General features: G+C 36.0%; 53 protein-coding genes and 1 other annotated feature (2 of these 54 running past the window's edge). Of the genes, 12 read left to right on the top strand and 41 right to left on the bottom strand.

All coding sequences use genetic code 11. From position 1 onward, the window contains the following. The 3 genes in view from NST77_RS15405 to NST77_RS15415 are tightly spaced (at most 21 nt apart) and all read right to left on the bottom strand, a layout consistent with a single transcriptional unit that may run on beyond the window. Positions 1 to 232, bottom strand: partial view of a gluconeogenesis factor YvcK family protein gene (locus tag NST77_RS15405; protein ID WP_095330372.1) — the 5' end (the start) only. The gene continues 725 nt to the left of window position 1, outside the view; only the first 232 of its 957 coding nucleotides appear in the window; the start codon lies at positions 230 to 232; its stop codon lies beyond the left edge, outside the window. Further along, on the bottom strand, positions 229 to 1,101 hold the full coding sequence (rapZ, locus tag NST77_RS15410) for an RNase adapter RapZ (RefSeq protein WP_047943778.1): 873 nt from the start codon (positions 1,099 to 1,101) through the stop codon (positions 229 to 231). The genes NST77_RS15405 and rapZ overlap by 4 nt, the downstream gene beginning before the upstream one ends. A gap of 21 nt (positions 1,102 to 1,122) precedes the next feature. Continuing rightward, a complete protein-coding gene (locus NST77_RS15415) occupies positions 1,123 to 1,581 on the bottom strand; it encodes an NUDIX hydrolase (protein ID WP_047943777.1) in 459 nt (152 codons plus the stop codon). Between the two features lie 157 nt (positions 1,582 to 1,738). Here NST77_RS15415 and NST77_RS15420 point away from each other — a divergent pair, with 157 nt between their 5' ends. After that, the gene (locus NST77_RS15420) at positions 1,739 to 2,239 is read left to right on the top strand and encodes a nuclease-related domain-containing protein (protein ID WP_341123168.1); all 501 of its coding nucleotides are present in this window, start codon (positions 1,739 to 1,741) and stop codon (positions 2,237 to 2,239) included. A gap of 67 nt (positions 2,240 to 2,306) precedes the next feature. After that, positions 2,307 to 2,687, top strand: a complete 381-nt coding sequence (locus tag NST77_RS15425; RefSeq protein WP_303985359.1) for a hypothetical protein — start codon at positions 2,307 to 2,309, stop codon at positions 2,685 to 2,687. A gap of 265 nt (positions 2,688 to 2,952) precedes the next feature. Here NST77_RS15425 and trxB read toward each other — a convergent pair whose 3' ends face one another. From trxB to NST77_RS15535, 22 genes are all read right to left on the bottom strand, one after another. Further along, positions 2,953 to 3,903 (bottom strand): thioredoxin-disulfide reductase, encoded by a 951-nt coding sequence (gene trxB, locus NST77_RS15430; protein ID WP_163187462.1) that lies wholly within the window; start codon positions 3,901 to 3,903, stop codon positions 2,953 to 2,955. A gap of 132 nt (positions 3,904 to 4,035) precedes the next feature. Continuing rightward, positions 4,036 to 4,395: a MerR family transcriptional regulator gene (locus tag NST77_RS15435; RefSeq protein WP_163187460.1), complete on the bottom strand. Its 360-nt coding sequence runs from the start codon at positions 4,393 to 4,395 to the stop codon at positions 4,036 to 4,038. 385 nt (positions 4,396 to 4,780) lie between these two features. Further along, positions 4,781 to 6,298 (bottom strand): tetratricopeptide repeat protein, encoded by a 1,518-nt coding sequence (locus NST77_RS15440; RefSeq protein WP_163187458.1) that lies wholly within the window; start codon positions 6,296 to 6,298, stop codon positions 4,781 to 4,783. Positions 6,299 to 6,504: 206 nt separating this feature from the next. After that, positions 6,505 to 7,146: a bifunctional phosphoribosyl-AMP cyclohydrolase/phosphoribosyl-ATP diphosphatase HisIE gene (gene hisIE / locus NST77_RS15445; RefSeq protein ID WP_095330366.1), complete on the bottom strand. Its 642-nt coding sequence runs from the start codon at positions 7,144 to 7,146 to the stop codon at positions 6,505 to 6,507. Beyond that, the gene (hisF, locus tag NST77_RS15450; RefSeq protein WP_095330365.1) at positions 7,143 to 7,901 is read right to left on the bottom strand and encodes an imidazole glycerol phosphate synthase subunit HisF; all 759 of its coding nucleotides are present in this window, start codon (positions 7,899 to 7,901) and stop codon (positions 7,143 to 7,145) included. Before hisF ends, hisIE begins: the two co-directional genes overlap by 4 nt. 26 nt (positions 7,902 to 7,927) lie before the next feature. After that, positions 7,928 to 8,653: a 1-(5-phosphoribosyl)-5-[(5-phosphoribosylamino)methylideneamino]imidazole-4-carboxamide isomerase gene (hisA, locus tag NST77_RS15455; RefSeq protein WP_095330364.1), complete on the bottom strand. Its 726-nt coding sequence runs from the start codon at positions 8,651 to 8,653 to the stop codon at positions 7,928 to 7,930. A 5-nt stretch (positions 8,654 to 8,658) separates the two neighbouring features. After that, the gene (gene hisH / locus NST77_RS15460) at positions 8,659 to 9,282 is read right to left on the bottom strand and encodes an imidazole glycerol phosphate synthase subunit HisH (RefSeq protein WP_095330363.1); all 624 of its coding nucleotides are present in this window, start codon (positions 9,280 to 9,282) and stop codon (positions 8,659 to 8,661) included. Then, the gene (hisB, locus tag NST77_RS15465) at positions 9,283 to 9,870 is read right to left on the bottom strand and encodes an imidazoleglycerol-phosphate dehydratase HisB (protein ID WP_095330362.1); all 588 of its coding nucleotides are present in this window, start codon (positions 9,868 to 9,870) and stop codon (positions 9,283 to 9,285) included. 17 nt (positions 9,871 to 9,887) lie between these two features. Beyond that, complete coding sequence (hisD, locus tag NST77_RS15470) at positions 9,888 to 11,162, bottom strand: histidinol dehydrogenase (protein WP_095330361.1); 1,275 nt, start codon at positions 11,160 to 11,162, stop codon at positions 9,888 to 9,890. A gap of 19 nt (positions 11,163 to 11,181) precedes the next feature. Next, positions 11,182 to 11,826 (bottom strand): ATP phosphoribosyltransferase, encoded by a 645-nt coding sequence (gene hisG / locus NST77_RS15475; RefSeq protein ID WP_123258201.1) that lies wholly within the window; start codon positions 11,824 to 11,826, stop codon positions 11,182 to 11,184. After that, entirely contained in the window at positions 11,823 to 13,007 is a 1,185-nt protein-coding gene (locus NST77_RS15480; protein ID WP_163187456.1) for an ATP phosphoribosyltransferase regulatory subunit, read from the bottom strand. Before NST77_RS15480 ends, hisG begins: the two co-directional genes overlap by 4 nt. A gap of 290 nt (positions 13,008 to 13,297) precedes the next feature. Next, a complete protein-coding gene (locus tag NST77_RS15485) occupies positions 13,298 to 13,831 on the bottom strand; it encodes an acyltransferase (RefSeq protein ID WP_095330358.1) in 534 nt (177 codons plus the stop codon). After that, positions 13,828 to 14,481: a pyrophosphatase PpaX gene (gene ppaX / locus NST77_RS15490; protein ID WP_341123169.1), complete on the bottom strand. Its 654-nt coding sequence runs from the start codon at positions 14,479 to 14,481 to the stop codon at positions 13,828 to 13,830. Before ppaX ends, NST77_RS15485 begins: the two co-directional genes overlap by 4 nt. A 21-nt stretch (positions 14,482 to 14,502) precedes the next feature. Then, a complete protein-coding gene (gene lgt, locus NST77_RS15495) occupies positions 14,503 to 15,315 on the bottom strand; it encodes a prolipoprotein diacylglyceryl transferase (RefSeq protein WP_095330356.1) in 813 nt (270 codons plus the stop codon). Between the two features lie 46 nt (positions 15,316 to 15,361). Beyond that, on the bottom strand, positions 15,362 to 16,291 hold the full coding sequence (gene hprK / locus NST77_RS15500) for an HPr(Ser) kinase/phosphatase (RefSeq protein ID WP_095330355.1): 930 nt from the start codon (positions 16,289 to 16,291) through the stop codon (positions 15,362 to 15,364). Between the two features lie 199 nt (positions 16,292 to 16,490). Beyond that, positions 16,491 to 16,844 carry a phage holin family protein gene (locus NST77_RS15505; protein WP_095330354.1) on the bottom strand — a complete coding sequence of 118 codons (354 nt, stop codon included), beginning with the start codon at positions 16,842 to 16,844 and terminating at the stop codon, positions 16,491 to 16,493. A gap of 109 nt (positions 16,845 to 16,953) precedes the next feature. Continuing rightward, entirely contained in the window at positions 16,954 to 18,078 is a 1,125-nt protein-coding gene (locus NST77_RS15510; RefSeq protein WP_095330353.1) for a DUF4097 family beta strand repeat-containing protein, read from the bottom strand. 353 nt (positions 18,079 to 18,431) lie between these two features. Continuing rightward, positions 18,432 to 21,308, bottom strand: coding sequence for an excinuclease ABC subunit UvrA (gene uvrA / locus NST77_RS15515; RefSeq protein WP_095330352.1), 2,877 nt, complete (start codon positions 21,306 to 21,308; stop codon positions 18,432 to 18,434). Positions 21,309 to 21,315: 7 nt separating this feature from the next. Next, positions 21,316 to 23,295 (bottom strand): excinuclease ABC subunit UvrB, encoded by a 1,980-nt coding sequence (gene uvrB / locus NST77_RS15520; protein WP_123258204.1) that lies wholly within the window; start codon positions 23,293 to 23,295, stop codon positions 21,316 to 21,318. Positions 23,296 to 23,709: 414 nt separating this feature from the next. Continuing rightward, a complete protein-coding gene (locus NST77_RS15525) occupies positions 23,710 to 23,943 on the bottom strand; it encodes a CsbA family protein (RefSeq protein ID WP_095330350.1) in 234 nt (77 codons plus the stop codon). Positions 23,944 to 23,955: 12 nt separating this feature from the next. Then, positions 23,956 to 24,822, bottom strand: a complete 867-nt coding sequence (locus NST77_RS15530; RefSeq protein ID WP_095330349.1) for an STAS domain-containing protein — start codon at positions 24,820 to 24,822, stop codon at positions 23,956 to 23,958. A gap of 213 nt (positions 24,823 to 25,035) precedes the next feature. Next, positions 25,036 to 25,308 (bottom strand): hypothetical protein, encoded by a 273-nt coding sequence (locus tag NST77_RS15535; RefSeq protein WP_095330383.1) that lies wholly within the window; start codon positions 25,306 to 25,308, stop codon positions 25,036 to 25,038. 261 nt (positions 25,309 to 25,569) lie between these two features. Between NST77_RS15535 and NST77_RS15540 the strand changes: the two genes are divergently transcribed. Beyond that, entirely contained in the window at positions 25,570 to 26,064 is a 495-nt protein-coding gene (locus tag NST77_RS15540) for a hypothetical protein (protein ID WP_341123170.1), read from the top strand. After that, entirely contained in the window at positions 26,065 to 26,595 is a 531-nt protein-coding gene (locus NST77_RS15545; RefSeq protein WP_341123171.1) for an HD-GYP domain-containing protein, read from the top strand. 57 nt (positions 26,596 to 26,652) lie between these two features. Here the strand turns inward: NST77_RS15545 and adhE are convergent, their stop codons facing one another. Then, entirely contained in the window at positions 26,653 to 29,265 is a 2,613-nt protein-coding gene (adhE, locus tag NST77_RS15550; protein WP_095330347.1) for a bifunctional acetaldehyde-CoA/alcohol dehydrogenase, read from the bottom strand. 369 nt (positions 29,266 to 29,634) lie between these two features. On the opposite strand from adhE, the gene NST77_RS15555 reads away from it, so the two are divergent. The 5 genes from NST77_RS15555 (at position 29,635) to NST77_RS15575 (ending at position 35,193) form a co-directional block, all read left to right on the top strand. Further along, positions 29,635 to 30,264, top strand: a complete 630-nt coding sequence (locus NST77_RS15555) for a TetR/AcrR family transcriptional regulator (protein ID WP_095330346.1) — start codon at positions 29,635 to 29,637, stop codon at positions 30,262 to 30,264. Positions 30,265 to 30,385: 121 nt separating this feature from the next. After that, positions 30,386 to 32,587, top strand: coding sequence for an MMPL family transporter (locus NST77_RS15560; RefSeq protein WP_095330345.1), 2,202 nt, complete (start codon positions 30,386 to 30,388; stop codon positions 32,585 to 32,587). A 181-nt stretch (positions 32,588 to 32,768) separates the two neighbouring features. Continuing rightward, positions 32,769 to 33,254, top strand: coding sequence for an RNA polymerase sigma factor (locus NST77_RS15565; RefSeq protein ID WP_047943753.1), 486 nt, complete (start codon positions 32,769 to 32,771; stop codon positions 33,252 to 33,254). Positions 33,255 to 33,266: 12 nt separating this feature from the next. Continuing rightward, complete coding sequence (locus tag NST77_RS15570) at positions 33,267 to 34,118, top strand: DUF3298 and DUF4163 domain-containing protein (RefSeq protein ID WP_095330344.1); 852 nt, start codon at positions 33,267 to 33,269, stop codon at positions 34,116 to 34,118. Positions 34,119 to 34,314: 196 nt separating this feature from the next. Further along, positions 34,315 to 35,193: a cation diffusion facilitator family transporter gene (locus NST77_RS15575; RefSeq protein WP_123258208.1), complete on the top strand. Its 879-nt coding sequence runs from the start codon at positions 34,315 to 34,317 to the stop codon at positions 35,191 to 35,193. On the opposite strand, the gene NST77_RS15580 is transcribed toward NST77_RS15575, so the two are convergent. The 4 genes from NST77_RS15580 to allC form a co-directional block, all read right to left on the bottom strand. Continuing rightward, on the bottom strand, positions 35,149 to 36,144 hold the full coding sequence (locus tag NST77_RS15580) for a TraX family protein (protein ID WP_249928219.1): 996 nt from the start codon (positions 36,142 to 36,144) through the stop codon (positions 35,149 to 35,151). The genes NST77_RS15575 and NST77_RS15580 overlap by 45 nt on opposite strands. A gap of 220 nt (positions 36,145 to 36,364) precedes the next feature. Continuing rightward, positions 36,365 to 37,798: a proline--tRNA ligase gene (gene proS, locus NST77_RS15585; protein WP_123258209.1), complete on the bottom strand. Its 1,434-nt coding sequence runs from the start codon at positions 37,796 to 37,798 to the stop codon at positions 36,365 to 36,367. A 91-nt stretch (positions 37,799 to 37,889) separates the two neighbouring features. Further along, positions 37,890 to 38,107 (bottom strand) — a binding site (T-box leader). Between the two features lie 191 nt (positions 38,108 to 38,298). After that, a complete protein-coding gene (locus tag NST77_RS15590; RefSeq protein WP_275068545.1) occupies positions 38,299 to 39,528 on the bottom strand; it encodes a pyridoxal-phosphate-dependent aminotransferase family protein in 1,230 nt (409 codons plus the stop codon). 393 nt (positions 39,529 to 39,921) lie between these two features. Further along, the gene (allC, locus tag NST77_RS15595; RefSeq protein ID WP_095330340.1) at positions 39,922 to 41,157 is read right to left on the bottom strand and encodes an allantoate deiminase; all 1,236 of its coding nucleotides are present in this window, start codon (positions 41,155 to 41,157) and stop codon (positions 39,922 to 39,924) included. 243 nt (positions 41,158 to 41,400) lie between these two features. On the opposite strand from allC, the gene NST77_RS15600 reads away from it, so the two are divergent. Together NST77_RS15600 and NST77_RS15605 are read left to right on the top strand one after the other, a co-directional pair. Then, entirely contained in the window at positions 41,401 to 43,047 is a 1,647-nt protein-coding gene (locus NST77_RS15600; protein ID WP_144546296.1) for a PucR family transcriptional regulator, read from the top strand. 152 nt (positions 43,048 to 43,199) lie between these two features. After that, complete coding sequence (locus NST77_RS15605; RefSeq protein ID WP_163187450.1) at positions 43,200 to 44,531, top strand: solute carrier family 23 protein; 1,332 nt, start codon at positions 43,200 to 43,202, stop codon at positions 44,529 to 44,531. 46 nt (positions 44,532 to 44,577) lie between these two features. Here the strand turns inward: NST77_RS15605 and NST77_RS15610 are convergent, their stop codons facing one another. Together NST77_RS15610 and rpiA are read right to left on the bottom strand one after the other, a co-directional pair. Next, positions 44,578 to 45,813: a malic enzyme-like NAD(P)-binding protein gene (locus NST77_RS15610; RefSeq protein WP_163187448.1), complete on the bottom strand. Its 1,236-nt coding sequence runs from the start codon at positions 45,811 to 45,813 to the stop codon at positions 44,578 to 44,580. A gap of 238 nt (positions 45,814 to 46,051) precedes the next feature. Beyond that, complete coding sequence (gene rpiA, locus NST77_RS15615; protein ID WP_163187446.1) at positions 46,052 to 46,738, bottom strand: ribose-5-phosphate isomerase RpiA; 687 nt, start codon at positions 46,736 to 46,738, stop codon at positions 46,052 to 46,054. A gap of 388 nt (positions 46,739 to 47,126) precedes the next feature. On the opposite strand from rpiA, the gene NST77_RS15620 reads away from it, so the two are divergent. Beyond that, complete coding sequence (locus NST77_RS15620; RefSeq protein ID WP_095330335.1) at positions 47,127 to 47,345, top strand: hypothetical protein; 219 nt, start codon at positions 47,127 to 47,129, stop codon at positions 47,343 to 47,345. A gap of 106 nt (positions 47,346 to 47,451) precedes the next feature. On the opposite strand, the gene zupT is transcribed toward NST77_RS15620, so the two are convergent. The 9 genes from zupT to NST77_RS15665 all read right to left on the bottom strand — a co-directional run. Next, positions 47,452 to 48,261, bottom strand: a complete 810-nt coding sequence (gene zupT, locus NST77_RS15625) for a zinc transporter ZupT (RefSeq protein WP_095330334.1) — start codon at positions 48,259 to 48,261, stop codon at positions 47,452 to 47,454. A gap of 293 nt (positions 48,262 to 48,554) precedes the next feature. Then, positions 48,555 to 48,764, bottom strand: coding sequence for a hypothetical protein (locus tag NST77_RS15630; RefSeq protein ID WP_123258214.1), 210 nt, complete (start codon positions 48,762 to 48,764; stop codon positions 48,555 to 48,557). Positions 48,765 to 48,951: 187 nt separating this feature from the next. Next, positions 48,952 to 50,469, bottom strand: coding sequence for a flavocytochrome c (locus NST77_RS15635; protein ID WP_095330332.1), 1,518 nt, complete (start codon positions 50,467 to 50,469; stop codon positions 48,952 to 48,954). 194 nt (positions 50,470 to 50,663) lie between these two features. Next, on the bottom strand, positions 50,664 to 51,089 hold the full coding sequence (locus NST77_RS15640) for a MaoC family dehydratase (protein ID WP_095330331.1): 426 nt from the start codon (positions 51,087 to 51,089) through the stop codon (positions 50,664 to 50,666). Positions 51,090 to 51,420: 331 nt separating this feature from the next. Beyond that, complete coding sequence (cydC, locus tag NST77_RS15645) at positions 51,421 to 53,139, bottom strand: thiol reductant ABC exporter subunit CydC (protein WP_123258215.1); 1,719 nt, start codon at positions 53,137 to 53,139, stop codon at positions 51,421 to 51,423. After that, positions 53,139 to 54,869, bottom strand: a complete 1,731-nt coding sequence (gene cydD, locus NST77_RS15650) for a thiol reductant ABC exporter subunit CydD (RefSeq protein WP_341123173.1) — start codon at positions 54,867 to 54,869, stop codon at positions 53,139 to 53,141. The genes cydC and cydD overlap by 1 nt, the downstream gene beginning before the upstream one ends. A 15-nt stretch (positions 54,870 to 54,884) precedes the next feature. After that, positions 54,885 to 55,898, bottom strand: coding sequence for a cytochrome d ubiquinol oxidase subunit II (locus NST77_RS15655; protein WP_123258217.1), 1,014 nt, complete (start codon positions 55,896 to 55,898; stop codon positions 54,885 to 54,887). Further along, positions 55,895 to 57,247 (bottom strand): cytochrome ubiquinol oxidase subunit I, encoded by a 1,353-nt coding sequence (locus NST77_RS15660; RefSeq protein ID WP_095330327.1) that lies wholly within the window; start codon positions 57,245 to 57,247, stop codon positions 55,895 to 55,897. The genes NST77_RS15655 and NST77_RS15660 overlap by 4 nt, the downstream gene beginning before the upstream one ends. 367 nt (positions 57,248 to 57,614) lie before the next feature. Then, positions 57,615 to 57,671: the 3' end of a PDZ domain-containing protein gene (locus NST77_RS15665; RefSeq protein ID WP_341123175.1), read on the bottom strand. Its footprint extends 1,137 nt past the window's final position; only the last 57 of its 1,194 coding nucleotides appear in the window; the start codon falls outside the window, past its right edge; it ends in the stop codon at positions 57,615 to 57,617.

The raw sequence follows: 57,671 nt of genomic DNA on the forward strand, positions 1-57,671 counted from the left end.
ACATTTCCTCCACTAAGGGCTCGACATCCGATAACGCGGCTAACACATTACGAACGTCTCCAGGAGCAGGGATATCGAGATCCTCTCTTAATCTTCCAGAGCTTCCTCCATCATCGGCTACTGTTACGATTGCCGTTATGTCTACTGGATACTTTTTCAATCCACGCAGAAGCACAGAAAGGCCAGTTCCTCCCCCGATGATTACAATTCTTGGCTGTTCCTTTTCACTCATGCCTGTTGGTCCTTTCTCCTCTCCATATCACGGTGAGCAATAGCAATATTATATTCTTTTTCAAAATGATGGCCGATATACTCAGCTAATGCAACAGATCGATGCTGTCCCCCAGTACAGCCAATCGCAATAACTAGCTGCGATTTTCCTTCTCTCTTATATTGAGGCAGCATAAATGTTAATAAATCAATGACTTTTTCTAAAAATTGGCCTGTTTCCGTCCATTTCAATACATAACTGGATACCTCTACGTCTAATCCAGTTTTCGGTCTCATATGCTCAACGTAATGAGGGTTTGGTAAAAAACGCACATCAAATACTAAATCCGCATCAATAGGAAGTCCATGTTTAAATCCAAAACTCATCACATTTACAGTAAAGATAGATTGTTTATTAACAGAGAATTCTTTTAGAATCTTTTCACGAAGTTCTCTCGGTGAGCTTTGTGATGTATTATAAATAATTTGCGCTCTTCCTTTGAGCTCTTCTAACAATTCTCGTTCCAATTTAATTCCTTCTAAAGGAAGCCCAGCCGGTGCAAGGGGATGAACTCTTCTAGTCTCCTTATATCTTCTAACAAGGGCACTGTCATCAGCGTCTAGAAAAAGGATCTTGGGAACAACCCAGGAAGTTGCCAAATCATCTAGTGCAGTGAACAAATCATCAAAAAATTCTCTCCCCCGCAAATCCATCCCAAGAGCAACCTTATTCATCTTATTCTCCGACTCTTTCATAAGTTCGAGAAACTTAGGTAAAAGTGTAGGCGGTAAGTTGTCCACACAAAAAAAGCCTAAGTCTTCAAAGCTTTGAATAACAACTGTTTTTCCTGCTCCTGACATACCTGTGATGATTACGACTTGTGGTTCCATTTTAATTCCCCCTATAAATCTTTAGCTTGGATCTAATCGGTAACTAATTAATTCGAAATCTGGTGTATAAGTAAATGTTCCATAGATTATTCCATTTCCATGGATCATGTAATCTAAAATATGATAATCGCCCTCAGCCATTGGCAAATTTTTCACATCATCTAAATCGTGCCAGACAATTTTCCCTTCAGCTGATTCGTCTACATTGACACCATCTGCATTCGTAGAGAAAAAGGTGAACATCATCCACTCCGATATAATCTTATCTCCCTCTTTAATAATAAAGGTAAAAATTCCTTTGATGTTAGGATTTCGTAAATAAATACCTGTTTCTTCTCTATACTCACGAATACAGGAATCTCTAACAGATTCTCCCGGCTCCATTTTTCCGCCAGGCGCTACCCACCAGCCACGTCTTGGTTTTTGTAGCAATAAGACTTTATTATCTTTAAGTAACAAACAATTCGTCACACGTTGCAAAATTATTCACCCCAATTTTCTCTATATGTAGGCACTGCTTTTTATCCATTCCTTTTATTATACTATTATTGTCATGCCCCCACAATAAATTGCCTTTTCCAATTATGAAGGATTCTTTATTCCTGATAGAGAAATGATTATATATCTTTAGAAAAGGATGTGGATACTCTTGTATGTTAACCCTGTTAAAAAGGATTTAAAGGTAAGAAAATTAGAAGCACTCTTAAAACGCGGAGATAAACATTCGTCCATCAAAAAAGATGTATCGATTTATTTACGCGGCTATAAAGGAGAAAAGCAGCTAACCTATTATCTCGATTTTATCCCTGAGAAGGAATGCTTTATTATTCATAATCTTCGTTTATACGATGGAAAATCTTATTTTCAAATAGACTATCTCTTGTTGACACATTGCTTTTTTATTATCATTGATTGTAAAAACTATTTAGGCACATTACTATTTGATACAACTTTAAACCAATTTACCCGAATTCGAAATAATCAAGAAGAGGGCTACCTGGATCCCATCTCTCAAATGAAAAGATTAAAGCGCCAACTAGAATCGTTCTTACAAAAACGCCACTTTCCTATTCCTCCTATCAAGCCAATCGTTATTATATCCAAACCTTCTACTATCATAAAGGCAATCCCTCGATAAAAAATCATGTTCTCCACAGTCATAGTTTTCTTGAAAAATGGGATCAATTACAAAGGAAATATTCTCGATGACAAGAGCCTTCGCAAAATCTCCAAATTCCTGCAACAAGCATCACACTCCAGACCATACTAATTTATTGAAAAAATACAATTTAAGTAAAGAAGATATTATAACAGGCGTTCATTGCACGGCATTTGCAATGGTTAGAAAAAAGCGCAGCTGGTTTTGCCCATCCTGTTCGGCATTTGATAAAAAACCCCTTATTAAAGCAGTGAAAGATTATTTTCTTTTAATCAAACCTTCTATAACCAGTAAGGAATTTCGTGAATTCGTCCATATTTCTTCCAAAGATACCGCCAATCGACTTCTTGTCTCGATGAATTACCTTATACAGGTGAAAATCGAGGGAAAATTTATTACCCTACAAAAGATTTTTGGGAATGAATAGAAGTACTTACACTATATTCGCGTAATCACCTCTTAAATTCGCGAAAAGCGCAAAGTATTCGCGAAAACATTCCAGATATTCGCGAAAAATAACATTTATCAGCCAAATCCTACTAAATCGAGTAAAATCCATAAAAAAGGCATAGGCTCCATGTTTGAGCCTATGCTAAAAAATATATCTTAAAAGGGGGTCAATTTCTATTTCTATGATACCCTAACTATGTTTCACTACTGTTACATTCCAATTAAAACACAATGACACTTTCTTATGCTTGTTGTTTTAACTCTTCAGCTAGCTCTTCTACATAGTGTTGTGCACTTTGCGCGGCGATACTTCCGTCTCCTGTTGCTGTAACAATTTGACGAAGTGTTTTTTCACGAATATCACCAGCTGCAAAAATACCAGGCACCTTTGTTTCCATTTGGTCATTTGTTTCAATATAACCATTTTCATTGGTAATCCCTAAGCTTTCAAACGGTTTAGATAATGGAACCATGCCAATGTAAATAAAGACACCATCTGCCTCTAATTCTTGCTCGGACTGATCTACTGTCGAAACAAGTGTCACACTGCCCACTTTGCCCTCTTTTTCATTAATGGACTTAATGGTATGATTCCAGATAAAGTCTACTTTTTCATTATCAAACGCTCTTTTTTGCAAGATTTTTTGTGCTCTTAATTCGTCACGTCTGTGCACAATGGTAACTTGGGAAGCAAAACGAGTTAAGTATACCCCTTCTTCAACAGCTGAATCTCCGCCGCCAATAACGAATAATCGCTTATTCTTAAAGAATGCTCCATCACAAACAGCACAATAAGATACGCCGCGTCCACCTAATTCTTTTTCCCCAGGAACTCCAACTTTTTTATATTCTGCACCTGTTGAAATAATAATAGATCTTGCTTTAAATTCTTTTGATCCAGCTTTTACTGTTTTATATTCTTTTCCATCCACTATTTCCTTAATGTCACCATATGCGTATTCAGCACCGAATTTTTTCGCATGATTAAACATTTTATTGGATAAATCAGGGCCTAAGATACTTTCAAATCCAGGGAAATTTTCTACATCTTCTGTATTTGCCATTTGCCCGCCTGGTATTCCTCTTTCAATCATTAATGTAGAAAGATTAGCACGAGATGTATAAACCGCAGCTGTCATTCCAGCTGGACCTGCTCCAATTATAATAACATCATAAATTTTTTCTTCCGTCATTTTAAAAACTCCTTTTCCATTAACTACCTATTAGATGATAGAATCCACATTGTCCATTTATTATTATAAGTATGATTATCTATTACTATCCTATAAAACAATCCCCTATCCGTCCAAATATCTGCTCATAAATTATGATAATAAATTCTTTAATTTCTTTGCTTCATTTTCTAAAATCAGCCGACGTTCTCGTATTTCATTTTCCTCTTGCAGCAGCTTCTCTAATTGTCCCGTTAAAATTTGATGAACTTGGCCAATTAATTGCTTATCCCCATAATCCACTGCCTCTTTTAAAGAAGAGATTTTCTGAATATCTTTTAAGGAAAAACCATATTTTTTCAACTCATTTACCACTTGAAAGTCGAGGATTTCTTTATCACTATATTCCTTTTTATTATTTTGCCAATTTGGTTTTAATAAATTTAGCTCTTCATAATGCCGAACAGTATCTTTTGTTGTATTTAACAACGCTACAAATTCCCCAATTTTCATTTCTAATTCTCCTTTTTACTGGGACCTTTTCACTTAAGAAAGAACCGATTCAAATTACTTTTAAAACAGGGGAGATAAAATGTCACAAATTGGATAAATATTGTCTGATGTTGAAATGAAACACCGGTTTGGCATGTTCTTATTTGGTGTTACATCCCTATTCCATACATCCTTTCCTTTATCTGTATAAGCAATAATAAATGGGTTTTACTTATATGGAAAACTTCATATCATGCATCATATCGTTAGATTAATTATAACTCTTTTTATTATATATTTAATGTGTCATCTTTTTAAAGCTTATAAAAAAGAAGCAGTCCAACTCCTAACTGCTTCTTCCTACTATTTATTCAATAAATGCATAAAACATCAAAATAATGGAATCTTAGTTATAGATGGGCTGCATAAAATTCTTCATTGATTTTATATATTTTTGTAAAGTAGAGGTAGAAAGTCCATAATTATTGGCAATTTCTTGCTGAGTTTTCTTCTTCTCTCGAGATTGACTCCACAGATAATCAATAGCAGCTGCACTTGCAATACAATTTTTAAATAAAGCTCCTTCTGTTTGCATTTCCATGATAGCTGAAAACCATAATAAATATAAGCTAGTTTCTTCCGTACCAATTGGATGATAGTTGGTATAAATTTGTTCGGCTGTATGATGTGCAACATATAAAAATGGATCCTCTATTTCAGTGCCATTTTTCACAAAATCACGATATTTTTTTTCTATTTGTGTAAAAGCATTCTCTTGCTGAAAAACAGAAGAAGACAAAATCTTATCTTTTTGAGAAGATATAGAAGTTAAAAAAGTAGCAAACATTCGCTCCTCAGCATGGCTGCTTTCAAATCTTTTGAGAATGGAGCTTACATGCTCCTCAAATCCATTGATTGTATATTCCGAGTTATTCCAAGGCTCTTGCCCTTCTTTTTCTGGATCGATATCCATTACCTTTTTCCATGCTTTCTTTGCTGTTTGCTTATTTCCTGTGTAATAAGCTGCATAAGATAGCCAATAGTAAAAAGAACCATCTCCCTGAAATCCTTGTTTATAAATCTTCTTCAACCAAAAATAGGCTGTATCATATTCACCAATAAGTGCGAAAGTAGTTCCTAGTTTGAACTGATGGTCAATAGAAATAGGGTTGATTTTTCTTAAAATAGCAGCCATTTCTTTCACATGTCTATCGTTATTTTGATAATAAGCAAATACAAGTTTATTACATAAAGCATGTAAGTTTCCGATATTATTCGTTAAAACATGCTCCAAAATCTCACTTGCCTTTTCCGATTGTCCAAGATAGAAATGGGCTAACGCTAAATTATTATATGCTGACCAGTATTCCGGATAATCTTGAATAATCTTTGTTAAAGCTTCGACAGCTTGTGCAAAGTTACCAGATTCAAGCAAAGCCCTTGCCTGCTCCTGTCTTGTAATAAGATCTTCTTCCTCGTTAGCTTCCTCTTCCTCGAGCTCCTCTGATTCGAGAGATAACACTTCCATAAGATCTTCTGTATCCTCTACAAACTCCCCATCTTTATCCAAACTTAAATATAGTTTTGCATGATAATATGCATCTTTAAAAAATCCCAAATGGGCGTAATTATTAGCTAGGAAATAATAACACTCAACCATGTCCTCATCTAATTCTTCAATAATAACATGGAGAAGTTCATTCGATTTTTGATATTCTCCAATATCTGCATAAACGACCGCAAGCTGACATGCAATCATTGGTTCTCCCGGTTCTAACGCCAGTGCTCTTTGCAAATATTTAAGGGATTTATAATAATCTCTTTGATGATATGCCTTAATTCCTTTGTTAAAATAAAATTCGCCTGTAGGATTAAATGTAATAAGTTTACCCACTGGTTGTACTCTATCTGAGTTTTTATTCATAAATCCTCCAATATATATGTTCCCTTATCAAGCTGCATTATAAAGTTCCTATTAACTCAACAAGTATACCATACTAAATACAAATCCGAGAAGAGTCAATGCCTTTTCGGAAAAACTTTTAGAGGGGGAAATTTAACTTAAGGAGACATGTATGGATGGAGCAAAAAAAGAGAGCGGCTCTCTAGATGAACCATTCTCTAGTTTGCTTACTTCCCTGTCTTTTCTTCATGGCGCGCTTCCAGCACCTGCAAAATCTCAGAAAATGGCAGTTTTTGTTCTCTTAATAAGACAAATAAATGGTAAAGAAGGTCAGATGCTTCCCACTTCAATTCTTCTGCATCGCGATTTTTTGCAGCAATAATAACTTCGGCCGCTTCTTCGCCAACTTTCTTGAGAATTTTATCTACCCCCTTTTCAAATAGATACGTTGTATAGGTACCTTCTGGGCGCTTAATATCTCTTTCTTCAATAACTTTCTCTAAATTAGCAAGAATTTGATAGTCCGCTGAAATTACATCCCTTGCTTTGTTTTGATACATGCTGTCTACAAAACAGCTTGTTGTTCCATTATGGCAAGCGGGTCCATTCGGTTGAATTAGCACTACTAATGCATCTTGATCGCAGTCGTATTTTATTTCTACAATAGATTGTGTATTTCCACTTGTTCCTCCTTTATGCCATAATTCCTGTCTAGACCGGCTATAAAACCATGTTTCTCCGGTGCGTATGGATTTTTCTAATGATTCTTTATTCATATAAGCCAAGGTTAACACCTCTTTTGTCACAACATCCTGTACGACAGCAGGTATTAATCCTTTTTCATCAAATTTCAATTCATCTAATTTCATCGTACAAGCACTCCTTTTTCCTTTAAATAGCTCTTCACTTCCAAAACGGATGTTTCTTTATAATGGAAAATGGAAGCCGCAAGTGCAGCATCAGCTTTGCCCATTTTAAATGCCTCTTCAAAATGAGCGGCGTTGCCGGCTCCTCCAGAAGCGATAACTGGAACAGAAACAGCCTCACTTACCGATTTGGTTAATGCTAAGTTAAATCCATTCTTCTCCCCATCCGTATCCATGCTTGTTAACAATATTTCCCCTGCTCCCAAAGCCACAGCCTCTTTTGCCCATGTAATTACATCCTTATTTACTGGTTTCCTACCACCATGAGTATAGACACGCCATGTGGCAAGCTCAGAATCATATTTAGCATCAATGGCAACAACGATACATTGAGATCCAAAAAAATTAGCTCCCTCTTCAATCAAAGCAGGGTTTAACACTGCTGCTGTATTTAAAGATACTTTATCGGCACCAGCCCGCAGAATTTTCTTCATATCTTCTAGGGAGTTTATTCCTCCTCCAACAGTAAAAGGAATGGCAAGTTCTGATGCAACTTCTTTTACTACCTCCACCATCGTTTTTCTACCTTCATGTGATGCAGAAATGTCGAGAAATACAAGCTCATCTGCTCCTTGTTCATCATAGAAACGCGCTAATTCAACGGGATCCCCCGCATCTCTTAATTGAACAAATTGAATTCCTTTGACCACACGTCCCTCTTTTACATCTAAACATGGAATAATTCGCTTTGTTAACATTAATAAACTCCTCTCACCATATCCAGTTACTTCCCATTCAATTGTTCTAACGCTTCTCGGAGCGTGAATCTTTTTTCATATAATGCTTTACCAATAATCGCACCTCTAGAGTCGCTTTTCTTTAGTTGATTCAAATCTTTTATACTGCTGATTCCGCCAGATGCGATCACTTCTTTTTTCGTTATCAGAGCCATTTCCTCAATCGCTTTAACATTGGGTCCACTTAGCATTCCATCTGTTGCAATATCCGTAAAAATAAAAGTTTCCGCCCCAGCATCTGCAAAGCGTTTTCCAAGTTCTACTGCTTTTACTTCTGAAGTAGACAGCCAACCATGTGTCGCAACAAATCCATTTTTTGCATCGATACCTATCACTATTCCCTTTCCATATTTGCGGATCATCTCCATCGCAAAGTCTGGCTGTGAAACAGCGATACTGCCAATTATTACTCTTGTTATCCCATTCTCAAGGTAATGGACAATATCTTCTTCTTTTCTAATACCGCCACCAATTTGCACTTTTACTCCTAATTTTGTTGCTGTATCAATGACAAATTGATCATTTACTTTCTTGCCATCCTTCGCACCATCTAGATCAACCATATGAATCCACTTCGCACCGTGGTCTACAAAGCTTTTTGCCATATCAAATGGTGAATCTCCATAAATTGTTTCTTTTTCATAATTCCCTTGCTGTAAACGAACGCATTTTCCGCCTCGCATATCAATGGCCGGATATAAAGTGAAGGTCATATTGTTCATCCTTTCTGTATTAAATTCGCAAAGTTGCTTAATAATTGCATCCCCAATTTGCTACTTTTCTCCGGATGAAACTGCATGCCAAACACATTGTTTCTTCCTACTACTGCTGGAACCTCTTTATCATAGGAACAGCTTGCTATAATAACACCCTCGTTAGTATCTGCATAATACGAGTGCACAAAATAAACGAAATCATCTTCCAAATCAGATGTGACCAAAGACTCTCTTTTAAAATGCAACTTATTCCAGCCCATATGAGGAACCTTATAGGCCGCACCACTTTCTGTAATGCCAGGAAAACGAACCACTTTTCCAGGTAGTAAATTTAACCCTTCACTGTATCCATGCTCCTCACTTGATTCGAACAATAACTGCATCCCTAAGCAAATGCCTAACAAAGGCCTCCCACTATCAACAAATACAGAAATCATTTCAGATAGGCCCGTCTTCTTTAATTTTTCCATTGCATCTTTAAACGCTCCGACACCTGGAAGAATCAATGCATCTGCCTGAAGTAATTTATCTTTATCCTCTGAAATAAAATAGGGAGCACCTAATCTTTCTAATGCTTTACTTACGCTGAACAAATTCCCCATTCCATAGTCAATAATTCCGATCATTTACAGCATTCCTTTCGTGGAAGGAATTCCTTTAATTCTTGGGTCAATCGTCGTGGCTTCATCTAATGCACGAGCCATCGCTTTAAAGATCGCTTCGATCATATGATGGGTATTTTTCCCATAGTGCAAAATAACGTGCAGATTCATTCTAGCTTCTAACGCTAGTTTCCAGAGAAATTCATGTACCAGTTCTGTATCAAAGGTTCCTACCTTATCATTTGGAAACTCTGCTCGGAATTCTAGATGAGGTCTGTTGCTTAAATCGATAACCACTTGTGCCAATGTTTCATCCATTGGTACAAAGCTATTCCCATAGCGCTTAATCCCTCTTTTATCTCCGAGCGCCTCTTTTATGGCCAATCCTAAACATATCCCAATATCCTCTGTTGTATGGTGATCATCTACCTCAATATCTCCATTCGCTTGAACTGTTAAATTAAATTGACCATGTTTGGTAAATAAGTCGAGCATATGATTCATAAATGGTACACCTGTGTCTAGTTCAGAAACTCCTTCTCCGTCTACATTAAAAGATAACTGAATGTTCGTTTCACCTGTTTTTCTACTAATTGCAGCTGTCCTTGCCATTTTCCTTCCTCCTTTTATTATTCCAGGTCGTCATATCGCGCTTCTATGGCTCTTGCATGAGCCTCCAATCCCTCTAAGCGGGCAAACTTGGCTATTTTATGAGCGTTTTCTTTAAATGCTGCTTCACTGTAATGTGTGATACTAGATTTTTTTTGGAAATCATCCACGTTTAGTGGGTTGGAGAACCTTGCTGTTCCATTTGTAGGTAATACGTGGTTTGTTCCAGCAAAATAATCCCCGACTGGCTCTGAGCTATATCTTCCTATAAAAATAGATCCTGCATGACGGATATGGTCGAGGAGAACGTATGGATTTTTTGTTATGATTTCTAAATGTTCTGGCGCAATAGTATTGATGACAGCGACAGCCTTATCTAACGTTTCTACAACCACGATTAATCCATATTGATCAATTGATTTTTCCGCTATTTCCTTACGTGGCAAATCATTTAACTGCTGCTTCACTTCTCGAGAGACTTCCTCAGCCAATAAAATGGAAGTAGTAACGAGAACAGAGGAAGCTCTTTCGTCATGCTCTGCCTGTGATAATAAGTCTGCAGCAATTTCTTTTGCACTTGCTGTTTCATCAGCTATGATGGCAATTTCACTTGGTCCTGCAATCATATCAATAGCAACATCGCCAAAAACTTCTCTTTTGGCAAGGGCAACAAAGATATTTCCAGGACCGACAATCTTATCAACTTTCTCAATTGATTCCGTCCCGTACGCTAATGCGGCAATAGCCTGAGCGCCCCCCACTTTGTAAATCTCCTTTACCCCAGCAATATCAGCTGCTACTAAAACAGCACTCGGGAGAATTCCATTTTCATTCGGCGGCGAGACCATAACTATCCGCTGAACTCCTGCAACTAATGCTGGAATGACATTCATTAATACAGACGAAGGATAAGCTGCTGTTCCCCCTGGAACATAAACACCAACGGAATCTAATGGGAGAATCCGTTGACCAAGAACAGAGCCATTTTCTTGGGTAAAATCCCATGAGGTTTTCAATTGCTTTTGATGGTATTCTTTAATATTTGCGGCCGCCTCTTTTATAATCGAAACCATTTCCTTGTCTACATAATTGTAAGCAGCTGCTAGCTCTTCTTTCTTCACCCGAAGACTTGTCAATTCAGCTCCATCCCATTTTTTTGTATATTCGATTAAAGCTTGGTCACCACTTCTTTTTACCTGTCCCATAATCTCCCGAACCGCTTTTCGCTGTTCTTCCGTACCTGCATCAACAGAGCGTTTTAAACTAATATTCTCTATATCTGTCACAATTCGCATCTAGAATACTCCTTATTCGTTATTTCACACTTAATTTCGACTTTACTACCGGCTGAAGCCTCACTACTAATTCACTAATTCGTCTATCCTTCAATCGGTAGCTTGCAGGATTGACAATTAATCTTGAAGTAATGTCTACGATTCTTTCATATTCAATTAGGCCATTCTCAGCAAGTGTCTTTCCTGTCGAAACAATATCGACAATTCGATCTGTTAAGCCGATAATTGGTGCAAGCTCAATGGAACCATTCAGCTTAATAATTTCTACTTGAGACCCTTGTTCACGAAAATAGGCTGCCGCTACATTAGGATATTTTGTTGCAATTCTAGGAGCAATTTCATTCAGTTCTGTATGAGGAAGCCCTGCTACTGCTAAATAACAGGCACTAATATGTAAATCTAGCAATTCATATACATCTCTTTCTTCCTCTAGCATGACATCCTTTCCTGCAATCCCCAAATCGGCAACGCCATGCTCGACATAGGTAGGAACATCCATAGGCTTAGCCAAGATAAAGCGGAAGTTTTCTTCTTCAACCTCTATAATTAATTTCCGGGAGTCATCAAATTCTGCTGGTAAACGAAAGCCTGCATCTCTTAATAAATCGGCTGCCTCTTCGAAAATTCTTCCCTTTGGCATTGCGATAGTTAGCATGTCATTCATTTGGCCACCTCCGCTCCTTTTTTTCCAACCAATAGTATGATTTCACTATACTGCTTTGTACAAGCATCTACATCTTTCACCCCATTAATATCTTGCGTAATTACATGGATGCCAGCTTGCCTTTTTTCTTGAGCTAATAGAAATGCTTCTTTTCTTCGTTCACTACTAAATAAAATACATTCGATCATGGTTGTTTTTGCGACCGTGCCTAATGCTTCCAATAGTCGATCCACTCGAATAGCAAAACCAGTTGCTCCAGTGTTTTTTCCGAATTTCTCTAATAGCAAATCATATCTGCCCCCACTACCAATGGGAAAGCCTACCCCTTCTGCATATACCTCATATACAATGCCAGTATAGTAGCTCATATGACTAACAAGTGATAAATCAAATGTCACTCTGTCTGCCACTTCGTAATCTACAAGGATATCTCTTAGCTGTTTTAAATCATCGATTGCTTTCTTTCCTTGATCTCCTTCCATTAGCTGATAGGCAAGGTCAATCACTTCTTCTTTTCCTCTTAGTGTTAGGAAATCATTTAAGCGCTGTTTATCAATACTTGATAAAGCAAGTTGTTCTACATGCTGACGATAGCCGACATAATTTTTCTCATATAAATATTTGGTTAAACTGTCCACTCTATCTTTTGTTCCAAGAATTTGTTGAAAAAATGATTGGACAAAGCCAATATGCCCTACCGACACTTGATAGTTTTTCACACCTGCTTGTTGAAGGGAGGAAATAAGTAGAGAAATTCCTTCTCCATCTGCACTAATGGTTTTATCGCCAATATATTCAACACCTATTTGTTCAAACTCCGCCGGTCTGCCGCCTTCTCGCTGCTGCGCTCGAAACACGGACGCATTATAGGCAAGACGTAATGGCAAATCTTCTGATAGAAGCTTAGATGCCGCTACTCTCGCTATTGGCGCAGTCATATCTGGGCGAAGAACTAGTGTATGTCCCTGCTGATCCAATAATTTAAAAAGCTGCTGGTCTAAAATAGCGGACGCTGTGCCGACTGTTTCATAGTATTCTAATGTCGGAGTTTCAATAAATTGATAACCCCATTTTTTTATTTCTGTATCTATTTTTTGTTTAACTTTATATTTTCTTTCGTAAATCGCTGGTAATGTATCTCTCATGCCTAATGGCTTTTCAAACATAAATAAGCTGCTCATCATAACACCTCATGTTTTAAAATTCCGAATGCTTTAGTTCGCTAATATACTACCAAATTAAAGAGTTGTTTTTAGTGTACTCTTCGTCTGAACTGAGGTCAAGAGAAAAGTTTCATTTATTAGATCTTTCTAAAAAATCCAACGAAACTTATAAACAAAGTCTTTCGGTATATTCAATTTATCGTTATATTTCACTGTTTTTTATTAATTCTGACATTTTCAAAAAAACCTATCTATTCCTTACTTCTAGAAACTTATTCTTGAAATAACGGACAGATAGGTTTTTGTCTTTATTCATCTAATACATAGGAAGGCTCATTTCGTTTACGTTCTTCCATTTGTTCTGCGGTATAAATGATTTGCATCGGATTTCCCCCAACAAAGCTTCCTGCCGGGACGTTCTTATGTACTAATGTACCTGCAGAAACAATCGCACGATCACCAATTGTCACACCAGGAAGAATAGTGGAATTGGCACCAATCATGACTTCATCGCCAATTTCAATCTCCCCAAGTCTGTATTCCTCTATTAAATATTCATGGGCAAGAATAGTGGTATTGTAGCCTATGACAGTATTCTTGCCGACCTTAATTTTTTCTGGAAACATAATATCAAGCATTACCATTAAGGCGAAGGAGGTTTGATCTCCCACCTGCATTTTTAATAGCTTTCGGTACATCCAATTTTTCACTTTCAAAAAAGGCATATATCTTGCTGTCTGAATAACAATAAAATTTTTAATTACTTTCAAAAACGGAACCGTTTTATAAACATGCCATAAGGAATTGGGTCCACTAACCGGATATCTCGTCGTTTTTCTCATGTTTGTTGTACTTCAGGAATAGAAAGAATGTCTTTCATATTCTCAAAAATATAATCAGGATTATATGCCTGTAAAAATTCTTTCCCTTTTAGTGTCCAAGCAACACCCGCTGTTAAAGTACCTGCATTTTTCCCAGACAAAATATCATGTTTATTATCTCCAACCATAATTGCATCGCCAGGGGAAGCCTTTAATTTTTCAAGAGCAAGGAGAACCGGCTCGGGATCTGGTTTAGCGTTTGTTACATGCTCTAAAGCAACCACTACATCAAAAAATTCATCTAGCTTCGTCAATTTCAAGCCCATTTCCACTACATCGGAAAGTTTTGTTGATACAATTGCAAGCTTAAAGCCTCTTTGCTTTAATTCTTTAATAGCATCATAAACACCATCAAATATTGTAACAATCTTATCGTGATTCGCAATATTATAGGAGCGATACATTGCTATCATCTCTGGAGCTCTCATTTTATCAATCGACTCAAATGTTTCCAATAATGGTGGTCCCATAAAAGGAATGACATCAACTCGTTTATATTTTCCTGGGTAATAATGATTTAATGTATGTAAGTAGGAGGAAATAATTAATTCATTTGTATTTATTAGCGTTCCATCCAAATCGAATAATGCTGTATTAATCTTTCCAGTCAACCTAAACATTCCTTTCCATGATTAACCATTTGCATCTAAATAACGTTCACTTGCAAGACCCGTTTTCCGTCTATAAGCGATACAGATAATAGAAATGACAATTAACGCTAATGAAATTAATTGAGCCATCCGTAAATCACCAATCATAAGGCTATCTGTTCTCATTCCTTCGATAAAGAATCTTCCAACTGAATACCAAATAACATAAGTTAAAAAGATTTCTCCTCTACGTAAGTTCACTTTCCGTAAAACTAGTAAAATTACGAATCCAACAATATTCCATAATGATTCATATAAAAAAGTAGGATGATAGTAAGTGCCGTTAATATACATTTGATCGATAATAAAATTCGGCAAATGTAAACCTTCTAAAAAAGAACGTGTAACTTCTTCGCCATGTGCCTCTTGATTCATAAAGTTGCCCCAACGGCCAATAGCTTGTCCAAGGATTAGACTAGGTGCAGCGATGTCCGCGATTTTCCAGAAGGAAATACCCTTTTTCTTTGTAAAAATATAAGTAGTCACAATCGCACCAATTAAAGCTCCATGAATGGCAATTCCACCATTCCAAATTTTCGGTATATCCCCTAGATGATCTTTATAGTAGCTCCATTCAAAAATGACGTAGTAAATTCGCGCACATATAATAGAAATGGGGATTGCCCATAACATTAAATCAGGAAAGTCATCCTTTCCAAGTCCTCTTCGATTCCCTTCTCGCATTGCAATAACAAGAGCAAGAATCAATCCAAAGCCAATGATAAGTCCGTACCATCTAACATCAAACGGTCCTAACGAAAAAGCAATTGGATCAATTGGTTGTATATCTTCCATTCGATTTCCTCCTATTTCCCACGTTTTTCACAGCATTTCACTTTATTTATTTTCTTTCGTCAGATATAACATTGTTTAATTTATTCGTGAATTGTTCGGCTGCATTAACACCCATTCTTTTTAAACGGAAATTCATTGCCGCGACCTCAATAATTACCGCTAAATTTCGGCCAGGACGAACTGGAATTGTCAGCTTGGTTACTTCTGTATCAATTATTTTCATTTTTTCCTCATCTAAACCTAAACGATCATATTGCTTGTTTTGCTCCCATAATTCCAAAGACATAACTAAAGATATTTTTTTGTGGGTACGAACAGCCCCAGCTCCAAAAAGCGTCATGACATTAATGATCCCTAATCCACGAATTTCCAATAGATGTTCAATTAACTCTGGTGAACTACCGACAATTAAATTCTCATCTTCTTGGCGTATCTCCACACAATCATCAGCAACTAATCGATGCCCGCGTTTTACAAGCTCAAGTGCTGTTTCACTTTTACCTACACCACTTTTACCAGTAATTAAAACGCCCACACCATAAATGTCAACAAGAACCCCGTGAACCGCTGTTGTTGGTGCTAATTTTCTTTCCAAGAAATTTGTAAGACGACTGGAAAAAAGCGATGTTTTATGCTTAGATCGTAGTACAGGTACAGCTAATTCTTCTGATGCCTCTATTAATTGGGGAGGCACCTCCATATTTCGAGTAATAATAATTCCTGGCGTTGTATCACTACATAACTTGGTTAAGCGATTTGCCCTATCTTCCTCACTTAATCGTTCAGCAAAGGACAGTTCTGTCTTCCCTAACAGCTGAACACGTTCTGCTGGATAATAGTTAAAATAGCCAGCCATCTCGAGACCTGGTCTTGATATATCACTAACTGTAATTGGTCGATTAATTCCCTCTTCTCCACTTACAATTTCTAAATCAAACTCTTCGATAACATCTTTTATTAGTACTTTCGCTGCCATGAAGCTCCTCCTTTAAAGGTCACTGCTGTTAAGTTTTTTATAAACAGTATTAGCTGTTTAAGGTATGTTTTTTTAGAATTGCATATTCACCTTATTTTAGCATTAAACACTAAATATATGCTAGAATTCAGTCAAAATAATAAGAAAAGCTGCTAGGTAAAGCAATGGCCATTTCTCCACTCCTTTACCCGGCAGCTTTCTATTCTTTTCCTCGCAGAACTGTGTTTTGAACGATTATATTGCAAAGTGACAGTAGAACGCTAAAAAATAAACACATACCAAAACTCGAAATTTCAAAACTATCTCCCATTAATCTGTCTGTTAATGACAGCGTAATAGCGTTGATGACAAATAAAAATAGCCCAAGCGATAACACTGTTACAGGTAACGTCAATAAAATTAAAATTGGTTTGACAATAATATTTAGCAAAGATAAAATCACACTTGCTCCGATTGCCGCACCTATTCCCGATAAATAAAATTGTTCCTGAAATAATCCAGCTAATGCTACAAAGAATATAGCATTAATCAGTATTCCGATAATCCATCTCATTCCAATTACTCCTCATTTAAACACAGAAGAAGCTGATTGATTTAAGATACAGAAGAAAACCACATTTTACCTTGAAGTCCCTGTATCTTATTCATTTCTTCTATTAAAATTAATTGCTTTTTTCAATTTTCTTAACTTTTATCGATCCTGTTTTAGTATTAGCTTCAATTTTTGTATGATGCTCACTTGATTGGATTGATTTAAATTGTAACGTTTTTTGCAGAACTTCATTTTTTTCCTCTATTATTTGTATTCCCTCTAACTCTACATTGAATCCACCAAAATTCGTTTTTAATTCACCGCTGACCGCTAATGTTTCAGGTAAACTTACTTCAATGCTTCCTGTTGTCCCTTGGAGCTCAAGGATTTCACAGGTTTCTGAATGGTTCACACATGATATACTGCCATTAAAGGCTTGTAAATCAACTTTATTGAAATACCCCTCAACCGTAATAGAGCCATTTATTGTTTCTGCATCCAGTTTATCCATCTTTCCTTTTTCGACTTTAATACTGCCGTTTGCAGCATCTGCCTCCACTTTTTTGTTTTCACCAGCTTTTAGCGTTATTTTACCATTAGCTGTTTTAGCATACAATTTTTCCGCTTTAACATCAAACGTAGTAATTGGTCCATTAAATAAACGGATGATGGCTGATTCATATGAAATTTGTGGAATATAAACCTGTGCTTTCACTTTCATCCACTTATGGTTCGTTTTCACTACTAAGCGCTCATTATCTACTATTACGTCTACTTCCTTGAGAAATACTCTTTTTGCTTCCTCTAAAGAATTCACTCGATAGACCTTTGCTTTACACTCAATACTTACTTCCTCTTGATCCCATGGAATCAGTTCTACCTCTCCATTGGGAATATCGATATCCAACTTTTTGGGAGCAATATTATTGAATTGAAAAATGTGAGAAACTTCTTCAAAATGACCGAAGTTTAAATCTAGGTCTACTTCCTTCACCTTTTTTATGGTTGTATCAACTATGTCAAAAAGCTTATCTTTCGCTGCTTGAAAATTAAATCCATAATTTGAAGACGTTTCTTTCTTTTTTTCATGAAACTTTGATTCTTTTTGAAAATCTTCTAAAATTATTTTTTCTTCTTCATTTAAAGACTTTTTCTCATTCACTTCATCAACCTTTTCCATTAGCTTTAACGCTTCATCAACAGTTAATTTTCCACTTTCCACTAATTCTAAAATTCGCTTTTTCTCTTCTGCCACTTTAAATCCTCCTCAAAAAATACGATTTTATTCTTTTAAGTACTTTTCACAAAACATTAAAACACCGCTTATTTCCATTTGCTAATGTGAAGACTATTAGATTAAAGAAAAAAGACACTTTCAAAGCCAATCATTGGTTGAAATTACTAATTAACAGAAAGGACTCCTATATGTTAATACGGAATCATCCCAGCAAAGGTTTCAATTTGAATACTTTCTGATCTTCTTTATTTTATGTAGCGGGTTTCTAATTCAGAAGAATTTCTCCTTAAGTTAGGAAAAAAGAGACGAGGTCTGGCAGGTAACTGTTGGTAATAATTCCATCAGCTTTTCTACTTTCCCCGTCTCTTGATTTAAGTTGTAGCGATTTTTTCCGCTTCTTCGATACTATTCTTCATTCTTTGCCGCTCTCTATCTAGGATCGGCTTTAAATATTTCCCTGTATAAGACCCTTTTAGATTGGCAATATCTTCAGGAGTCCCTGTTCCTAATATTGTGCCACCTTTATCTCCGCCTTCTGGTCCTAAGTCGATAATATAATCAGCAGTCTTAATGACATCGAGATTATGTTCAATAACTAGTACTGTATCTCCATTTTCGACTAGTCGCTGAAGAACAATCAATAGTCTTGAAATATCATCAACGTGTAAGCCTGTTGTCGGCTCATCCAAAATATAAAAAGACTTTCCGGTAGATCGACGGTGTAATTCTGACGCTAGTTTTACCCTTTGTGCCTCTCCACCTGATAAAGTAGTCGCTGGCTGTCCGAGTTTAATATAACCTAAACCAACGTCCACAATTGTTTGCAATTTACGATGGATTTTCGGTATATTTTCGAAGAAGGATACACCATCTTCCACTGTCATTTCCAATACATCGGAGATGTTTTTTCCTTTATATTTCACTTCTAATGTTTCCCTATTGTATCGTTTGCCATGACAAACTTCACATGGAACATAAACATCTGGAAGGAAATGCATTTCAATTTTTATGATTCCATCTCCGCGGCATGCTTCGCATCTTCCACCTTTAACATTAAAACTAAAACGTCCTTTTTTATAACCGCGTACCTTTGCTTCATTGGTTGTCGCAAAAACATCACGTATATCATCAAACACACCCGTATAAGTCGCCGGATTTGATCTTGGTGTTCGACCAATTGGGGATTGGTCAATATCTATGACTTTTTCCAATTGTTCAATTCCCTTAATTTCCTTATGGGCACCTGGCTTTGCCTTCGCACGATTTAGCTTTTGAGCCAAGCCTTTATGAAGAATTTCATTAATTAAAGTACTTTTTCCTGAACCAGAAACCCCTGTCACAGCGATAAACATTCCGAGCGGTATTTTTACATTTACATTTTTTAAATTATTTTCTTTTGCCCCAGTAATTTCAATATATCTGCCATCACTTTGTTTTCTCTCTAATGGAAGTGGAATGAATTTCTTTCCAGATAAATACTGACCAGTTATCGATTGTGGATCATTCATTACTTCTTTTGGCGTTCCCACAGAAATAATTTCGCCACCATGGACACCCGCACCTGGACCAACATCAATTAAATAGTCAGCAGCCATCATGGTATCTTCATCATGTTCTACAACAATCAATGTATTCCCTATATCACGCATCTGTCTTAATGTATCGATTAATTTATCATTATCTCTTTGATGAAGCCCAATGGAAGGCTCGTCCAAAATATAAAGAACACCCGTAAGCCTTGAACCGATTTGTGTTGCTAAACGAATTCTTTGGGCTTCTCCACCTGATAAAGTTCCTGCCGCTCTACTTAGTGTTAGATAATCTAATCCAACATTGATTAAAAATCCAACTCTTTCTTTTATTTCTCGAAGAATCAAGTTAGCAATTTGTTTTTCTTTATCTGTTAAATCAACCTTCTCCATAAATTCATAGCATTCCACCACTGATTTTTCAGTAATTTTGCCGATATGCTGTCCGTTAATTAAAACAGCCAAAGCCTCTTTCTTTAGGCGATATCCTTTACATGTGCGACAAGGCTGTTCTGCCATGTATTTTTGCATTTGCTCACGGATGTAGTCAGAACTAGTTTCTTTATATCTTCTTTCCACGTTTTTCATAACGCCTTCGAATTGGATATCATTTTCTCTCACTTGGCCAAAGTCATTTTCATAGCGGAAATGGATATATTCCTTTCCAGATCCATAAAGGATTTTATCCATTAAATTCTTCGGAATGTTCTTTACAGGTATATTCATGTCAATTCCATAATGATTACATACACTTTCAAGAAGCTGTGGATAGTATTGAGAACTAATAGATTCCCAAGGAGCTATCGCATTTTCCTTTAAAGTTAAATTCCAATCAGGAATAACTAAATCTACATCTACAACTAGTTTATTTCCTAGACCATCACAATCTGGACAAGCTCCAAATGGACTATTAAAAGAAAATAGCCTTGGTTCTAATTCACTAATAGAGAAACCGCAAATTGGACAAGCGTGATGCTCACTAAACAGTAATTCCTCTTGTCCCATCACATCAATAATGACTTTTCCATTCCCGAATTGTAAGGCTGATTCCAATGAATCTGCCAGACGAGCAGTTATTCCCTCTTTGACAACAAGTCGATCGATAACTACTTCAATATTATGTTTCTTATTTTTCTCTAGAGAAATATCATCACCAATTTCAAACATTTCTCCATCGATGCGCAAACGAACATACCCTTGTTTTTTTACATCTTCAAGTACTTTCACATGTGTTCCCTTGCGCCCTGATACAACCGGCGCAAGTACTTGCAGTCTAGTTCTCTCAGGATATTCGAGAATACGGTCAACCATCTGTTCTATTGTCTGAGAAGAAATTTCAATACCATGCTCTGGACAAGTTGGTCTTCCTACCCTCGCAAATAATAATCTCAAATAATCATAAATTTCTGTTACAGTCCCCACAGTAGAACGAGGATTTCGACTTGTCGTTTTCTGATCAATAGAAATAGCAGGAGATAAGCCTTCTATTGAATCAACATCAGGCTTATCCATTTGTCCTAAAAACTGCCGAGCATAGGCAGATAAAGATTCTACATATCTTCTTTGTCCTTCTGCATAAATCGTATCAAAAGCAAGAGAAGACTTTCCTGAACCAGATAAACCAGTTATCACTACTAATTGATCTCTCGGTATTGTTATATCAATATTTTTTAAATTATTTGCACGTGCACCTTTTACGATAAGTTTATCTTTTGCCATTGTTCTCTCACCCCTCAGCCTTTAATTCAAGCAGTAAATCGCGAAGTTCTGCAGCTCTTTCGAAGTTTAATGCTTTTGCTGCTTCTTTCATCTCGTTTTCCATTTGTGCGATCATTGCTTCTTTTTCTTTTTTCGTTAATTTATCAAGTTTTGTAGTTGTTCCATACTCTTCAGGCTCCTCTGCTGCTTGCGTAGCACGGATTGTATCTCTAATTCCTTTTTGAATGGTTTGCGGGGTAATTCCATGTTCTTCATTATACTTTTCTTGAATTTCTCTACGTCTTTTCGTTTCGCTGATAGCGACTTCCATGGAATGGGTAATCTTATCAGCGTACATGATGACATGGCCATTAGAATTTCTCGCCGCCCGTCCAATCGTTTGAATAAGGGACCGCTCTGAACGAAGGAACCCTTCCTTATCTGCATCCAAAATAGTAACGAGTGAGACTTCAGGAATATCCAAGCCTTCTCGCAATAGGTTAATTCCTACCAATACATCGTATTTCCCAAGACGTAACTCTCGAATAATTTCAATCCGTTCTAATGTTTTTACTTCGGAATGTAGATACTGTACTTTTATCCCTATTTCTTTTAGATAATCTGTTAAATCTTCTGACATTTTTTTCGTCAGTGTTGTTACCAATACCCGTTCATTTCGTTTCATTCTCTCATGGATTTCCGCTATTAAATCATCAATCTGTCCTTCAATTGGACGAACATCAATGGTTGGATCAAGTAACCCAGTTGGACGGATTATTTGTTCAATCATAACAGGAGTATGTTCGATTTCATATGGTCCTGGTGTTGCAGAAACACAAATCATTTGATTAATATGCTTCTCAAATTCTCCGAACGTTAATGGGCGGTTATCAAGAGCTGAAGGCAGGCGGAAACCATGCTCAACTAATACGTTTTTCCGCGCTTGGTCTCCATTATACATTCCTCTAATTTGCGGCAACGTAACATGGGATTCGTCAATCACAAGTAAGAAATCTTTTGGAAAATAATCCAGCAATGTATAAGGAGTAGATCCAGGAGGTCTTAATGTTAAATGTCTTGAGTAATTTTCTATTCCTGAACAGAATCCCATTTCTCGCATCATTTCTAAATCATAGCGTGAGCGTTGTTCTAGACGCTGAGCCTCTAATAATTTATTATCTGCTCTTAATTGCTCTAAGCGTTCTTCTAATTCTTTTTCAATGTTTTCAATTGCTATTTTCATTTTCTCTTCTCTTGTTACGAAGTGAGACGCCGGAAAAATAGCAATATGATTTCGTTCTCCTAAAATTTCACCCGTTAATGCATCCACTTCCCGAATCCGGTCTATTTCATCTCCAAAAAATTCGACTCTTATACAATGTTCATCTCGGGACGCTGGGAAAATTTCGACTACATCACCACGGACACGAAAAGTTCCCCGTTTAAAATCAATATCATTTCGATCGTATTGAATATCCACTAATTTACGAAGCAATTGATTTCTTTCCAATTCCATACCGGTTCTTAATGATACAACCATTTCTCGATATTCTTCTGGAGAACCTAATCCATATATACAAGATACACTGGCAATAATTATTACGTCATCTCTTTCAAATAAGGAAGATGTTGCTGAGTGACGGAGCTTATCAATTTCATCATTAATGCTTGCATCTTTTTCAATAAACGTATCCGTTTGCGGGACATAAGCCTCTGGTTGGTAATAATCATAGTAGCTAACAAAATATTCTACTGCATTATTAGGAAAAAATTCTTTAAACTCACTATATAATTGACCTGCTAAGGTTTTATTGTGAGCAATAATTAATGTTGGCTTTTTAACTTCTTTAATCACATTGCTTATGGTGAACGTTTTACCCGTCCCAGTTGCCCCCAGCAAGGTTTGAATCTTCTCTCCTGCTTGTATACCTGAGACTAATTTTTTGATTGCTTCTGGCTGATCTCCTTGAGGAGTATACTTCGAAACTAATTCAAAATCATGACTCACTAAACCATCCTCCGATCTATACACACGCCTGTTTATTCATCTATTCCATTGCTGCTTTATGTTAATACTCCACGATATTAGCTATTTTCGTACACTCTGTTGTTTTAAGGATTCAAATTCTCCGCAAAAACAAAAAGCAACAAATTAAGGAAAACAACAAAATGAAAAGACGATTTTTAACCATTTCTTTCTTTAATTCCTACCTATGTAATCAATATAACATCATTCTACCACAAACCTTCCATTTCAAACCACAAAAAAGAGAACAAACATTCGATTTATTTTTGAACATAATTTGATTAGGACGAAAAACATTTCCCTATAAAAAAATGACTATACGAAATACCTATCCTCTTTATCGACGGAAAATCGTTTAGTCATTCTTCTTCTCTATTCTTTTTTATATTTCTTCTATTAAGTATCCTTACTTGCTAATCTCTCTTTCCAATTTCTACTGATCATATAACCAATAGTCATAGAAAAAGCATCAACGACAATTAATAAAAATGTATCCGTATATCCTCTGTAAACCGAAGCAGCAATTAAAGCAACGGTTAAGACTAAACCAATAATTGGATAATAGGTTGCTTTTGAAAAAAGGATTACCAATAGGCACGGGAAAAATAGTGCAGCTATATATTTCCCCATCTATATACACCTCTATTTAACAAATTTCACTTCATTGACCGTTAATCCAAATTTCCCTAGTGCACTTGCTAAATTATTAAATATTGGTATCTGGCTAAAATCTACACCTAGTTGAATAGCTGTTTGTGCCACCTCTGGTCTTAATCCTGAAAGATAACCTTTGACACCAATTAATCGTAAAGCATGAATCACTTGGAAAATTTGATGCGCAACCATTGTATCAATTAGGGGCACACCCGATAAATCAATAAATAAGTGATTAAATCGTTTCTCGTTACATTCCTTTAGTGTATTCTCCATAATTAATTGCGCTCGCTTTGTATCAATATCGCCGATTAATGGAATAACACCAATTCCCTCCGTAATTGGAATAACTGGGCTGCTTAATTCATATATAGTTTCTTGCTGTGCCGTTAATTGCTGAAATTTATATTTATCATAAGAACCAATAAAAATATTTACAAATAAATCAAATGCATAATGAATTAATCGTATCCATTCAAAGAGTGTAGGAATTGTTAAATGAGCAGTAGTCTCCGCAGAAAATTTTTCTACATATGATAAAAGAATGCCTTTAACCGTGTTAAGCTGTTCAATTGATTCTAAAATTGGTACTAAGTCTTTCGCCCGCTTTTCTGCAACTTTAAGAGCCCATTCAGAAATATTTGCTGAATATACTTCTTCTTCCTCAATAAAAACCTTTATTACATTTTCTAAAAGAGTTTGATGGGCGGTAATTAGTTCTGCCATATTCTCTGCTGATTTATGGACTGAATAAAAGGATGAATCACTATTTTCTATCATGCTTAGCCACTCTTTACGCATATCAACAAGATGGTCATTTAAATAAGTATATAAACTTTGCATACAAGGTTCCAACTAATTCTCCTCCTAATTCAAGAAACAAGGCTTCATTAGGTTTCTATATGGCTATTTCTTACAATACAATAACAGAAGCATTCACAACTGTCTATTTTGATTTTCTACTCTTTTTCTTAAAATCCGGTCTAGTGTTTATCGATAAATATATACTATTATATAGTTCTCCACATAGTGAAACAAGCAAGAAGCCTTTTGTTAAAAACAGAATCCTTATGTAATTTTTAACAAGCTTGTTGCAATCACTTGAAAGATTGGTTTCACAGAAGATGCTCTTTTCTTAGCTTGTTCTAGCAATACAATAATTTCATCTAGTTCTTCAGGACTTAACTCTTCCACAATCCAATCTTCCAAATCCTGATTCTTAATGATTATCGTACGATTTGGTATATCAATCGTACGATAATTCCTCAATTCATTATGAATGAAATTAATATGATGTTGATATTTCTTTTCCTTATGTAAAGAATATGTATTTTTATTCACTCGACTCCTCTTCATCCTTCCGCTCCTCTCTCTATGTATCTATGCATCTTCTTCTATTCTATTTGGTAAATATATAGCTATTATAATAGGAAAAATATACAGAAGGCCTTACTCCCTAGTAATTTCTACTAAAATAGGCAATAAGAAGTGCGATAACTAGTCAAAAAGTCCGTTTTATCTATGATGGAGCTAAGGTAATATTTACTAATAAGGGGATGCGAGGCAGCAATATATAGCCATTATGTAAAGGAGACAATTAATATGGGAAAAGGAACTATGGATATTGTTGGGTATCGTATAAAAAAGGATGTTTATTCAAACTCTATTGAAGGCTTACTTCTACTTAAAAAGGACTCCATCTTAACCAAGAAGCATGTTGAATTACTTACAAAGCATCAGGTTAATCCATTTGATGTTATTGAACCTACAGATGAAACCGCTACCTCCTCCGATAATAAGGAATTTACTAATTTGCTAGATGAGGTAAAAGAAACTTTCCATCGCATTATGGAACAAGATAACAGCACGGTGGAAAAACTCTTAACTGGCTTTAAAGACATCATTGATTCTTCTCTTCAAGAATTAGCAATTTTAGAAATTCTTCATAAAGAAGTCTCACCAAATGATTATATTTACCAGCATAGTATAAATGTTGGAATCCTTTCCGCCATTATTGGGAAGATTTTAGGATTGCCTAAAAAGCAATGCCATCTGCTTAGTCAGATGGGATTATTTCATGATATCGGAATGTTATAGTTGGATTCATCTATTTTAAAGGCATCTGCTCGTTTAACACAAACAGAATATAAAGAAATGCAAAAACACACAATCTATGGAAAAAGTATTTTATTTCAAGTTCCACAATTGGATATATTAATATCGCGAACTGCTCTGTTACATCATGAAAAAATAAATGGCAGAGGCTACCCCTCTCAGCGTACAGAAAAGGATATTCCTTTCTTGATCCAAATTGTTTCCGTTGCAGACAAATTTAATAGCATGTGTACTGCTAATACGTATAAAGACAAGAAAACCTACATTGAAGCTATTGATGAATTAATGAGTGAATCCTATGGAAATGCTTTAAATCCAGCTATTGTTATTCCATTTACCAATTTCATCATGAGGAAGCAGCTCTTTAAAAAAGTCATGCTATCTAATAATGAAACAGCAGAAATTATCTTTATTCATCAAAATGAACCTCATTTACCATTGATTCGACTAAAGGATTCCTATATTGATTTACGCAGGACTTCCTCTTTAAAGATTACTGGATTAGCAAATTGAATAATAAAAATGGTCAAATCACGAGTGATTTGACCATTTTTATTATTCGAGGATTTTTTAAACCCCTTTATAGGCTTTACGATAAATATCTGCTAACTCTGTAACTAATGGTAATTTAGGGTTAGCTGTTGTACATTGATCTTCAAAGGCACGGTCCGCTAAATAATCCACTTTTGCTTCGAATTCTTTTGCATCTACGCCTTGTGCAGCAATACTCATTGGAATATTCAGTTCTTTCCCTAGTCTGATTACTGCCTTTACAAAGTTGTCTACACCTTGTTCAACTGTATTAGCCGGCAATCCAAGAATTCTAGCAAGATCCGCATAACGTTCATCTGCTTTAAAATATTCATATTTAGGGAATGACATGAATTTTTTTGGTTTCTCAGCATTATATCTGATAACATGTGGCAATAAAATTGCATTAGAACGGCCATGTGCGATATGGAATTCGGCTCCTAATTTATGTGCCAAGCTATGGTTAATTCCTAAGAACGCATTTGCAAATGCCATACCGGCGATCGTAGAAGCATTATGCACTTTTTCACGTGCTTCTTCATCATTTCCATTACGATAAGCTCTTGGTAAATATTCAAAGATCAATTGAACAGCTTTAACTGCTAATGCATCTGTATAGTCATTTGCCATATTTGATACATACGCCTCCACAGCATGTGTTAGTACGTCCATCCCTGTATCTGCTGTAACGGATGGTGGAACTGTCATCACAAATTGCGGATCAATGATTGCTACATCTGGTGTTAACTCATAATCTGCTAAAGGATATTTAATATTTTGCTCTTTATCGGTAATAACCGCAAAAGATGTTACTTCAGATCCAGTACCAGAGGTAGTTGGAATTGCCACAAATTTAGCTTTTCCACCCAATGATGGATATTTATATACTCTTTTGCGGATATCTAAGAACTTTTGCTTTAAGCCAAAGAACTCTTCATCTGGATGTTCATAGAATAACCACATTCCTTTCGCTGCATCCATTGGAGAACCCCCACCAAGAGCGATAATGCAATCCGGCTGGAATTTAGCCATCATTTCTGTTCCTCTAACAACTGTTTCAATAGATGGATCTGGCTCTACATCGGAAAATACTTCTACTTGCACTAGATTTGAACGTTTTCTTAAGTTATAAAGTAATTTATCAACATATCCGAATTTGACCATATATGGATCAGTTACGATAAACACTCTAGAAATGTCCTTCATTTTTTGTAAATACTGTACAGAGTTTTTCTCAAAATAGATTTTTGATGGAACTTTAAACCATTGCATATTTACATTCCTTTTTGCTAGTTTTTTTACATTCAATAAATGAATGTCTGTTACGTTAGTAGATACAGAGTTTTTACCATAAGATCCACAGCCAAGTGTTAAAGATGGCATGAAAGCATTGTAGATATCACCGATCGCACCTTGAGAAGATGGAGCGTTGTTAATAATTCGGCATGCTTTCATTCTTAGCGCAAAGTTTTCGATTACTTTTGGATCTTCAGAGTGAATAACTGCTGAGTGTCCTAATCCGCCGAATTCTAGCATTTCTTCTGCACGTTTGATTCCTTCTTCTGTTGATTCAACTTTATAGCATGCAAGGACTGGACTTAATTTTTCTCTTGATAGCGGGTAATTTGGTCCCACACCCTCTAATTCCGCAAGTAGGATTTTGGTATCTTCCGGAACTTTTACTCCTGCCAATCCTGCGATATAATGAGCAGATTTACCAACGATATCAGGATTTACAGCACATGTGTTTTCATTAATTACTAGTTTTTCTACTTTGGCTAATTCCTCTTTATTTAAGAAATAACAGCTATTACGAACTAATAAATCTTTCACTTCTTCATAGATTTCTTTATCAATGATTACTGCTTGTTCAGAGGCACAAATCATTCCATTATCAAATGTTTTAGAAAGAATTAAATCAGTGACTGCTCTTTTAACTTTTGCTGTTTTTTCAATATAACAAGGTACGTTACCAGCTCCAACTCCCAGTGCTGGTTTGCCACAACTGTATGCAGATTTAACCATTCCTGGTCCACCAGTTGCAAGAATTAGTGCGATATCATTATGGTTCATTAATGCTTTTGTTGTTTCAATGGAAGGTTTTTCAACCCATTGAATACAGTTTTCTGGTGCCCCTGCTTTTACAGCTGCATCTCTTAAGATTCTAGCCGCTTCACTACTGCATTTCTGTGCAGAAGGATGGAAAGCAAAAATAATTGGATTCCGTGTTTTAATAGCAATAATAGCTTTAAACATTGTAGTAGAGGTAGGGTTTGTAACAGGTGTTACTCCTGCAATCACTCCAACTGGATCAGCGATTTCGACAATTCCTGTTTGTTGATCCTCATTTATTACCCCAACTGTACGATCATATTTAATATTGTGGTATATATATTCTGTAGAGAATATATTCTTTGTTATTTTATCTTCATAAATGCCTCTTCCGGTTTCTTCTACTGCTAGTTTAGCTAAATACATATGTTTATCTAAGCCAGCAAGAGCCATTGCTTTTACTATTTCATCTACTTGCTCTTGATCTAAGGACATAAATTCCTTTAGTGCTCTTTTTCCTTTCACAGCCATTTCATCAATAACTGCTTGCACATCAACTTGTTCATTTTTCCCTTTTACTTCTTTTTCAACAACTGACATCGTAGATCCCTCCAATTATAGAGAATGATAATTATGTGAAGTTTTTCACATATTACTTTAAAGAAAAAACTACTTTATAAAAGCAGTTAATTTGTGAAATATTTCACAAATTATTCTTTAAAGAAAAACTACTAATATAGTAGTTTAATTTTCCTACCAACTTACAGTTCTTGTTGCTTGTTTGCAAATTCTCGTTAGTTTTTCTTTACACGCTTATCATATAACGACTTGTGAAAACCTTCAAGCCTATTTAAATAAATTTGTTCATATTTTCACAATGACGTTCACATTTTATACAAATTTGAAATATCCCCTTATTTTTTCTATAATATTAAATGTGATAAATTCAACAATGAAAGGGTTTACAATGTGAATAAAAAAATAGTTAGGTCGAGTACCAATCATGATACCTATCAGTTCATTATCCATGTTTCCTATCAGCTATTTATGGAATTAGGATATCGAAAGGTTAGTACAAGAATGATTGCAGAACATTGTGGAATTACACAACCAGCCTTATATCATCATTTCAAAAATAAACAAGATATTTATAAAGAAGTAATTAATGCGTCTATAAAACAAACCGAACAAGCTCTCTTAAACATTACGAAAAAATTCGAGAATCTTCAAGAATGTCTCTATCAAATTGCTATTTACTTTTTAGAAAATTATCAAGAGGATTTAATGCAAATGTTTCATGACTTACAGCATGAAATGCCGGCTGATGTCCAAACACATTTAAGAATTCGCTGGCAGGAAGGATTTTTGAACCCCATTATACAAGTATTTGATCAAGAGGAAAAAAACAATGCAAATATTTCCTACAATAAAATAGAAAGTAATAGCCAAGAAATTGCCTTGATGTTTCTTCAATATATTCAAACAGCGATGCAGCCTTCTTATATGAAAGAACTATCTTCTAATCAACAAAAAAAGGAAATCCAGCGAAAGGCAAAGTTAATTGTTCATTTATTTTTGTTTGGCCTAGTAGATAGGTAATGATTTTGTAAAAAACACTTCATTTCTTTCTGTATTAACTATATACTCAACTTATCAAGTGATAAGTTTGTTTTACATCTTACTTATCGATTGATAAGTTGCGTCTTTAAGGAGTGGAAAAATGAAACATTATATTCAGCAATATTTTACTGCAGTAACTAGTAAAAAGGGAAAGTGGATTACTTTAATTGCCTGGCTTCTCCTTGTCGGGATAGTAAGCATGTTTTTACCTCAGGCTAGCTCACAGAAAAATGATTTAGCTAGAAATATTCCCACTACTGCTTTATCACAGCAGGCAGAGGAAAAAATGAAAGAGGAATTTCCCAATGAACAAGGAACACCTGCATTAATTGCTTGGTATCGATCAACAGGATTATCTGATCAAGATTTACAACAAATCCAAGAGCTTACCAAACAACTAACAGAGAAACCGCTAATCCATCAAGAAATGATTATTCCCTATCATCAACTACCGATAGAAGCAGTAAAGCGACAAATTTCTGAAGATGGAACAACATTCGTTCTCCCGCTTTTATTTGAGAATAATTTAGCTACAAGCGAACTGAAGACTGGTATTCAGGAATTAGAAACGGCTGCAAGTGACTTATGGGGAGAAAATCCTTTTAACACCTCTATAAAAGACGAAACAAAATTGCACGCAAGAACAACCGGTCCAGTAGGTATCTCTATTGACGCGACAGAGCTGTTTAGCCAAGGTGACTTATCATTACTCATTGGCACAGTCATGATAGTTTTAATTTGTTTGCTTGTCATATATCGTTCTCCAGTATTAGCTTTAATCCCGCTAATCGGAGTTGGAATCGCTTATGGAGTTATCAGTCCTTTACTTGGCTTCTTAGGTGAGTCAGGGTGGATTGAATTTGATTCTCAAAGCATTGCTATTATGACCGTATTGCTTTTTGGAGCTGGTACAGACTATTGTTTATTCATTATCAGTAGATATCGTATGTTACTAACACAAGAATCAGTAAAGGAAATTGCGATGCAAAAAGCCTTAAAACGTTCTGGAGGAGCCGTGGCGATGAGTGGTTTAACAGTATTTTTCTCCCTCATTGCATTATTATTAGCTCAATATGGGGCAGTTCACCGATTTGCCATTCCATTTAGCATATCTATTCTCATAATGATGATAGCTAGTTTAAGTATTGTCCCTGCCATTTTAGCTATTATCGGCAGACTGTCTTTTTATCCATTCGTTCCTAGAACAGAAGAATTATTAGCAAAAAAGGGCATTAAAAAAACAGCGAAAAAAAGAAAATCACTCGGAACCGCGATTGGTAAGGTAGTAACAAAACATCCATGGAAAGTGACGATTCTCACGACAATATTACTTGGAATTTTTGCTCTTTTTTCCCTTAAAACGGAGTATACGTATGACTTATTATCCTCATTTCCGGATGATATGCCCTCAAGAGAAGGCTATACTTTAATTGAAGATCATTTTAATGCAGGGGAACTTGCTCCCGTATCGGTTATTATTAACACCGAAGGAGAAGCTGTAAAAGTCGAGGAATCCTTGAAGCAATTAGATTTTATCGCAAAGGTTTCAGAGAGTGAAGCAGGAAAGAAGAATCCTGATTTAATCAAATATTCAGTGGAGCTTCAAACGAATCCTTATTCAAATGAAGCGATGGATAAACTACCAATAATTCGGGAAACATTGGAAGAAACGCTTCAGGAGAATGGAATCAAAAATGCGAACGATAATGTTTGGATTGCTGGAATTACTGCAGAGCAATATGATACAAGAGAATTAACAAATGATGATGCGCAAATGATCATTCCTGTTATTTTAGCCATGATTGCCATCCTTTTACTTATTTATCTACGCTCTATAACGGCAACCATCTATTTGATTGCGACCGTTCTGCTTTCCTATTTTAGCGCATTAGGATTGGGCTGGATTATCCTTCACTATGGATTTGGAGTAGAGGCAATTCAAGGTTTAATTCCGCTATACTCCTTTGTATTTATTGTGGCATTAGGAGAAGATTATAATATATTCATGATTTCAAGCATATGGAAGAAAAGCAAAGAAAAGCCTCTCTTACAAGCGGTGAAAGAAGGTGTAGCAGAATCTGGCGGCGTTATTACTTCTGCTGGAGTCATTTTAGCCGCTACCTTTATGGTACTAACGACTTTACCAATGCAAGTACTTGTCCATTTTGGAACCATAACTGCAATCGGAATTGTGCTGGATACCTTTATTGTAAGACCATTTTTAGTGCCTGGAATAACTTCCCTATTAGGAAATGCTGCCTTTTGGCCAAGCAAGAAACTACATGTAAAAGAAAAAGAATAGATTATTTATTCCTCCAAGTGCTGTCTCACCAGAAAGCTTGGAGGATTTTCTTCTCTCTTTTCCGTTTTATCCTTCCTTTTTTTAATTTATTTGATTTTCTTAAAACAAAATCCCCTTTCCATACGTCTATTCCTTGTAAAACTTAAGTTATTACGTATTTCTTCCATAAAGGAGCTCTTCTATGTTAAACAAAAATAAAAAAGAAACGGAGTTAATTACATTTATTATGGATCATAAGGAAAGCTTCTATCGATTTGCTTACTCTTATGTACGGAATCAAGAAGATGCCTTAGATATTGTACAAGACTCTATTCATAAAGCGTTAAGAAAACAACATCAATTAAAAGATACTGCTATGATGAAAAGTTGGTTTTATCGAATTGTCGCTACAACCTCTCTTGATTTTTTACGAAAAAAGAAACGTTGGTATGTGGCAGACGATGACAGTTTAGAAGTGCTTGCTTCAAGTTCTGTCGATACTTACAAAAATTTAGATTTAGAACAAGCAATGAATCAGCTTCCACCATCCTATAAAACCATTGTGATTCTTCGTTTTTTTGAAGACTTAAAGCTCGAAGAAATTGCTTCTGTACTAGATGAAAATATAAATACAGTAAAAACAAAACTTTATAAGGCACTAAAAATACTTCGTATAGAAATGAAATAGTGGAGGAATAAAATGGATAGAAAATTAGAAAAGATGAAAAAGGATTATTTGAATATACCCATACCAAATGAACTGGAGAAACAGACACATAGATCGATTAAACGATATCGTACTTTGAGAAGAATTTCAAAAAACGCTATCTTCTTAGCTGCTTCCATCCTTTTATTCATTACAACGGTCAATATAAGTCCGGCAGCAGCAAGCACCTTATCAGATATACCTTTTTTAAACAAAGTCATTAAGGTCGTTACAATAACAGAATGGAAAGAAACGAAGAAGAATAGTGAGCTAGATATTAAAACGCCTGAAGTAACTGGCTTAGAGAATAAAACTCTTTCTCAGACATTAAACCAACAATACGTTCAAGAATCAAAAGAGCTTTATTCTAAATTTATGCAAGAAACAGCAAATGATAATGGAAACTACTCGCTCGAAAGTGGCTATATCGTTAAAACAGATGATGATTTGTTATTATCACTTGGTCGATATACGATCGAAACAAAAGCATCTGCTGCAGAATCTATTCGCTATGATACGATCGATAAACAAAACGAACTGTTAATCACATTACCAAGTCTATTTAAAGATGATTCTTACATTGATGCTATCAGTTCGTACATTTTACATGAAATGAACAAGCAAATGAAAGCAGACATCGGAAGCTATTTTGTAAAAAGTGATACCGATCCAGAAGGGTTTGATAAAATCGATCCATACCAAAATTTCTATATAAACAAACAGCATCAATTGGTCATTTGCTTTAATGAATACGAAGTAGCACCAGGGTATATGGGGACAGTTGAATTTCCCATTCCATCCGATGTGATAAAGGATTATTTAGTAAGTGATTTATATATAAGATAATTGGTTATCATTGATAAGTCAGAGGAGAGGATTTATTCTTTCCCTCTGACTTTTCTTCTTTTATAATTGAAAAGTTTTCCTCTGGCAAACTGTTTTCTCTTCCTCATACTTTTGTTGATAGGTATAAAAACGTTGCTCTAGACCCACCCTATAGTGACTTGATATGATTAGTGAGGTAGTTAAGGAGGCATTTGCAATGGATAAAAAATATGCAGACTTAAAGCTCGGAGAACGAGCCGCGATATTAAGCATTATTACATATATTATTTTAGCATCAGTGAAATTAATTATTGGAAATAGCACTGATTCGCAAGCTTTAAAAGCAGATGGATGGAATAATTTCACCGATATTATTGCTTCTGTTGCCGTTTTAATCGGGTTGCGGCTATCTCAAAAACCAGCTGATAAAGACCATCCTTATGGCCATTGGAAAGCGGAAACTGTTGCTTCGTTAATTGCTTCCTTTATTATGATGAGTGTTGGATTACAAGTATTATACCAAGCAATCTCTTCCTTCTTTACTCATTCTAGACAAGCACCTGATTTAGTGGCAGCATATACAGCTATCGCCTGTGGTGCTGTTATGTTCTTTGTCTATCGGATCAATTTACGATTGGGAAAAAAAATAAATAGCCAAGCTGTAAAAGCAGCAGCGAAAGATAATTTTTCTGATTCGATGGTTAGTTTTGGTACTGCTGTCGGTATTTTTGGAGCACAATTAAACTTGGGATTTTTAGATCCGCTAGCGGCCTGTATTGTCGGCCTGTTAATTTGTAAAACAGCTTGGGGAATTTTCCGAGAAACCACTCATTATCTGACAGATGGTTTTGACGTTTTATTGATTGATAAATATAAAAAGACCATTTTACATACAGATGGCGTTAAAGCTGTTAAAGAAATTAAAGCAAGAAATTATGGCAATAACCCAGTCGTGGATGTCGTCATTACCGTTAACCAGCAGCTAGATATTACTCACGCCCATGATATCTCTTCAGCCGTAGAAAATGCCTTAATAAATGAATTTAATGTGTTAGAGGTTCATGTCCATATTGAGCCAGACGAAGAAACCCAGTAAAGAAACGAATGAATAGTATTTAGAAGTATAACGGAGAAAGCTGAAGATTGACTTATGTAAGTATTCCACAATATAAAAAGGAATAATTTTCCTCACTATAGCTAATTCTGTCCTTTGCTTTTTTTGATTGCTGTGTATAGAGTGAGAAAATAGCCAACTCTCATTGAGCTGGCTTACAGTAATACTATTTTTCCCCTCCAATAAAATATAAAATGGTAATATGTATTGGATAAAAGAGATAAAAAAATATTTTAAGCCAACTCCTTTTTCCCCATTATAAAAATAGAGCAATGGCAAAGCTAAAATCATCATCCATTGGAAGTCTGCAAACGGAAGTAAAAATTGTGAAAACGGATTTAAACTGCCTCCCCATTTTTTATATACTAAAAAGATAAAAAGGCAATAAATTGAATAGCTTATTACTAATTGTTTTTTATTTCTAAATAAATAAAAGACAACACCTAATAAAACGAACAAGATTCCCCCTTCTACATATATTACATTTCCAAATATAGCTCCATAAAAAGGATATCTCAGAGCTGTATTTAATATAAATATTTCTGTAATGAGGGTAGAAAGCACAGTACTTATCATCTGCCATATTAAGTAGATACTAAAATATCTCCAACTTCTCTTATCGATTACATAAATTAACAATGCAACCGTAAATAATGTCGCAAAAAAATTATTAGTTAATCCTACTCCCGTATTATAATTTTGATTAATAAACACATTAACGCAAGCCATGATAACACTAGCAATATACAAACGGAAGAGATATCGATGTTTATTAGAGGTGTGAGTCATACCTATTATCACAAAATAAATAAAAATCGGTGCTGCTATTCTCCCTCCCCATCTTAAATATACTGGAGTACCAGGGATAAATTCCCCTATATGATCTATTAGCATAAAAATTAAAGCTATTATTTTTATTAAAGTAGTAGTCATGATCATCTCCTTAATGAAGAAAAGCACCTATACAACTAGGTGCTTTATATTTGTCATTTAGTGCTTTTTTATATTTAAACTTAGAATTTCATGGTTGGTAAAGTAGATGATCTTACTTTACCAACCTTTACATAAATTTCAGCTTTTTTATTAGAACATCTTCATATTTTCGAGATCCAAATTGCTCGTTTTTACTATCCATTTGATTTAGGCAAAAATATTAATATGCTTTAGCCCAATAGACTAATTTATTTGCTTTTTTGCCACAGCATACACAAGTGTCAGCGATTTTTTCTTGCTCAAAAGGCATACATCTAGATGTTGCACTTGTTTCTTCCTTTATTTTATCTTCACACGCTTGATCTTCACACCACATTGCTTTAATAAATCCTGGCTTTTCTTTTGCCGTCAACTGTTTAAATTCATCAAAATTTACAGCAGTATGAGTGTTTTCTTCTCTATGATCTGTGGCTTTCTTTAACAAGTTGTCTTGGATATCCGTTAATAATTGTGTAATTGTTTCTTCTAATCCATCCATAGAGACAAATTGTTTCTCTCCAGTATCTCTTCTCACAAGAACCACTTGATTTTTCTCGATATCTTTTGGTCCCACTTCTAGACGGAGAGGAATTCCCTTCATTTCATACTCATTAAATTTCCAGCCTGGCTTTTTATCACTTGCATCAATACCAACGCGGATCGAATTACTTAGTTTCTTCTGTAAATCGTAGGCAAAATCCAATACCCCTTCCTTATGCTGGGCAATTGGTACGATCATCACTTGTGTTGGTGCAATCATTGGCGGTACGACTAAGCCGCGGTCATCCCCATGAACCATAATCATGGCACCAATGATTCTTGTCGTAAAGCCCCATGATGTCTGCTGAACATGCTGCAAGTTGCCATCTCTGTCCGAGAACTGAATTCCAAAGGATTTTGCAAAGCCATCGCCGAGATTATGCGAAGTACCTGATTGCAATGCTTTGCCGTCATGCATCAAGCTTTCAATCGTATAAGTGTATTTCGCGCCTGCAAACTTTTCTTTTTCTGTTTTACGCCCTTTGATCACTGGAAGTGCCAAGTACTTTTCGCATATTTCTGCATAGACCTGAAGCATTTGAATTGTTTCTCTATCTGCATCCTCTTCCGTTTCATGACATGTATGCCCTTCTTGCCATAAAAATTCTAAAGTACGTAAGAATGGACGTGTCGTCTTTTCCCAACGCACAACATTAGCCCACTGATTATATAGCTTAGGAAGATCACGATAGGAATGAATAATATTTTTATAATGCTCTGCAAAAAGCACTTCTGATGTTGGGCGCACACAAAGTCTTTCTGCTAGTTTCTCGTCTCCGCCATGTGTAACCCATGCTACTTCTGGTGCGAATCCCTCAATATGATCTTTTTCTCGTTGTAAAAGGCTTTCTGGAATAAATAATGGCATATAAACATTTTCATGCCCTGTTTCTTTAATACGTTTATCTAATGCTTCTTTAATATTCTCCCAAATCGCTGTTCCATAAGGTCGAATAATCATCGAACCTCTTACACTTGAATAATCGATTAGTTCCGCTTTTGTCACTACATCTGTATACCACTGGGCAAAATCATCTTCCATGCTAGTAATGCTTTTTACAAAATCCTTCGCCATTTTAAAGGGCCTCCTATTTTATCTGTGTTTTTAAACGTATTTCAAGCGATCTTTCTTAGAAAAAGACCATAAAAAAAAAGCGTTGCTATTCATTAGGGACCAAATAATGGCGGTACCACCCTAATTCAAAGCAAAGCTTTACACTCTTCCATGTTAACGGTATTGAACCGCTGAATCTTCTTAAACAAAGTCTATTCGATACAGAACGAAAAAGGCAGGTTCAACAGGTAAGCCTATAGGTCCTTTCAGCATTTAGACCCTCTCTTTTTATAGACATTGCTGCATACTAATCCTTTTTATAGTTTCATTATTCATTTCTTTGTGAAAAATCATATCGGATAGAAACATTATTGTCAATATAGATTTTTTTTATTCTTTTTAACCGATAGGGCATATATCTTTTATTTTCGATAATGGAGAAGGAGTGAATGGCTTCTCTGTGTTTTCTTTAAGCTCTATGCTTTTTAGGCATAGAAAGTATTTCTCTGGACCCTTATCTATTAACCTCTTAAATAAAAATTTAGCGCTGCTTGCAGTGCTTGGCCTGCAGGGAGTTTTACACCATGGCTAATGAGGCATGCCTCTAAACTCGCAAGTACGAATAAGACATTTTCTTTGCGACAGCTATAGCCCATTGTTCCAATTCTCCATATTTTTCCGTGTAATGGACCAAAAGAGCTGGCTATTTCTACTCCAAATTGCTCAAGCATCATACTACGAACAGATTCTGCATCAATCCCCTTTGGAACGTTAATGCATGTTACCGTTGGCAGCTTCCACCTTTTATCACCGAACAATTCAAGCCCCATTCCCTTTATTCCTTCCATGAGCGCTTGTTCATGGTACTGATGACGAGCAAACCTCTTTTCCAAGCCTTCTTCTAAAACAATTCTTAATCCTTCATGAAGAGCATATAACATGGTAGTTGCTTCTGTATGATGATTCAGCCTTCGCGGACTCCAATAATCCTGCAATTGTGCCAAATCTAAATAATTTGAGCGAATTGGGGCATGGGCTTTTATCTCTGCTAGCTCCACTTCTGTAGCTATTCCTCTTTCTACTTTCTTCCGTGCATTTAACACTTTTTCCACTCGATCATTATACGTAATAGGGGCATTTCCAGATGGAACTGATAAACATTTTTGATTTCCTCCAATTACTGCATCGATATACCAATTATCTGTTTGAACATTGGCTCCTCCAATTGTTGCAACTGCGTCAACGATAAAGAGAATATCTTGTTCTCGACATGCTTTGCCGACCTCTTCTAATGGCTGCATACACCCTGTTGATGTTTCTCCATGAACAAGAGCAACTACTTTCGGTCTCACTCTTTTCATTTCTGCAATAATTACTTCTGGATCAAAAACCTCGCCCCATTTACATTGAAGCAAATGAATCTCAGCCCCATATCTTTCAGAAATTTCCGTCAAAAGATGTCCAAATCTTCCGTAAATTGGAATTAACACTTTATCTCCTGGCTCAATGACACTGGCCAATACAGCTTCTAGTCCAGATCTTGATGTTCCATCAACTGGATATGCCCATTGATTTTTAGTTTGGAAAACTTGTTGAATCATTCTCATAACATCATTCATGATAGATGTAAATGCAGGATCAAATTGTCCCAAAATAGGTGTACTTAACGCCCTTAACACTCTCGGATCAACCTCAACAGGTCCTGGTGTCATAATCGTTCTTAAGGGTGTGTTTAGTTCTAAAAAAGTCACTATGATACTTCCTTTCCTTATCTTTTAGTAATTCCCTCTGCTTGCTTCGTGATCCTTCTTTTTGGTCTTCATCAATCTCATAAACACCACTTCTCTCTTTCCTCTCTTCTTTTCGGCTTTCATCAACCCCATGAACTCCACTTTTCCTATTCCTCTCTTACTTTTTGGCTTTCATCAACCCCATGAACACCACTTCTCTCTTTCCTCTCTTACTTTTTGGCTTTCATCAACCCCATGAACTCCACTTTCCTCTTTCCACTCTTACTTTTCGGCTTTCATCAACCCCATGAACTCCACTTTTCCTATTCCTCTCTTACTTTTCGGCTTTCATCAACCCCATGAACTCCACTTTCCGCCTTCCCTGCACCTTAAGTACGTTCATCTCAGAAAAAATCAATAAGCCAAACGGTGTAGTAATTCTATAAGAACAACAACCCCATTTTTTAAATCTTCTAGATTTGTATGTTCCTTTGGGGAATGACTGATCCCATTTACACTAGGAACAAATAGTAACGCTGTCGGGCAATAGGTTCCGAAAATTTGTGCATCGTGACCGGCACCACTAATCATTTTTTGATATGGGATATCTATTTCCTCCACAATTCTCTCCGACAGCTGCGTTAGTTTATCGTCCATTGCAACGGCCTTAACATCCAGCCATTGATTCCACCCTACTTCCATACCAGCAGTCTTACATCTCTCTTTAAAATGTGCAAAAATTTTCTCACAATAGTAATCTAGCACTTCTTCTTGGTGGTGGCGGACATCCAGTGTAAAAGTAACCTCTTTGGCAATCACATTAGGAATATTAGGCACTGCCTGTATTTTCCCAACTGTCGCCACTAAGTGAGCGTCCATTTCCGTAACTTGTTTAATGGCATATGTAATTAATTCCGCTGCAAGATGTATACTATCCTTTCGATAAGGCATGGGAGTTGTACCTGCGTGGTTACTCTCCCCAGTAACTTTGATCGTAAATCTTCTTTGTCCAACTATATGAGAGACAATCCCTATAGACTTCTGCTCTTTTTCTAAGACAGCCCCTTGTTCTATATGTATTTCTATAAAGCATTCAATATCCTCTCGCTTAACTTGTTTTTCAACTGGCTGCAAGCCCGCCGATGTCATAGCATGAGCAAAAGAAATATTTCTTGCGTCAGCTAATCCTTCGCAATCACTTTTAGTAAACTTTCCCGTTACCGATCCAGATCCCCAGAAAGCTAAAGGAAATCTACTCCCCTCTTCCTCACATAAAGAGACTACTTCTATTGTCTTTTTTGGTTTACCATAATGTTGTTTCAAATAATTGACAGCGATAAAACTCGCCATAATCCCGAAGGCTCCATCATATTTTCCACCATCTATAACAGTATCAATATGAGAACCTGTTAGAATGGCTTTCTCCTCTTGATCTACTCCTGCTAACCTGCCAAATAAGTTGCCAACACCATCAAAATAAGGATTCAAGCCATTTTCTTTCATTTTTTGAAAAAGAGAATGTTGGGCTAAGCGCCAATTTTCATCATAGAGAAGTCTTGTAACTCCACCATTTTTCGTCTTCCCAAATCGGGCAAGCCATTCTATCCAGTCCCCTACTTCTTTTGTTTCAATATCAATAGTTGTCTTCATTTCTCCCGCTCCTCTCTGCTGATACTCTCCCTACATTCAAAATAAAAAGAAAGAACTCTCCTTCCTTTTGTTATTTTCTAATAATATTTAAAACTACTTAAAACGCACTAATATATGTATCCATTATTTTAATAATCACTTGCTAGCAATTCATTAGATAAAATGTTAGAATTGTCTAAATACTTTGTATAAATTAACTAAAGAAGCTTCTTGATTACACGGATTACTTTGGGAGGGATACAATTGAAATTAGCAGAGATATTACAAAAACCTGCCTTTGCAGAAGTGCAAGTAATTGCAGGTCACGGAGGATTAAATAAAGAAATTAAGCATATTACCATGATGGATGCCCCTGATATCGTGGACTTCTTAAACCCAAACGATTTATTAGTCACTACTGCCTATCATCTTAAAGATAATCCTGGTGTTCTGCTCTCCTTAATAAAAAGTATGCATAAAAGGGATTGTACAGCTTTAGGAATTAAGTCCAAGAGATTTTTAGGACATATACCACAAGAAGCTATTCAATTCGCAAATGAAATAGGATTTCCCCTATTAGAAATACCTTTAGAAACTTCACTAGGGGAAATCGTTAATGCTTCTTTAAACTATATGTTGAGTCAAAGAACAGCAGAGTTAACCACTGCCTTTGAAACCCATCGGAAATTCACGCAGCATATTCTGAAAGGGAAAGGGATAAAAAGGCTAATTGATGACTTATCTCAAATGATTAACAAGCCGATCTTTTTACTAGATGCCCATTTTCAAATGCACACTTCTTCTCATAATCGAACATCTACCGATAGCTTTTTGAGCTCTCTCCATGCTAAAGGGTTTGAATTTTTATTAGCTAACTCACCATACTCTTGCTTTTCGAGTAGAAATACAGAAGAAATTTTTACTATTTTCCCCATTTATACACATATGAGAAAACCAGCATTTTTAGTTGTTCTGGGAGAAATCCCCATGGAAGATCATAGCTTGCTTCTTACGATTGAACAAGCAACTAATGTGCTTTCTTTTGAGCTAATGAGGGAAAATACAGTGAAGCAATATACTAGAAGAGCAAGAAATGATTTCTTCGCTCACTTTATGGAAGGAAAGTTTAGCTTTGCTGAGGAAATCGAAAGCAGAGCTAAAGAATTTTTCTTAAAAAAAGAACAGGCTTCCATCGCAATAATTGGCAAATTGGATAGCGGCGATCAATATAAATCTTTCACACAGCATTCTGTTGAGGTAGATTATGTATTTGAATTTATCGAAACAGAAATAAAAAAGGCACCTTTCGCTTCTCAGCTTTTTCTTATTGAGGATCATTGTATTATTATCATGGAAGTTACCGATTCCTCTTATGAGCTAGACAAAACCATTCTTCCTTATTTACAAAATATCCAAACCCATCTTGTGAACACATTTAAAACAAGTATTTCATTCGGTATCAGTAATGTTTATCAGCGCCTGTTAAATTTACCTAATGCTTATCAAGAGGCGCTTAGTGCATTACATACTGGACAGCTTTCTGGAAACACTCCTTTTATCCAGATACATCGACCAAAGGATGCCTTTGAAATGTTAAGAATCATTCCAACAAAGGATCTGCAGGAATTTTATGATCATATTTTTCAACCTTTCTCTAACAATCATCAGCAAGAAGATGAACAAATATTACTCCATACATTATCTGTTTACTTAGAGACCCATTGCCAAATTTCTGAAACAGCGAAACGTCTTTATGTACATCGTAATACAGTAATTTATCGCTTAGAAAAATGTGAGGATCTCTTAGGAAAAAGTCTTAAGGATCCAGAGACTACCTTCCACCTTCGTTTTGCCTTTCGGATTAAATCAATTTTAAAAATGAATGAAAGAAAAAAACAAAGCCAAATCTAAAGAAGTTTTTCATTTTTCTTAGTTATATAATCTATATTTTCTAAATATTTTGTATAAATTAACCAATGACTTCTTTCTTCTTACTTCTTATTATGTTAATAAATATAACACCATACGTTAGAATGAATAACAAAGGAGAAGGAGTGTTTATAATGCCTCAAAATAACAAAAAGGGAGTTCAAATTTTTTCTTTAGGTCTTCAACATGTTCTTGCTATGTATGCTGGTGCTATCCTTGTTCCACTATTAGTTGGAAGAGCCTTAAATTTAACAAGCGAACAACTAGCCTATCTTGTTGCAATTGATCTTTTAACATGTGGAATTGCCACATTGCTTCAAGCCTGGAAAAACAAATATTTAGGCATTGGCTTGCCACTTGTACTAGGTAGTTCATTCGTCGCTGTTACTCCGATGATTTCGATCGGAACAAATTATGGAGTCACCGCTATTTATGGAGCCATTATTATTACAGGGATTTTTATGTTTATTTGCGCTCCTTTTTTCAGCAAAATTACCAAGCTCTTCCCTCCAGTTGTAATTGGAACAGTTGTAACTATTATCGGTTTATCTCTTATCCCATCTGGTATTAAAAATATGGGCGGAGGAGCAACAAGCGAAGATTTTGGCTCCATTGAGAATTTGCTTTTGGCATTTGGCGTCCTATTGTTCATTCTTTTGTTAAACCGGTTTACAAAAGGATTTATGCAATCATTGGCCGTCCTAATTGGAATTATTGCTGGTACTATTATTGCTGCTATTCTTGGTAAAGTAAACCTTACTCCAGTAAAAGAAGCTAGTTGGTTCCATTTTCCTGAACTATTTTATTTTGGGATACCTAGCTTTGAATTTGGGCCAATTCTAACCATGTTAATTGTCGGTTTAGTTATTGTAATTGAATCAACTGGTGTCTTTTTCGCACTAAGCAAAATAACGGAGACGCCACTAAGTGAAAAGGATTTAACGCGTGGGTATCGTGCCGAGGGTTTAGCGATTACTTTAGGTGGACTATTTAATGCCTTTCCGTATAATACCTTTGCTCAAAACGTTGGTCTTGTTCAGCTATCAAAAGTCAAAACGGTAAATGTCGTAATTGCCGCAGGAGGAATCCTTGTTTTCTTAGGCTTTATTCCTAAGGTTGCGGCTTTTGCCACTATTATTCCCACACCAGTGTTAGGCGGAGCAACCGTTGTTATGTTTGGAATGGTTGTTGCTTCTGGCATAAGAATGTTGAGCAAAGTTGATTTTACCAATCAGGCTAACTTGTTAATCATGGCTTGCTCTATTTCTATCGGTTTAGGAGCAACAGCAGTTCCTAATTTATTTGACCAGCTTCCTTCCGCCTTACGAATCATTGTAAGTGATGGGATTATCACAGGAAGTTTGGCTGCCATTTTATTAAATCTTCTTTTTAATGTTAAAACCAGTAAGAAAAGCTCTAATGTCTCTCTCTTGAGCAAACAAGTCGGCGAAACAAATACATTGTAAACAAAAAGAGGCTGCCCATTTGGAACTAGCCTCTTCATCAATCCTTTTATTCTTTATCAAAAGTCGTCATTTTCATTGTTTTCAGTCTTACAGCTTCTGGATTAACTTGAATTCTTGCTACCTTTGTTTCCATTGCTGCTTTTGCCACAGCAGAAGCAACAGCAGGAGCAACTCTAGGATCAAAGGGACTTGGAATTACATAATCCTCATTCAACTCAGCATCCGCAACTAAGCCTGCAATCGCTTCAGCTGCTGCCTTTTTCATTTCTTCATTAATAGTGGTTGCACGAACATCTAAAGCACCACGAAAAATTCCTGGAAAGGCCAATACATTATTTACTTGGTTCGGAAAATCTGATCTTCCTGTTCCAACTATGACTGCGCCCGCTTCTTTCGCCTGTGCCGGACTTATTTCTGGTACTGGATTTGCCAGCGCAAAGATAATCGCATCCTTATTCATTGTCTGTACCATTTCTTTCGTTAAAGTATCTGCTACAGAAACACCAATAAATACATCTGCTCCCACCAAAACGTCTCTCAGTGTACCTCTCGTCAACTTAACATTCGTATACGCTGCAACAGATTCTTTCGCTGGATTCATCCCAGCTGTCCTGCCAGCAAAGATCGCCCCTTTTGTGTCACATATAATCATATTAGTTACACCATAAGAGTTGAAAAGCTTTGTAATAGCAATACCTGAAGCGCCCGCACCATTTATTACTATTTTCAAATCCTTCATTTCTTTCTTTACAATCTTAAGGGCATTTAGAAGTCCTGCCAAAGCTACAATTGCTGTACCATGCTGGTCATCATGATAAACTGGAATGGCTAATTCTTGATTTAATCTTTCTTCAATCTCAAAACACTGTGGAGCAGCAATGTCTTCTAGGTGAATGGCACCAAAAGTAGGAGCCATTAGTTTAACTGCATCTACTATCTTGTCTACATCTGTTGAATTTAAAACAATGGGGAAGGCATCTACACCTGCAAAACTTTTAAGCAATATTGCTTTCCCTTCCATTACTGGCAAAGATGCTTCAGCACCAATATTACCCAAACCAAGTACAGATGTACCATTGGTGATAAGGCCCACCATATTACCCTTCATGGTAAAGTCATAGACAGTTTCTGGATTCTCAAAAATTTCTTTACATGGTTCTGCTACTCCCGGAGAATAAGCTAAACTTAAATCTTGGGCATTTTTCACTTCCACTTTTGCATGGATTTCCAATTTCCCCTGTTTGACTTGATGCATATGTAAAGCATCTTCTCGTAAAGACATTCTATCTCTCCCTTATTTCTGTAACATGATTGCATCCTTCCATTGGATGCATTTCTTAGTTAAGGATTCCCCTCCCTATCTACGATAATATAACGTAGAAACAAAAAAAGAAACGCTTTCAAGAAAAAATAAAGAATATCTTTAAAACTGTTCCAAAGCATTTCTACAGACTGCCACTCTTCTTTATCAAACCATCATTACAAGGGAATTTATCTACATAAATCCCCTATATCTAAAATTACCTGTTCTTATGCTCCACGCTGATTTGATCTTGCTCATTTATGGAAATTAAAACGTCTACCATATTAATAAAAAGGCCATTCTCTACTACCCCTACTATATTATTCAAGTCTTGATGTAATTGAGTGGGGTTTTGGATAGTAGGAAAAGAACAATCTATAATATAATTTCCGTTATCTGTTACGAAGAGCTTGCCATCTTTCTGCCGTATCGCTGTTTTGCAGCCAAATTTTCGAATGGCTTTCTCTGTATGTTTATAACCAAAAGGTACGACTTCAATAGGAAGAGGGAATTTCCCCAATGATCGGACTTTCTTGCTTCCATCAGCAACTACAATAAAGGTTTTAGCAGCACTGGCAATTATTTTCTCACGCAATAATGCTCCGCCGCCCCCTTTAATCGCAAAGAAGTTATCATCAATTTCATCCGCTCCATCAATAGCAATGTCTAATTGCTCTACTTCGTTTATATCAATCAGCTGAATTCCACATTCGCTAGCTAATTTTTCTGTAGCCTTTGACGTTGCTACACCTTTTAATTCCACCCCCTTCTTAATCATTTCTCCCATTTTTTTTATCACATAATAGGCAGTAGATCCCGTGCCTAGTCCGACTGTCATCCCATCTTTCACAAATTGAATGACTGCTGCTTCTCCGACTAATACTTTTTCATCCTGTCTTTCCATTCTGTTCACCTACACACTTTTTTTTATTCATCCAAATAGTTATCCTCCTTCTATAATAGATGATAACGCCTTCTCTTTCATCTATTTTCCTTAGAAATTTTCTCCTAAATATACTTTCACTTTATTTTTCACTTGTTCCATTTTATCTGCATTCCTCCTATAGATCGCTTTTGCTGCAATAATCATATTTTCCTTCAAAAAAAGAAGCCATTATATTTTTTGAACTGTCCGATTTCCTTTTTTGTGCCCTTTTAAATGATTTCATTTCCTCCTTAGTTATTCCGCAAAAAAATTCCAATTTACCGAGTCATAGTTCGTTTGTCTTTCATTTGAAACTTTTTCATGCGTTTTTCGTATTTGTTAATAAACAATATAAGGGAGTTATATGATGATTATTATTGTGATTGTAATAGCTATATTCTTGAGTTCCCTAGCTGGAATTATCACGGATCATTTAGAAAAAAGGGCCAAGCTCAACAAAGCAATGCTAAAAGATCAGTTAGAGCTGGAAAGATTAAAACATGAAAATTTCTTATTAGAAACAGAAAAATTGAAATTAGAAGTGGAAAAAATGGAGAAGGAAAACAACTTATTAGAAAAGAAGTAATGGTGAATTCTATTAAAATGAAAACCGGAATACACTTCCCTTTCGGGTGCGTGGATTCCGGCTGAATCAATCCAGTATTCAAGGACATTGACCATATAATTTTTCATTATATAAACAATAACAAACTTACTGCCATCACAGCCATCCCTGCTATCAGGCCGTATATGGATAAGTGGCCTTCGTCGTATTTTTTGGCTGCTGGCAGTAATTCATCTAAAGAAATAAACACCATGATTCCTGCTACTGCTGCAAATATGAGACCGAACATAACATCATTTAGAAATGGCATCAAGATGAGAAAAGCAACTAATGCGCCAACTGGCTCTGCTAATCCTGATAAAAACGAAAGTTTAAATGCCTTTTTTCGATCACCTGTTGCAAAGTAAATGGGTACTGCCACAGCAATCCCCTCTGGTATATTATGTATGGCGATGGCAACAGTAATTGCTACCCCCAGTCCTGGATCTTGTAAAGCTGCCGTAAAGGTTGCAATTCCTTCTGGAAAATTGTGAATAGCAATTGCCAATGCTGTAAAACTTCCCATCTTTAATAAAGAATGATCTGTCCTTTTTAGATTAGATTTATTAATTTCCTCTACTTTCTTTAATTCATGTGGGTTTCCTTGCTCTGGAACAAATTTGTCGATCAAGGCAATAAGGAGAATTCCACCAAAAAAACCCGCCACCGTAAGCCAATTCCCAGTCTGTATCCCCAATGATCCTACTAATGCATCCTTTGCCTTCACAAAAATTTCAATCATCGATACATAAATCATTACTCCTGCTGAAAAACCAAGCATCCAAGAGAGAAACTTTGTGTTTGTGGTGGATGTAAAAAAAGCAAGGACACTTCCTATCCCAGTAGCAAGGCCTGCTAATAATGTTAAACCAAAGGCAATTAATAAATTTTCGGGCATTTAAATCCCCCTTTATCTACTATAATATTTCTGTGTTTTTCATTTATATAAAATTTATTTCTTCATTAAAAAATGTTTCTCTCAGGAAAAATTTTATCTAAATTCCAAATATTCGTCAATCTATACATTATGTATTATAGGTGAATTATCCATATCTCTATGCTAATCTTTTGCTTTTTTTATCCTTCTTCCCTAACCATTAACATCACTTAATACATTATACGCAAAAAGATCACTTTCTTTCCTTCCTTCTTTGTTTTTTCGAAATCAGCTCCATCTTCTAGGTAATAGTCTTATTTTTTATTATTTATCCCTTTAAACACTCTTTTAACTCCCTCAGTAATAATCGTACTTCCTATTAAATCAATAAGGAGATTGCCATTAATCATTTTAATTAAATAATAGGACAAAGTGCCGATTCCCATATCCATCATTAAAAATCTTTTCATTTGTGAAAATTCTAAAACCACAATCATTACTTCTTTTCCTCTATTGTCTTTCATTTTCCACAGCTCCCCTTTGCATTTAACGTATGAAAGCAAGAGATTGTCCGATGTCCCTAATTAATTTATTTAAGACAATAATCTTAATAGCAAAATAAAAGGTCCAAATCAAAAGTGATTTGAACCTTTTATCTATCAGCCTAATTGGCTAATGAAACTGAAATATAAGCTTTCACAGTACTATCGATTATTTTGCTTTTACATAATCTGCAGATTTCACACCAGCCTGACGACCAAAAATAATTATTTCTGCGACAGAATTACCGCCAATTCGATTTTCTCCGTGAAGTCCACCGGTAACTTCCCCTGCTGCAAATAAGCCTGGGATTGGCGCTCCTTCTTTATTAAGGACTTCTGTGTTTGTATTAATTTTTACTCCCCCCATTGTATAATGGATACCTGGGGCAATTTTAATAGCATAGAAAGGAGCTTTGGATAAATCATTGTCTATTCCTGTTGTTCTTCCGAAAGCTTGATCATCCTTATTTTTAACAGCACTATTCCATGTTTCTAGCGTGGCAGTTAACTCGTCAGCAGAAACATTCATCTTTTCCGCTAGAGCCTCGACTGTTTCTCCTTCTAATACAAATCCCATTTTTTTATACTGCTCAATAGCTTTTACACGAGATTTCACCCCAGCATCAAACACTAAAAATGCCGCTTTTTCTGGAAGCTCATTGATTGCCGCAGTAACTTTATCACGCGTGTCTAATTCGTTTGTAAATCTTTTTCCTTCTGCAGAGACCATTATTGCACCTTCTCCACGAACTGCTTCTCCTATTAAATATGATTCATCTTGTTGTACAGTTGGATGGACTTGAATTTGATCTAAATCAACGGTTGTCCCACCTAGTTTTTCAATCATTTTAATTCCGTCACCAGTACTACCAGCTTGGTTTGTTGTCACATAGTCTCCTAAATCACTTCTTACTTCTTTAATCATTTCCATATTGGCGCCGAATCCACCAGTAGTGACAACAACTGCTTTTGCAGCAATTTCTTTTTCATCGGTTTGATTGAATAATACATGGACGCCATTTACATTCCCGTCTTTTACTGTTATTTCTTTCACATCTGCATTAACAAATAATGGTATATCCTTTTCTTGCACATTTTTCAATAATCCATCTACAATGTACTGCCCAACTGCTGAGCCATCTTCAGGACGATGAGTACGTTTTTCGCTCATTCCACCTGTGATCGTTAAATTATTTAACCGGATACCAATGGAATCTAGCCAATCAATAGCACTTGCAGAATGATCAACAAAGAAACGTAACATTTCTTTATTATTTGTTCCATGACCACCCTTTAATGTCTCTTCATAAAAATTATCATTACTATCCTTAATGCCTTGTTCTTTCTGAAATTTAGTTTCTGAAGCATTCATTCCAGAAGAAGCCTTTGTTGTATTACCTCCTGCAACCGGCATTTTTTCAAGGATAACTGGATTTAATCCCTTGGCCTTTGCTTCTAACGCAGCTGTCATTCCAGCTCCGCCAGCGCCAACAATAATAATATCATAGCTGTCTTTAAGTTCTTCATATGGCGTATAACTAGTTTTGGACGCTCCTGATACTGTTTCTGCCCCCTTATCTTTTTTTTCTTGCTTTTGCGTGTTACTTGCTTTGTCGTTTCCACAACCAGCAAGGACAAGCACTAGGGAAAAAACTAAGATAAGCATAGATGTTATTCTTTTTTTCATCTTTTTACCTCCATACAGCACCTATTCTATTCATTGCTCAGGTGCCTTCATCTACCAAAGTATAGCACCAAAAACATAGTTTGTGCATAAGTTCACAAAAAAGTTAGAATTTCATTTACCTGTCACAATGGAAAATCTAAAAAGGCTGCCAATACTCTTATAAGGAGTATATCGACAGCCTATTTCCCTCTTTTTTATCGTTTTATTAATACAGATAATTCTCCTGTAAATACTTCCTCTTCTTTATCATTAAACGTCTTAAGCAATACAGTAAGAATACCGGTAGCACTTTTATTGGCTTTTTTTTCAAGAACTTTTACAATCGTATACAACTTATCACCTGGATATACAGGTTTAATAAATTGTACGTTATTCATCCCTGTTCCGGCAATAACATCCTCACCATATTTCTCCTCTTCGACCCATAGTTTAAAGGAAATAGCTAAAGTATGAATCCCTGAAGCAATTATGCCATTGAATCTTCCTTCTTTCGCTTTCGTTTCATTTACATGCAAATACTGCGGATCAAATTCTTCTGCAAACTTTATAATCTCTTCTTTCGTTAATGAAAGCGTCTTCGTTTGAAAAGTTTGTCCGATTGTAAATTCATCTAATTTCATCGTTACTTCCCTCTTCTTCTTGTAAATAATGTTTTTTCTCTAAAACAATGTAACTGGGTTCACAATTAATGATTACACTAATCTTTCATTTCCGCAAATCAAATTTATGAGGCTTAAGAGAGGGGCTTACCCTCTGATATAAAGTATTGTTACGTTATTGATACAAATACTATGTAGCGCATGAAAAAGTAATGGGAGTGGAGATCACCTGCAGACTGAATACACTTCACTTTCTAGGGCAAGCGGTGAGTTAATGCAATGGATTCGGTCCGCCAGTTTCTCTATTCCCATCTTTTGCAAAGTTCAAAACAAATAACTTTTCATTTTTTCCTTAAAGCAAGCTTTCTTCTAGTACCTTCATTTGATAAAAATAACCTTGCTTATCCATTAAATCCTTGTAAGAACCGCACTCGATAATTTCGCCATGATCCATTACAATAATTTGATCCATGGACTCTAAGCCATTTAAACGATGACTGACAATAATAAATGTATCCTGATCAGCATCTTTAAAAATTTCTTTGTAAATAGTTTGTTCTGTCTGTGCATCAAGTGATGAGGTTGGCTCATCTAATAACCATAGATGTCCTTTTTTCAAAAATGCTCTGGCAATAGCTAAGCGTTGTTTTTCTCCGCCTGAAAGATTTTCTCCTTTTTCTAATACGCGATGATCTAGGGAAAAATGTTCTAGCTGCACCTTTGCTAATACTGCTTCCATTTGTGTGTCACTAAGTTCTGATGCAGCTAATTGAAGATTTTCACGAATCGTACCATAAAAGTAATAATTCTCCTGCAAGACAACTTTTGTTTGTTCCCATATAGCCTCACCAGATACAGATGTTATATCTGCTTCTCCCCAATAAATATTTCCGGCATCTACTTCTTGCAGCTTTAAGATCAGCTGAAGGACAGTCGATTTTCCAGAACCACTGGCACCAACAATTGCCGTCTTTGACCTAGCTGGTATCGTAAAGGATATGTTAGGAATCGTGCTGCGCCAATCCCCCATGTAAGTGAATTGCACATCTTTAAACTCTAATGATGGCGGAAGGCTAGATAACTTATTAATAGCAGAATCACTATGATTCTTTTTATAACTAGGATCTTCTACCACTTCATATAAGCGACTTGATGCATCTCTACTTTCTTGCATATAAATTGGAAATACAGCCATTGGAGCTGCAGACTCAAAGACAGTTAAAGAAATCATAACAAGCATTGCTAAAAATATCCCCTCAAGCATGCCATTCGCAACTAAATAGGCTCCAACTCCTATGACAGTCCAACTTGTAACCAACGTGATAAAACCATTAAATGATTGACTCGATACTTTATTTAAATTTTCTCGTTTTTGTTCATTGATATACGATTCAGAACGATTTAATAGCTGTTGTTGTTTATATGGTAATTGATGAAACAGCTTTAATTCGCGAAACCCATACATCACCTCTGTAATATGGGTGGATAAATCACCTCGCGCATGCCTAACTTTCCCTTTAATATTAACCTGCTTTAAGGAAAATAGTGCCGGAATGATAATTGTCGTCAAGAAAAAACCAAGTAAGAGAATCAGCGCAATGGTGATGGAATAAAAACTAGTAAATAAGATCGTGCTGACAAAAACAAGTAAGAGCACAAGCGGTGGGTAAAACACCCTTAAAAAGAAATTTTGCAAGCTTTCTACATCTCCAACTACACGCGCAAGTAAATCCCCGCTTCTATATTTATGAAATATTTGCGGAATAAGCGGCGTCAATTTTTCAAAGAAAGCCACTCGCAAATTACTTAAAATCGTAAAAGTTGCTCGATGTGATGAAAGACGTTCTCCATATTTTGCTCCTGCTTTAACAAGACCAAGTAACTTAACAGTTGAAGTTAATATAATTAAAGTATAGAAGGGAGGAATTAATGCCGACTTAGATATAAGATAACCACTTGCAGCAAATAAGCCGACACTGCTAATTCCAGCAATAAAACCACATACTACCGCTATAATAATGTCTTTTTTCTCTATTAACATTAATCTCATTATTTTCTGCAGCGCACTCATTATTGTGCCCTCCCTTTTTGAATCATTACTATCTCCTTATATGCAGGTGAAATTTCTAATAATGATTCATGTGTCCCAACAGCTTGGAGTCTCCCATTTTCTAAAAAAAGAATTTGGTCAGCATTTTTTATCGTATGCAAACGATGGGCAACGGTAATCACCGTAGCTGTCTCCTTTAATTTTTGAATTGACTGCTGTAAGATTTTTTCAGTAGCTAAGTCAAGTCCACGCGTTGGTTCATCCAACAATACAATATGAGGCTTTTTCAGAAAAGCACGTGCTATCGAAACTCTTTGTTTTTCACCGCTAGAAAGCCCTCTGCCAGCTTCACCAATTCGAGTATCAAAGCCATGTTCTAATGAATTAACTAGTGGTGCAATTCCCGCTAATTGTGCTGCCGTTTCAATTGCCTGCATCCCAACTTCCTCTGTCGTTCCCATCGCAATATTCTCGCCAATCGTTCCTGAAAAAATATAAGGAGTTTGCGATATATAAGAAATCCTTTCTAACCAAGCAGCTTCTGTATATTTAGTGAGTGCTTCATGATTAATATAAATCGTCCCTTTTTCAGGAGTAATCATACCTGCTAATAAGTGAAGCAAGGTTGTCTTGCCAGCACCACTTGCGCCTACAATGGCAATTTGCTGCTTAGGTAAAAAAGTTGCTGTTATCGACTGTAGTCGGAAGTTAGTATTCGTATAAGCAAAATCAACTTGATGAAGCTGAATGGTTGGCGGTACTTTCCACTTAGGAAAGGTTTGCTTTCCCCATAAAGTGGGTTCATCTTCCTCTTCAAACACTTCTAATACCTTTTTTGCCGCTCCCATGCTGCTTCTGCCATTATGAAACGTTACACCCACTTCTTTTAAGGAAGTATAAAATTCTGGAACCAATATTAATATCAAAAAAGCCGTAAAAAAGGAAATACTTTCATAAATAATTAATTGAATAGCAAGTTCTAAAGCCACAATTCCAATACTTAGCATAGATATTAGTTCAAGTGCAAAGGATTGTGTAAAAGCAATCTTCAATATTTCTAGTGTTGTATCGCGAAAGCTCAAACTACTTTTTTCTAATTCGCCTTTTTGCCGATTTGTTTGAGCAAATAGTTTTAACGTCACTAGCCCTTGTAAAGTTTCTAAAAATTTACCAGAAAAAGAAGCTAGTTTTTCCAGCTTCTCCTCCGATTTTTTTTGGGTTTTGATTCCAATTACGATCATATAAATCGGAATAAACGGGGCAGAAACAATTAAAATAATCCCTGAATTCACATGCTGAGTAAGAATAACAAGCAGCATTAAAATTGGCACAAAGGTACTCTGCATAACCTGGGGGATAAACTGGCTATAAAAACTATCCATCTCATCCACACCGTCAAGAAGCATGCTTACCTTTTCGCCTGTCTGTCCTTTTTCATTCAGCTGGACAGAATTAGCAACATATTTTTTTAATAAATTCTTTCGTGTTTCCCCTTTTACCTTGCTCGCAATCGAAACACCAATTCGTTTACTTATATAATCGGTACTTGACCTTACAAATAGGATAATAAGCAGCAGCAGCAACCACGGTATAATCGCTGAAAACGACTGTTCTTTTAGGAAAACACCGTCTACAATGGACGTCATCACATATGCCTGGGCAACAATCGCAAATCCTAGTATTAAGGTTAGTCCAAATAAACAATAAATCTTTTTCTTATGCATCCAAACTGTTTTCTTTATATTTTGCATAATGATTCCGCCTTCTTATTTTTTTCCTTTGGCATAATCTGCATCGAATAAAAACAGGCGCATCAATAATATTAGGGACGGAATTAACAGTAAAAGTCCTCCAATGAAGGCAATGATAAGCGCCATTGCCATGGATGGATTTGTGGCACTATCCTCAATATTGATGTATGGATAGAGCAAATAAGGATATTTAGCCATTCCGTATCCGAAAAAGGCAAAGAGAAACTGCAGCATAATGGCAATAAAAGCAATCCCATAATTCCTGCCTATATATAATAGACCGATCCCAATAATAAAAAAGCCCATTGATAAGCCAAATACCCACCATAAATCCAGCATATTTTCGTAGTTAACTTGGTTTCTCTGGCTTAAAGCAATCATTGTTGTCAACGCCATAATAATGGTTGGCGTTGCCCAAAATAATGCCCATTTACGTACTAACTGAAGTGCAGCTAGATCTTTTGCCCTTGAGGCATAATAAGTAATAAAGCTTGCACTAATAAATAGAACAGATACAATCGCTAGCGCAACAATACTCCAAGCTAGCGGACTAGTAAATAATTCGAAATACTTTAACGAAACTTGGCCATTATGTTCAGAAATATATCCTCCTTCTGATATCGTTAAAGCGACTGATAATGATGCTGGGATAAATAGTCCTGTCGCTCCATATAGAAACATATAAACATTACTTTGTTTAGAACCGTAATTTTCAAAAGCATAAAAGGAACCGCGAATAGCTAGCAAAACGATTGCAAAACTTGCAGGTACCAGCAATGCGGAGCCATAATAATAGGCTGAAGAAGGAAAGAAACCAACAATACCTACAAAAAAGAAAACTAAAAACACATTCGTTACTTCCCATACTGGTGATAGGTAACGTGAAATGATTTGATTAATGATATGGTCTTGCTTTGTAATCTTTGCATAATAAGCAAAAAATCCTGCGCCAAAGTCAATCGATGCTACAATTAGATAGCCATACAGAAATAACCATAGTACCGTAATCCCGATTACCTCATAACTCATTTTTCAATCCCCTCTTTCCATTCAGGGTAGTTCTTTTCTAACTCCAGTTCTGCTGGATTGTCTTTAAATAATTTTCGTAAGGTGATCGTAAATAGAGTGCCAAGGACTATATACAGTGCTAGAAATAGAAAAAACATCTGCAAAATATAAGGAGATGATGTAGCTGCCTCATCCACAGTCATATATCCTCTTACTATCCATGGCTGTCTTCCCAATTCTGCAAAAACCCACCCAAGTTCTACAGCTAACATGGCAAGCGGCCCACTTATAGCGATTAACCATAGCATTAATCTATTATGCTGGTTCCAGCGTTTAAACCTAGCTAATACAATATATAAGAACGAGATTCCTAAAAGGAAGAATCCAATAGATACCATCGAATCAAATAAATAGTGGATGACCAATGGCGGTCTTTCTCCTTCTGGGGTAGCTTCTAACCCTGTTACTTCGCTCGTAAAATCGCCATGTGCTAAAAAGCTTAAAAAGCCAGGTACTCGAATCGCTCCAACGACCTCATTCTCATCATTCAACCATCCAAATAGAAGGAGATCTGCATTCTCTTCTGATTCAAATAGCCATTCTGCTGCAGCTAGCTTTTCTGTCTGATGTTTGGCTAAATATTTGGCCGATACATCCCCTGCTAATGCAGTAATTACGGAAAAGATAAACATAGCGATAACCGTCATCTTTAGTGCTTTTTTATGATATTCTCGTGCACCTTTGTTTCGCAATAACGCAATAGCAGCAATCGTTGCTAGTATAGCTGCTACAGTCAAATAGGAACCTCCTAAGACGTGAAAAATTCTAGTCGGTGATGATGGGTTTAACATCGCTTTTAACGGATTAACCGCAACAAATTCTCCATCGACCATAGTAAATCCATTAGGCGAGTTCATAAAAGAATTTACTGTCGTTATAAAAACCGCAGACATCCCTGCACCAATTACAACTGGTAATGTTAATAGCCAGTGCGTATATTTCCCTTTAAAGCGATCCCATGTATATAAATAAATTCCTAAGAAAATCGCTTCAAAGAAAAATGCAAATACTTCCATAAATAGTGGCAGTGCTATGACATTACCTGCAAGCTGCATAAAGTTTGGCCATACTAAAGATAGCTGTAGAGCAATGGCTGTTCCCGTTACTACTCCAATCGCAACCGTTATCACAAATCCCCTAGACCATCTTTTGGCTAGCAATTCATAATGCTTATCCTTCTTTCTAATACCAATAAATTCAGCTATAGAAATAAACAATGGTACTCCAACCCCTAATGTAGCAAAGATAATGTGAAAGATAAGGGTCATTGCTGTAATCATCCTGCTAATGGTGACTGTATCAAACTCCATGTTTCTCCCTCCTGTTTTCCTTAGTGAAATATTGAGCAAGTTTAAGCTATATATTAATATTTTGGATTTTAATCATGGATACTATCTATACTTCTTTATTAATACCCTAATTATTAAGTACTTATGTACTTATCCAAAATATACGAATACTGATATTAACACTATGATTATAATGTTAATATAAGGAGGTGGAAGTAATATGTGTACACTTTTAGAAGGATTTTTTTTCCATCTTCACAGTGGCGTTTTTTACATAAAAAAGAACCAACTCCATTTTAGAATTGGTTCTTGCTGGCTTATTTATTTTTTCTACTTAAGATGATTAGCAAAATTAAATCTACTTGAACATTCAGCAGACAGTACATTTTTAAACTGCTTCATTTCCATGAACTTTTTCATCCGGAATCAATAACAGACCTAATTC

Origin of the sequence: Niallia sp. FSL W8-0177 (genome assembly GCF_038006285.1) — a bacterium.
Taxonomy (GTDB): domain Bacteria; phylum Bacillota; class Bacilli; order Bacillales; family Cytobacillaceae; genus Niallia; species Niallia circulans_A.

What these genes read in the sequence shown, in the direction of transcription:
- NST77_RS15610 (WP_163187448.1), bottom strand. Translation starts at nt 45,813, where the DNA reads ATGTCTTTACGAGAAGATGCTTTACATATGCATCAAGTCAAACAGGGG.
- NST77_RS15480 (WP_163187456.1), bottom strand. Translation starts at nt 13,007, where the DNA reads ATGAGCAGCTTATTTATGTTTGAAAAGCCATTAGGCATGAGAGATACA.
- allC (WP_095330340.1), bottom strand. Translation starts at nt 41,157, where the DNA reads ATGAAGACAACTATTGATATTGAAACAAAAGAAGTAGGGGACTGGATA.
- NST77_RS15420 (WP_341123168.1), top strand. Translation starts at nt 1,739, where the DNA reads ATGTGGATACTCTTGTATGTTAACCCTGTTAAAAAGGATTTAAAGGTA.
- NST77_RS15435 (WP_163187460.1), bottom strand. Translation starts at nt 4,395, where the DNA reads ATGAAAATTGGGGAATTTGTAGCGTTGTTAAATACAACAAAAGATACT.
- NST77_RS15575 (WP_123258208.1), top strand. Translation starts at nt 34,315, where the DNA reads ATGGATAAAAAATATGCAGACTTAAAGCTCGGAGAACGAGCCGCGATA.
- zupT (WP_095330334.1), bottom strand. Translation starts at nt 48,261, where the DNA reads ATGCCCGAAAATTTATTAATTGCCTTTGGTTTAACATTATTAGCAGGC.
- NST77_RS15525 (WP_095330350.1), bottom strand. Translation starts at nt 23,943, where the DNA reads ATGGGGAAATATATAGCTGCACTATTTTTCCCGTGCCTATTGGTAATC.
- hisG (WP_123258201.1), bottom strand. Translation starts at nt 11,826, where the DNA reads ATGAATGACATGCTAACTATCGCAATGCCAAAGGGAAGAATTTTCGAA.
- hprK (WP_095330355.1), bottom strand. Translation starts at nt 16,291, where the DNA reads ATGGCAGCGAAAGTACTAATAAAAGATGTTATCGAAGAGTTTGATTTA.
- NST77_RS15570 (WP_095330344.1), top strand. Translation starts at nt 33,267, where the DNA reads ATGGATAGAAAATTAGAAAAGATGAAAAAGGATTATTTGAATATACCC.
- adhE (WP_095330347.1), bottom strand. Translation starts at nt 29,265, where the DNA reads ATGTCAGTTGTTGAAAAAGAAGTAAAAGGGAAAAATGAACAAGTTGAT.
- NST77_RS15540 (WP_341123170.1), top strand. Translation starts at nt 25,570, where the DNA reads ATGGGAAAAGGAACTATGGATATTGTTGGGTATCGTATAAAAAAGGAT.
- NST77_RS15560 (WP_095330345.1), top strand. Translation starts at nt 30,386, where the DNA reads ATGAAACATTATATTCAGCAATATTTTACTGCAGTAACTAGTAAAAAG.
- NST77_RS15620 (WP_095330335.1), top strand. Translation starts at nt 47,127, where the DNA reads ATGATTATTATTGTGATTGTAATAGCTATATTCTTGAGTTCCCTAGCT.
- NST77_RS15630 (WP_123258214.1), bottom strand. Translation starts at nt 48,764, where the DNA reads ATGAAAGACAATAGAGGAAAAGAAGTAATGATTGTGGTTTTAGAATTT.
- rapZ (WP_047943778.1), bottom strand. Translation starts at nt 1,101, where the DNA reads ATGGAACCACAAGTCGTAATCATCACAGGTATGTCAGGAGCAGGAAAA.
- NST77_RS15660 (WP_095330327.1), bottom strand. Translation starts at nt 57,247, where the DNA reads ATGGAGTTTGATACAGTCACCATTAGCAGGATGATTACAGCAATGACC.
- NST77_RS15605 (WP_163187450.1), top strand. Translation starts at nt 43,200, where the DNA reads ATGCCTCAAAATAACAAAAAGGGAGTTCAAATTTTTTCTTTAGGTCTT.
- NST77_RS15565 (WP_047943753.1), top strand. Translation starts at nt 32,769, where the DNA reads ATGTTAAACAAAAATAAAAAAGAAACGGAGTTAATTACATTTATTATG.
- NST77_RS15440 (WP_163187458.1), bottom strand. Translation starts at nt 6,298, where the DNA reads ATGAATAAAAACTCAGATAGAGTACAACCAGTGGGTAAACTTATTACA.
- NST77_RS15635 (WP_095330332.1), bottom strand. Translation starts at nt 50,469, where the DNA reads ATGAAAAAAAGAATAACATCTATGCTTATCTTAGTTTTTTCCCTAGTG.
- hisF (WP_095330365.1), bottom strand. Translation starts at nt 7,901, where the DNA reads ATGTTAACAAAGCGAATTATTCCATGTTTAGATGTAAAAGAGGGACGT.
- NST77_RS15485 (WP_095330358.1), bottom strand. Translation starts at nt 13,831, where the DNA reads ATGAGAAAAACGACGAGATATCCGGTTAGTGGACCCAATTCCTTATGG.
- NST77_RS15655 (WP_123258217.1), bottom strand. Translation starts at nt 55,898, where the DNA reads ATGAGTTATGAGGTAATCGGGATTACGGTACTATGGTTATTTCTGTAT.
- trxB (WP_163187462.1), bottom strand. Translation starts at nt 3,903, where the DNA reads ATGACGGAAGAAAAAATTTATGATGTTATTATAATTGGAGCAGGTCCA.
- hisD (WP_095330361.1), bottom strand. Translation starts at nt 11,162, where the DNA reads ATGCGAATTGTGACAGATATAGAGAATATTAGTTTAAAACGCTCTGTT.
- rpiA (WP_163187446.1), bottom strand. Translation starts at nt 46,738, where the DNA reads ATGGAAAGACAGGATGAAAAAGTATTAGTCGGAGAAGCAGCAGTCATT.
- NST77_RS15425 (WP_303985359.1), top strand. Translation starts at nt 2,307, where the DNA reads ATGACAAGAGCCTTCGCAAAATCTCCAAATTCCTGCAACAAGCATCAC.
- NST77_RS15580 (WP_249928219.1), bottom strand. Translation starts at nt 36,144, where the DNA reads ATGACTACTACTTTAATAAAAATAATAGCTTTAATTTTTATGCTAATA.
- cydD (WP_341123173.1), bottom strand. Translation starts at nt 54,869, where the DNA reads ATGCAAAATATAAAGAAAACAGTTTGGATGCATAAGAAAAAGATTTAT.
- hisB (WP_095330362.1), bottom strand. Translation starts at nt 9,870, where the DNA reads ATGGCAAGGACAGCTGCAATTAGTAGAAAAACAGGTGAAACGAACATT.
- uvrA (WP_095330352.1), bottom strand. Translation starts at nt 21,308, where the DNA reads ATGGCAAAAGATAAACTTATCGTAAAAGGTGCACGTGCAAATAATTTA.
- hisH (WP_095330363.1), bottom strand. Translation starts at nt 9,282, where the DNA reads ATGATCGGAATTATTGACTATGGAATGGGGAATTTGTTCAGCGTAAGT.
- proS (WP_123258209.1), bottom strand. Translation starts at nt 37,798, where the DNA reads ATGGCGAAGGATTTTGTAAAAAGCATTACTAGCATGGAAGATGATTTT.
- hisA (WP_095330364.1), bottom strand. Translation starts at nt 8,653, where the DNA reads ATGACCTTCACTTTATATCCGGCCATTGATATGCGAGGCGGAAAATGC.
- hisIE (WP_095330366.1), bottom strand. Translation starts at nt 7,146, where the DNA reads ATGAAATTAGATGAATTGAAATTTGATGAAAAAGGATTAATACCTGCT.
- lgt (WP_095330356.1), bottom strand. Translation starts at nt 15,315, where the DNA reads ATGGAAGATATACAACCAATTGATCCAATTGCTTTTTCGTTAGGACCG.
- NST77_RS15505 (WP_095330354.1), bottom strand. Translation starts at nt 16,844, where the DNA reads ATGAGATGGATTATCGGAATACTGATTAATGCTATATTCTTTGTAGCA.
- cydC (WP_123258215.1), bottom strand. Translation starts at nt 53,139, where the DNA reads ATGAGTGCGCTGCAGAAAATAATGAGATTAATGTTAATAGAGAAAAAA.
- NST77_RS15640 (WP_095330331.1), bottom strand. Translation starts at nt 51,089, where the DNA reads ATGAAATTAGATGAATTTACAATCGGACAAACTTTTCAAACGAAGACG.